The organism is Bacillus sp. FSL K6-2841 (assembly GCF_037976435.1).
GTDB classification, from domain to species: Bacteria; Bacillota; Bacilli; order Bacillales; family Bacillaceae; genus Bacillus; species Bacillus pumilus.
Map to the genome: position 1 here is coordinate 630,377 of NZ_CP150266.1, position 57,671 is coordinate 688,047.

At 41.8% G+C, this 57,671-nt stretch carries 51 protein-coding genes, 2 riboswitches and 1 other annotated feature (2 of these 54 running past the window's edge); of the genes, 40 read left to right on the forward strand and 11 right to left on the reverse strand.

Annotated elements, in window-relative coordinates:
* Positions 1 to 452: the 5' end (the start) of a 2-isopropylmalate synthase gene (locus MHH68_RS03165; RefSeq protein ID WP_339165075.1), read on the reverse strand. It extends 1,210 nt beyond the left edge of the window; 452 of the gene's 1,662 nt are visible here — the first part of the coding sequence; it begins with the start codon at positions 450 to 452; the stop codon falls past the left edge of the window.
* Positions 453 to 508: 56 nt separating this feature from the next.
* Positions 509 to 771: a binding site (T-box leader), on the reverse strand.
* A 242-nt stretch (positions 772 to 1,013) separates the two neighbouring features.
* Positions 1,014 to 1,901 carry an AraC family transcriptional regulator gene (locus MHH68_RS03170; RefSeq protein WP_339165077.1) on the reverse strand — a complete coding sequence of 296 codons (888 nt, stop codon included), beginning with the start codon at positions 1,899 to 1,901 and terminating at the stop codon, positions 1,014 to 1,016.
* Between the two features lie 353 nt (positions 1,902 to 2,254).
* Between MHH68_RS03170 and MHH68_RS03175 the strand changes: the two genes are divergently transcribed.
* The 3 genes from MHH68_RS03175 (at position 2,255) to MHH68_RS03185 (ending at position 4,708) form a co-directional block, all read left to right on the forward strand.
* Positions 2,255 to 3,112 carry a hypothetical protein gene (locus MHH68_RS03175; protein WP_339165079.1) on the forward strand — a complete coding sequence of 286 codons (858 nt, stop codon included), beginning with the start codon at positions 2,255 to 2,257 and terminating at the stop codon, positions 3,110 to 3,112.
* Positions 3,113 to 3,117: 5 nt separating this feature from the next.
* Positions 3,118 to 3,420, forward strand: coding sequence for a hypothetical protein (locus MHH68_RS03180; RefSeq protein ID WP_339165080.1), 303 nt, complete (start codon positions 3,118 to 3,120; stop codon positions 3,418 to 3,420).
* Between the two features lie 208 nt (positions 3,421 to 3,628).
* Positions 3,629 to 4,708: a retron St85 family RNA-directed DNA polymerase gene (locus tag MHH68_RS03185; protein ID WP_339165082.1), complete on the forward strand. Its 1,080-nt coding sequence runs from the start codon at positions 3,629 to 3,631 to the stop codon at positions 4,706 to 4,708.
* Between the two features lie 594 nt (positions 4,709 to 5,302).
* Here MHH68_RS03185 and MHH68_RS03190 read toward each other — a convergent pair.
* The 3 genes from MHH68_RS03190 to MHH68_RS03200 are packed head-to-tail and all read right to left on the reverse strand — an operon-like array spanning position 5,303 to position 7,040.
* Positions 5,303 to 6,232, reverse strand: coding sequence for a hypothetical protein (locus MHH68_RS03190; protein WP_339165084.1), 930 nt, complete (start codon positions 6,230 to 6,232; stop codon positions 5,303 to 5,305).
* A gap of 51 nt (positions 6,233 to 6,283) precedes the next feature.
* Positions 6,284 to 6,850 carry a GNAT family protein gene (locus MHH68_RS03195; RefSeq protein ID WP_339165085.1) on the reverse strand — a complete coding sequence of 189 codons (567 nt, stop codon included), beginning with the start codon at positions 6,848 to 6,850 and terminating at the stop codon, positions 6,284 to 6,286.
* 4 nt (positions 6,851 to 6,854) lie between these two features.
* On the reverse strand, positions 6,855 to 7,040 hold the full coding sequence (locus MHH68_RS03200; protein ID WP_012009130.1) for a hypothetical protein: 186 nt from the start codon (positions 7,038 to 7,040) through the stop codon (positions 6,855 to 6,857).
* Between the two features lie 179 nt (positions 7,041 to 7,219).
* Between MHH68_RS03200 and MHH68_RS03205 the strand changes: the two genes are divergently transcribed.
* Together MHH68_RS03205 and MHH68_RS03210 are read left to right on the forward strand one after the other, a co-directional pair.
* The gene (locus tag MHH68_RS03205) at positions 7,220 to 7,765 is read left to right on the forward strand and encodes a sigma-70 family RNA polymerase sigma factor (RefSeq protein WP_058015540.1); all 546 of its coding nucleotides are present in this window, start codon (positions 7,220 to 7,222) and stop codon (positions 7,763 to 7,765) included.
* Complete coding sequence (locus tag MHH68_RS03210; protein ID WP_339165087.1) at positions 7,734 to 9,179, forward strand: DUF4179 domain-containing protein; 1,446 nt, start codon at positions 7,734 to 7,736, stop codon at positions 9,177 to 9,179. Before MHH68_RS03205 ends, MHH68_RS03210 begins: the two co-directional genes overlap by 32 nt.
* An 18-nt stretch (positions 9,180 to 9,197) precedes the next feature.
* Here the strand turns inward: MHH68_RS03210 and MHH68_RS03215 are convergent, their stop codons facing one another.
* Positions 9,198 to 10,385: an MFS transporter gene (locus MHH68_RS03215; protein ID WP_339165089.1), complete on the reverse strand. Its 1,188-nt coding sequence runs from the start codon at positions 10,383 to 10,385 to the stop codon at positions 9,198 to 9,200.
* 101 nt (positions 10,386 to 10,486) lie between these two features.
* On the opposite strand from MHH68_RS03215, the gene MHH68_RS03220 reads away from it, so the two are divergent.
* The 18 genes from MHH68_RS03220 (at position 10,487) to ablB (ending at position 29,376) form a co-directional block, all read left to right on the forward strand.
* Entirely contained in the window at positions 10,487 to 11,383 is an 897-nt protein-coding gene (locus MHH68_RS03220) for a LysR family transcriptional regulator (RefSeq protein WP_253622898.1), read from the forward strand.
* Positions 11,384 to 11,498: 115 nt separating this feature from the next.
* A riboswitch (purine riboswitch) is annotated at positions 11,499 to 11,600 on the forward strand.
* 144 nt (positions 11,601 to 11,744) lie between these two features.
* Positions 11,745 to 13,070, forward strand: a complete 1,326-nt coding sequence (locus MHH68_RS03225) for an NCS2 family permease (protein WP_058015536.1) — start codon at positions 11,745 to 11,747, stop codon at positions 13,068 to 13,070.
* A 219-nt stretch (positions 13,071 to 13,289) separates the two neighbouring features.
* Positions 13,290 to 14,090 carry a hypothetical protein gene (locus tag MHH68_RS03230; RefSeq protein WP_339165092.1) on the forward strand — a complete coding sequence of 267 codons (801 nt, stop codon included), beginning with the start codon at positions 13,290 to 13,292 and terminating at the stop codon, positions 14,088 to 14,090.
* Between the two features lie 206 nt (positions 14,091 to 14,296).
* Entirely contained in the window at positions 14,297 to 14,851 is a 555-nt protein-coding gene (locus MHH68_RS03235) for a DUF2179 domain-containing protein (protein ID WP_024424505.1), read from the forward strand.
* Complete coding sequence (locus MHH68_RS03240; protein WP_012009137.1) at positions 14,848 to 15,048, forward strand: NETI motif-containing protein; 201 nt, start codon at positions 14,848 to 14,850, stop codon at positions 15,046 to 15,048. Before MHH68_RS03235 ends, MHH68_RS03240 begins: the two co-directional genes overlap by 4 nt.
* A 79-nt stretch (positions 15,049 to 15,127) precedes the next feature.
* Positions 15,128 to 15,229: riboswitch (purine riboswitch) on the forward strand.
* A 169-nt stretch (positions 15,230 to 15,398) separates the two neighbouring features.
* Entirely contained in the window at positions 15,399 to 15,887 is a 489-nt protein-coding gene (gene purE / locus MHH68_RS03245) for a 5-(carboxyamino)imidazole ribonucleotide mutase (protein ID WP_058015578.1), read from the forward strand.
* A complete protein-coding gene (gene purK, locus MHH68_RS03250) occupies positions 15,880 to 17,022 on the forward strand; it encodes a 5-(carboxyamino)imidazole ribonucleotide synthase (RefSeq protein ID WP_339165094.1) in 1,143 nt (380 codons plus the stop codon). The genes purE and purK overlap by 8 nt, the downstream gene beginning before the upstream one ends.
* The gene (gene purB, locus MHH68_RS03255) at positions 17,019 to 18,314 is read left to right on the forward strand and encodes an adenylosuccinate lyase (protein ID WP_058015533.1); all 1,296 of its coding nucleotides are present in this window, start codon (positions 17,019 to 17,021) and stop codon (positions 18,312 to 18,314) included. Before purK ends, purB begins: the two co-directional genes overlap by 4 nt.
* Positions 18,315 to 18,386: 72 nt before the next feature.
* Complete coding sequence (gene purC / locus MHH68_RS03260) at positions 18,387 to 19,109, forward strand: phosphoribosylaminoimidazolesuccinocarboxamide synthase (protein ID WP_061406993.1); 723 nt, start codon at positions 18,387 to 18,389, stop codon at positions 19,107 to 19,109.
* The gene (gene purS / locus MHH68_RS03265) at positions 19,102 to 19,356 is read left to right on the forward strand and encodes a phosphoribosylformylglycinamidine synthase subunit PurS (protein WP_003214349.1); all 255 of its coding nucleotides are present in this window, start codon (positions 19,102 to 19,104) and stop codon (positions 19,354 to 19,356) included. The genes purC and purS overlap by 8 nt, the downstream gene beginning before the upstream one ends.
* Positions 19,353 to 20,036, forward strand: coding sequence for a phosphoribosylformylglycinamidine synthase subunit PurQ (gene purQ, locus MHH68_RS03270; protein WP_058015531.1), 684 nt, complete (start codon positions 19,353 to 19,355; stop codon positions 20,034 to 20,036). The genes purS and purQ overlap by 4 nt, the downstream gene beginning before the upstream one ends.
* The gene (gene purL, locus MHH68_RS03275) at positions 20,020 to 22,251 is read left to right on the forward strand and encodes a phosphoribosylformylglycinamidine synthase subunit PurL (protein WP_339165098.1); all 2,232 of its coding nucleotides are present in this window, start codon (positions 20,020 to 20,022) and stop codon (positions 22,249 to 22,251) included. Before purQ ends, purL begins: the two co-directional genes overlap by 17 nt.
* On the forward strand, positions 22,227 to 23,657 hold the full coding sequence (gene purF, locus MHH68_RS03280; RefSeq protein ID WP_339165100.1) for an amidophosphoribosyltransferase: 1,431 nt from the start codon (positions 22,227 to 22,229) through the stop codon (positions 23,655 to 23,657). The genes purL and purF overlap by 25 nt, the downstream gene beginning before the upstream one ends.
* 95 nt (positions 23,658 to 23,752) lie before the next feature.
* The gene (gene purM / locus MHH68_RS03285) at positions 23,753 to 24,793 is read left to right on the forward strand and encodes a phosphoribosylformylglycinamidine cyclo-ligase (protein WP_061406996.1); all 1,041 of its coding nucleotides are present in this window, start codon (positions 23,753 to 23,755) and stop codon (positions 24,791 to 24,793) included.
* The gene (gene purN / locus MHH68_RS03290) at positions 24,790 to 25,359 is read left to right on the forward strand and encodes a phosphoribosylglycinamide formyltransferase (protein WP_339165102.1); all 570 of its coding nucleotides are present in this window, start codon (positions 24,790 to 24,792) and stop codon (positions 25,357 to 25,359) included. The genes purM and purN overlap by 4 nt, the downstream gene beginning before the upstream one ends.
* A gap of 15 nt (positions 25,360 to 25,374) precedes the next feature.
* Positions 25,375 to 26,913 carry a bifunctional phosphoribosylaminoimidazolecarboxamide formyltransferase/IMP cyclohydrolase gene (purH, locus tag MHH68_RS03295; RefSeq protein ID WP_058015526.1) on the forward strand — a complete coding sequence of 513 codons (1,539 nt, stop codon included), beginning with the start codon at positions 25,375 to 25,377 and terminating at the stop codon, positions 26,911 to 26,913.
* A gap of 12 nt (positions 26,914 to 26,925) precedes the next feature.
* Positions 26,926 to 28,200 (forward strand): phosphoribosylamine--glycine ligase, encoded by a 1,275-nt coding sequence (purD, locus tag MHH68_RS03300; protein ID WP_339165104.1) that lies wholly within the window; start codon positions 26,926 to 26,928, stop codon positions 28,198 to 28,200.
* Positions 28,201 to 28,530: 330 nt separating this feature from the next.
* Complete coding sequence (gene ablB / locus MHH68_RS03305) at positions 28,531 to 29,376, forward strand: putative beta-lysine N-acetyltransferase (protein WP_339165105.1); 846 nt, start codon at positions 28,531 to 28,533, stop codon at positions 29,374 to 29,376.
* On the opposite strand, the gene MHH68_RS03310 is transcribed toward ablB, so the two are convergent.
* Positions 29,371 to 31,029: a PucR family transcriptional regulator ligand-binding domain-containing protein gene (locus tag MHH68_RS03310; protein ID WP_339165107.1), complete on the reverse strand. Its 1,659-nt coding sequence runs from the start codon at positions 31,027 to 31,029 to the stop codon at positions 29,371 to 29,373. The two genes, ablB and MHH68_RS03310, sit on opposite strands and share 6 nt — an antisense overlap.
* 190 nt (positions 31,030 to 31,219) lie before the next feature.
* On the opposite strand from MHH68_RS03310, the gene MHH68_RS03315 reads away from it, so the two are divergent.
* The 4 genes from MHH68_RS03315 to MHH68_RS03330 are packed head-to-tail and all read left to right on the forward strand — an operon-like array spanning position 31,220 to position 35,204.
* Positions 31,220 to 32,584 carry an aspartate aminotransferase family protein gene (locus MHH68_RS03315; RefSeq protein ID WP_339165109.1) on the forward strand — a complete coding sequence of 455 codons (1,365 nt, stop codon included), beginning with the start codon at positions 31,220 to 31,222 and terminating at the stop codon, positions 32,582 to 32,584.
* A 12-nt stretch (positions 32,585 to 32,596) separates the two neighbouring features.
* Positions 32,597 to 33,283, forward strand: a complete 687-nt coding sequence (locus tag MHH68_RS03320; RefSeq protein WP_339165111.1) for a CoA transferase subunit A — start codon at positions 32,597 to 32,599, stop codon at positions 33,281 to 33,283.
* Complete coding sequence (locus tag MHH68_RS03325; protein WP_180309454.1) at positions 33,259 to 33,924, forward strand: 3-oxoacid CoA-transferase subunit B; 666 nt, start codon at positions 33,259 to 33,261, stop codon at positions 33,922 to 33,924. Before MHH68_RS03320 ends, MHH68_RS03325 begins: the two co-directional genes overlap by 25 nt.
* 14 nt (positions 33,925 to 33,938) lie before the next feature.
* Complete coding sequence (locus tag MHH68_RS03330) at positions 33,939 to 35,204, forward strand: peptidase (protein WP_339165114.1); 1,266 nt, start codon at positions 33,939 to 33,941, stop codon at positions 35,202 to 35,204.
* 35 nt (positions 35,205 to 35,239) lie between these two features.
* Here MHH68_RS03330 and MHH68_RS03335 read toward each other — a convergent pair whose 3' ends face one another.
* Entirely contained in the window at positions 35,240 to 35,461 is a 222-nt protein-coding gene (locus MHH68_RS03335) for a DUF2892 domain-containing protein (protein WP_058015517.1), read from the reverse strand.
* A 124-nt stretch (positions 35,462 to 35,585) separates the two neighbouring features.
* On the opposite strand from MHH68_RS03335, the gene MHH68_RS03340 reads away from it, so the two are divergent.
* A complete protein-coding gene (locus MHH68_RS03340; RefSeq protein WP_061407002.1) occupies positions 35,586 to 37,328 on the forward strand; it encodes an adenine deaminase C-terminal domain-containing protein in 1,743 nt (580 codons plus the stop codon).
* A 552-nt stretch (positions 37,329 to 37,880) separates the two neighbouring features.
* On the forward strand, positions 37,881 to 38,195 hold the full coding sequence (locus MHH68_RS03345; RefSeq protein ID WP_058015515.1) for a YerC/YecD family TrpR-related protein: 315 nt from the start codon (positions 37,881 to 37,883) through the stop codon (positions 38,193 to 38,195).
* A 115-nt stretch (positions 38,196 to 38,310) separates the two neighbouring features.
* Here the strand turns inward: MHH68_RS03345 and MHH68_RS03350 are convergent, their stop codons facing one another.
* Both MHH68_RS03350 and MHH68_RS03355 read right to left on the reverse strand, forming a co-directional pair.
* The gene (locus tag MHH68_RS03350) at positions 38,311 to 38,820 is read right to left on the reverse strand and encodes a DUF3916 domain-containing protein (protein WP_061407005.1); all 510 of its coding nucleotides are present in this window, start codon (positions 38,818 to 38,820) and stop codon (positions 38,311 to 38,313) included.
* Between the two features lie 102 nt (positions 38,821 to 38,922).
* Complete coding sequence (locus tag MHH68_RS03355; protein ID WP_339165118.1) at positions 38,923 to 40,503, reverse strand: FMN-binding glutamate synthase family protein; 1,581 nt, start codon at positions 40,501 to 40,503, stop codon at positions 38,923 to 38,925.
* A 139-nt stretch (positions 40,504 to 40,642) separates the two neighbouring features.
* Between MHH68_RS03355 and MHH68_RS03360 the strand changes: the two genes are divergently transcribed.
* The gene (locus tag MHH68_RS03360; RefSeq protein ID WP_058015512.1) at positions 40,643 to 40,873 is read left to right on the forward strand and encodes a hypothetical protein; all 231 of its coding nucleotides are present in this window, start codon (positions 40,643 to 40,645) and stop codon (positions 40,871 to 40,873) included.
* Here the strand turns inward: MHH68_RS03360 and MHH68_RS03365 are convergent.
* The gene (locus MHH68_RS03365) at positions 40,854 to 41,267 is read right to left on the reverse strand and encodes a DUF2283 domain-containing protein (RefSeq protein WP_058015511.1); all 414 of its coding nucleotides are present in this window, start codon (positions 41,265 to 41,267) and stop codon (positions 40,854 to 40,856) included. The genes MHH68_RS03360 and MHH68_RS03365 overlap by 20 nt on opposite strands.
* A gap of 272 nt (positions 41,268 to 41,539) precedes the next feature.
* On the opposite strand from MHH68_RS03365, the gene MHH68_RS03370 reads away from it, so the two are divergent.
* The 10 genes from MHH68_RS03370 to MHH68_RS03415 form a co-directional block, all read left to right on the forward strand.
* A complete protein-coding gene (locus MHH68_RS03370; protein ID WP_058015577.1) occupies positions 41,540 to 42,232 on the forward strand; it encodes a heptaprenylglyceryl phosphate synthase in 693 nt (230 codons plus the stop codon).
* 57 nt (positions 42,233 to 42,289) lie between these two features.
* Entirely contained in the window at positions 42,290 to 44,512 is a 2,223-nt protein-coding gene (gene pcrA / locus MHH68_RS03375) for a DNA helicase PcrA (RefSeq protein ID WP_339165122.1), read from the forward strand.
* Positions 44,513 to 44,556: 44 nt separating this feature from the next.
* Entirely contained in the window at positions 44,557 to 46,563 is a 2,007-nt protein-coding gene (gene ligA, locus MHH68_RS03380) for an NAD-dependent DNA ligase LigA (protein WP_339165124.1), read from the forward strand.
* Positions 46,564 to 46,605: 42 nt separating this feature from the next.
* The gene (locus MHH68_RS03385) at positions 46,606 to 47,766 is read left to right on the forward strand and encodes a CamS family sex pheromone protein (RefSeq protein WP_231101383.1); all 1,161 of its coding nucleotides are present in this window, start codon (positions 46,606 to 46,608) and stop codon (positions 47,764 to 47,766) included.
* 133 nt (positions 47,767 to 47,899) lie between these two features.
* Positions 47,900 to 49,099, forward strand: a complete 1,200-nt coding sequence (locus MHH68_RS03390; protein WP_339165126.1) for an MFS transporter — start codon at positions 47,900 to 47,902, stop codon at positions 49,097 to 49,099.
* A 91-nt stretch (positions 49,100 to 49,190) separates the two neighbouring features.
* On the forward strand, positions 49,191 to 53,657 hold the full coding sequence (locus MHH68_RS03395) for an amino acid adenylation domain-containing protein (protein WP_339165128.1): 4,467 nt from the start codon (positions 49,191 to 49,193) through the stop codon (positions 53,655 to 53,657).
* Between the two features lie 17 nt (positions 53,658 to 53,674).
* Positions 53,675 to 55,195, forward strand: a complete 1,521-nt coding sequence (locus MHH68_RS03400) for a serine hydrolase domain-containing protein (protein WP_339165130.1) — start codon at positions 53,675 to 53,677, stop codon at positions 55,193 to 55,195.
* The gene (locus MHH68_RS03405) at positions 55,158 to 56,138 is read left to right on the forward strand and encodes a C39 family peptidase (RefSeq protein WP_058015508.1); all 981 of its coding nucleotides are present in this window, start codon (positions 55,158 to 55,160) and stop codon (positions 56,136 to 56,138) included. The genes MHH68_RS03400 and MHH68_RS03405 overlap by 38 nt, the downstream gene beginning before the upstream one ends.
* The gene (locus tag MHH68_RS03410) at positions 56,135 to 56,845 is read left to right on the forward strand and encodes an alpha/beta fold hydrolase (RefSeq protein ID WP_339165133.1); all 711 of its coding nucleotides are present in this window, start codon (positions 56,135 to 56,137) and stop codon (positions 56,843 to 56,845) included. The genes MHH68_RS03405 and MHH68_RS03410 overlap by 4 nt, the downstream gene beginning before the upstream one ends.
* A protein-coding gene (locus MHH68_RS03415; protein ID WP_339165135.1) for a 3-hydroxyacyl-CoA dehydrogenase family protein crosses the window boundary here: on the forward strand, positions 56,842 to 57,671 show its 5' portion. It continues 28 nt past the right edge of the window; the window shows 830 of its 858 coding nt (coding positions 1-830); it begins with the start codon at positions 56,842 to 56,844; the stop codon falls past the right edge of the window. Before MHH68_RS03410 ends, MHH68_RS03415 begins: the two co-directional genes overlap by 4 nt.

Sequence of the window (57,671 nt, forward strand, 5' to 3'; positions counted from 1 at the left end):
GCAATTTGTTTAATTTCATCTTTTGTTTTCTGAAATACTTGTCTGCGCTGCGCTTCTGACGTCGAATTATATAAATGAACAATCGCTTTCGGTACCCCCTTAATGGCTTCGAAGGTTCGGCGGATAATATGCTCTCTTGCTTGTGTGATCACCATAATCGTGACATCGTCTGGAATCATATGATGATCAATCAGTGTCCGTAATAGCTTAAACTCCGTATCATTAGCAGCTGGAAATGCGATTTCAATTTCTTTAAAACCTATCTCTATTAGTAACTGAAACATTTCCAATTTTTCTTCTAAGTTCATTGGAATAGGTAATGCTTGATTTCCATCCCGCAAGTCCACACTGCACCATATCGGAGCACTTTCTAATGTTTCTTTCTTCACCCAATCATAGGTAAGGTTCGGTGGCAAAAAGTATTTCTTTTCGTATTTTTTGTGGTTAAACATCATCCATTCCTCCTGTAATTGGAATATAAAAAAAGCCTATCATCTCCTTGATTGAACTTGGAGACGAAAGACTTCTTCTTACGCGGTACCACCCCTGTTTCATGATAACCTTACATTATCATGCCCTTACGGATACAGATTGTTATATCTTATATCCTTCCCATATAACGGTGGGGTGCCGACCTTAACTACATCAATCCTTTTCATTTCACTAAGGCTACTCTAAGGTGAGTTCCCTGCCTTTTTGTTATTGCTTCTCATCAACCAGCAACTTTCTGAAAACATTTAGGCAAGTACTATTCCTTATCATCGCATTCTAATTTTTCTGATTTTTTCTATTATACCAAGATGACAAAAAAGAGATAGTGGTAGGGATGTCTTTTTCAATTGATTTTTTTTGTCCTATGGGTGCTTATCTTCAGTTTACTTCTGTTTTACTGTGGTATCCTCCTCACCAAATAAAAATCCAAGGCCACAAATAAAGGTGAGTGAATTCAAAGCGAACAATAAAATGGCACCAATTTTTTTCATGACAATTAACCTCCTCTTAAATTCAGTCTGTTATCCTTCAAAGTTTAAATTCACTGGTTCATCCTCTAAATGATCCACAGTATTTTGTTCTGTCACTGGCACACTTTCATCTACAATTTTAAAACTAAGTTCGTCCATCCAAATTTGACCTGGACCTTGTAGTAATATGCCAAACGCAATGACTTCACTTTTTATTGGAACATCTAGTACGACACTAAAATGATTCCATCCATTTGTTCCTGTAATAGGACGGTTCATCATATTGTCAAACGCAAGAATTTCACCTGAAGAGTGGTCAATTCTCATCCATAAACCAGCTGAGCCTTTCACATCTTCGCTTTTGACAAAAGCGGAAAATTGAAGACGTTCCCCTTTGTAACGCTCAGACTTAATTTGCTGCATCAATGTTGCGAAACCTCCAGCTTTTTTATCTTTTGATTTTAAATAAGCGGAGTTAGTCCCACTGTGTACAATTTTGTTATCCAAACCTGTTTCATAGTCAGATGGGGTATCCCCCGTCATAATCCAGCCAGTAGGTGTGTTCTGATGATCAGCCATATTTGTTTCCTCCTCATTAATCACATTCCTTAATAATTTCCGATAACGTGCGGGTGACATGTCATATATCTTCTTAAAGGCTCTAGTGAAGGATTCCTGTGAACTAAATCGATACTGCAATGCGATGTCAATCGCCCTCTGGTCCGTATGAATTAAATCCTTCGCCGCTTGGGTCATTCGACGTTCCCGTATATAGTCAACAACTGACTTCTTAATCAATTTTTTGAATATACGGTGAAAGTGAAACCTAGAATAACCAGCGTGTTTCGCTAGAGTTTGAAGCGGTAAATCATCTTTCAGATGCTGTTCAATATAATTTAATGTTTCTTGAATCGTTTTCTCATGTTCTTGATAGGACAACCGAGCACCTCCTTGCCTTACGAGTTTAGTATAGAGGAAATCATCTTTTAGAAACTTGATTTTTTGTGCTATGTTGCAATTATAGAATGGACCGTTTAGTCCTAGGTAGCGGTGTACTGGGTGGAATTTCTGAAGAAAATCTAGAAATCGTCCGGGAATTGGGGGGGATACTATGCGAAGGAATTGCCAAATTCGGCTTTAAGCGTGACATCTGGCAATACTTCACGGTTCCCCCTAGACATCCGCTATGAGTTGATCTGTTTCTCTCTTGAATAGAATGTAAAAGAAATTGTTTACAAAGTGTTTAATTAAAAGTAAAATATAGTATATTAAAATTATAAAGAGTGACACTTATGGAGTCAAAAAAAACAAAAAAGAAACTACGTGCTGATGTCTTTGCTAGGCTAGTTAAAATTTTCGGAGAAAAATCTTGGGAAATTGAAGATGGTTCAAACGAAGTGAGTCTGTTCAATCGATATTGTAGTACATTACTTGATTTATCTGATGATCAACAGATGTTGATTTTAGAACTGACTGAAAGATTTACAAGGATTAAATATGAGGATTATTTAATTTATATTAAACAATTATTTTCGAGTCTTGTCAGCTATAAAGAATTTGATATTACAAGTATAAATAATATATATATTGCTCCATTGATCTCCCCGGATGATTTCGGGAAAAGTAAGAGTTCAACTATGGTTCAATATATAGCTAGAAATGCTATCAGTAATATACAAGAACTTGCTTTTAAAAAAATTAAATATATAGATGGTCTAGATGTGGAAAGTGAACTTGTTAACAGAGATGATAGTATTTTATTTTTACTGGACGATTTTGTAGGTACTGGAGACACTGCATCTGATGCTATTAATTACTTAATTAATGAGAAAAAAATTGATAAAAAGAAAATTTTGATTTTATCAATAGCCACATTAGAAGCTGGTATTTCTAATTTGAAAGGATTAGGATTTAATATTCATACAGCATTGATCTTTAATAAGGGTATAACTGATTACTATACCCCAGATATTGCATCTGAGAAAATCAGATTAATGGAATCCATAGAAAAAAAGATCAAAGCGCATAAAAATGAAAGGTTAGGTTTTAAGGGTTCTGAAGCATTAATTACTCTTGTTAGAACTCCTAATAATACATTCCCTGTATTTTGGAAGGAGAAAAAAAATCGAATTGCGCCATTTCCGAGGTGAAATAGATGGATGATGAAATAGTTCTGCTTTTACAGTTAGTTAAAAAGAATGGAAATGTAGAAAATTTAACTAAACACGGATATCAGTACTCTCAAATAGCTACTATGATAAATATCGGTTTAGAGAACAAGTTAGTTGAATTTAATATTAATGGTGTAATCCTGACCAATATAGGAGAAAATTTATTGGTTGAATATAATAAAAAGCTAGGGAGGAAAAATTCAGAGGCAATAATTAGTCCCCAAAAAGAGTATTTTCTTGAAGAAAGAAGAAGTAAATATGATATATATTTACCTGAAAATATATAATTTTTAAAATAGTCCGATTAGACTTTTTGTGATGTTTATTTCACACGTTTGGCGAGTCGCCAAGCGAAGAAGAACTGTATTTTCAAGCCTTGTGTTAATAAACTTTTCCATTTCTCAGAGCTCAATTCCAAAGTTTATTAACACACTACGGCTAACGCCTCCGTGGCATACTGAAATCTAGAGCTTCCAGTATGGCAAGATAGCCTAATTGAATGGTAATTGGACAGATACATATGGTGATTTTATGAAATGGGAAGAATATAAAACGAAATTTTATCATTATGCGATATTTGAAGGAAAAAATCAAGAATATATAGATAAATGTCTGGGTTATGCTAAAAAACTATTTGATCAAGGTCTTCCGATAATTTATGATCAGTTACACCTGTCATTATTAGTAGGCTACGAAGAAAAATACTTATTGAAAGTTTCAAATTCACAAGAATTATTTTATAGGGAATTTGACATTCTTAAGAAAAATAAAAGAGAGTATAGAACTATTTCAGAACCGTTACCTAACCTTAAAAATATTCAGCGATGGATATTAAGTGAATTATTATCTAATTTAGAGCCAAGTGAATATTCCAAAGCTTTCAGGGCAGGATTTTCAATTAAAGACAATGCAAGATTTCATAGAAGACAACCAAAATTACTTACTATCGATATTAAGGATTATTTTGGATCAATAAATTTTAATAAAGTTTATTTATTCTATAGGAATTTAGGATACAGTAAACAGGTTTCAGTTATGTTAGCAAATCTATGTACTCTAAATAATGGGCTTCCGCAAGGATCACCAACAAGTCCAATGTTGTCTAATTTAATAACAAAAAGGTTAGATATAAGAATTTCTGGTTTTTGCAAAAAGCATGATATTAGATACACTAGATATGCAGATGATTTAACATTTTCAGGTGATTTTAATGAAGGTTTCATAATAAAATTTGTAAAACAACTACTTCAATCTGAGGGATTTACAATTAACGAATCTAAAACAAGGGTTCGGAAAAAAAATCAGAGGCAAGAAGTAACTGGAATTGTAGTCAACGAAAAAATGCAAGCATCTAGGAAATATAGAAGAGACTTTAGACAGAGCATGTACTATGTCAAAAGATATGGCCTTGATTCACATGTTAAAAGAATTAATAATTTAAATAAACTCAATTATCTTTATCACTTATTAGGAATGGCTAATTTTATTAACGATATTAATCCAAATGATAAGGAAGTAAAAGAAGATTACCAATATCTTAAGAACTTACTACTAAAGATAAGTAGTAATGAGTAGTTTTTTCTAAGTTGGTTACCCTATTTAGGTTTCTTTTTTTAAGTGTTAAATATTTCAAGTGAGGAACTTTAGTTTGTAGGTATTTTAGGCGTTGAATAGTAATTTGTTAAACAACAAATGCACCTAAAATAGATTATTAATAATATTAATAGACTTTAATTTTTATTAAACTTATCATGAAATGGACATTTGTTCTGTTATCAATTAAATAGCTTGGCATTCGGCCAAGCTACTCTTCATCAATTTTTATAAATTCACCTTAATCATTTCTCTCAAATGCACGTAGAAGTTCTTCTTCCACTATTTGCAGAATTCATCCATTTTGAACAGTACTCCGATCCGATACATGGAAGGTTATCAAGGATATTGATTGAATCATCATCTTCATATCCGGTGAAAACTCTTCATCCGGAATCATGCTCTTCGTATGAAGGGTCTCTTAGCATAAAGATGAATTCTTTTTTTCAAGAACATACTTACTTACAATAATTTTTGAATTAAAGTAATATTCTTGTAGAGAGGATACAGGATCTTTGTATGTGTATAATAAATATGGTCTATTTTTAAAGTACTCTCTTGTTCAATGTCATATATTTAACTCATTTCGTTAGAAAATCGGATCTGTATATCTTTTAGTTCATCATAAAATTTGAAGTGTCGTAATTTCAATTCGTCACATGTTTTTTTGATGATCCATTTGCCTCGTTCTTCAATTCTAATATTCACTTTATGTAGATACTCAATTAATTCCTCTTGATTTTGAGGTGTTAATTGTTTGGGTTTCTTTATATTCAAGAAATGACCTTCCCAAAATTCACTCACTGTCCATTCTTTATCATTGTTTACATATGGTTGAAGAAAGTATGTTTCGACAAAATTTCTCCAACATCCCATTGATTTGAAAAAATAAAAAAATGATTGTAATGTCACATCCCAATAATCTTGAGAGAATTTGTATCGACTATTATTCATCCAATGAGGTATTACAGTGAAATTTCCAATACTATGAGATAAAGTCGCGAATTTTTCAAACGCCGAAATATTATTTTTTACTAATTCAAAGTTTTTGAAATTGTCATTAGTAATTAATAAAGGGCATTGATTTATAAGAGCTTTTTGTGGATTAACGCCAATTTCATTGTAAACAGTGTTTTTATTACTTGAGTTAATCACACTATTTTTAAAAGTTGTCCAAAACGAATTCATTGTTTCCCCTCGAAGTAAATTATGACTGTCCAAATAAAGCTTTGATTCAAGCTTTGGATCATTCTCTGTTCCCCATAATAACTGATAAATATGAAATGGTTCTTTATCACAATCAGCTCTATTACCAGTTTTTCCTGTAACGTTAGAGATTCCAACATCTTTGAGTTGATGATTTTTATACTCTAACATGAGCCTGATAGGTGAGATGTTTTTTATCGGCTTACTGATATAACTTTGTTTGAAATCCCATTCCCACGGCTTTAATTCAAATTTTTCACACTGTCTAAACCATGATTCTATGCGAGTTTTAGTCTCCATTTTTCCTCCCAATTATTGCGTGATTAAATGAATATCAAATGAATATGAATTTTATTTGCAATTGTAATCCCTCTTCAAAATCGCATACATAAACACATCATCAAACCCATTCTGACCAAGATCATACTCCCTTAATAAACCCTCTCGAACAAAATCAACATTCTCCAATAATTGAACAGAAGACGTATTTGCTGGATCAATAATCGCTTCAATCCGGTTCAGGTTCATTTCCTGAAATCCATATCGTAACACAGCAGCAATCGCTTCGCTCATGATGCCTTTTCTCCAATGATCGTGGTGTAATTCATAGCCAATTTCGGTGCGGTAGTGCTGTTTTTCTAGATTGAGAAAGCCGCAGCTGCCGATGATCGCAGGATCTTCTTTTAAAGAAATGCCCCACCTGATGCCTGTTTGTTCTTTGAAGATATTGTCATACCACTTGATTTCTCCTTTTGTGTCTTCGATGGATTTATGAGCATCAATGCCCATGTAGCGGCACACGGTTTCATTGGATAAATAGATATGCATATCCTCAGAGTCTTCGATCGTTGCTTGTTTTAAGATTAGTCTTTCGGTATGAATTGTTGGAAATGATTGCGGAAAGGTCATTTTGTTCATGTGTTTATCCTCCATGTGATGTCTTTTGTTCTGTACATGCCTTACAATAAAAAACCCCTTCATTCCTCAGCCAAGCCTTCACCTCTGTCATTCCTTTTCTCTTTGGATAGACCAGCTTAACGTACACTTCTTCGTTTCCTTCTATCTTTTTCTGACAGCTAGCACACGTGGGTTCTTCGAATCGAAACAATCGACATACTCCTTTTTGTAGATATTTCTTCCATTATATCAAAAGTTCAAGTTGCACTTTCGACTCCAATCTTCACTTTCTCTATTTTTATCCGACATATGCTAAGTAAAAGAAATGTCCGTTTGTTGAAACCGTTTGAGAGAAAGCTTGCTCTAACAGGTGTAGGAGGTGTGAGTGAGATGAAGCAAGTGCGTCTAATTAAAAAAGCACAAAAAGGGAATGTCCCGGCATTTGAGAAATTAATGCTGATGTATCAGGAGCGTTTATATAAAACGGCTTTTCTCTACACAAGAAATAAAGAGGATTCGTTAGATGCTGTTCAGGAGACGGTATTTAAAGCGTTTAAGCATCTATCTGGCTTGAAAGAACCAGCTTATTTTTCTAGCTGGCTGACTCGGATTTTGATTCATACAATTTTTGCGATGAAGAAAAAGCAGCAAGATGTTGTTCCGTTTGATCAGCAGCACGAAAGCGTTGAGCGGAATGATTTTCTGGAAGACAAGCTAGATTTAAAACATGCACTTGATGTGTTAGACGAGCAATACCAGATTGTGATTCAGCTATTTTATTTTCAAGATTATTCGATTTCAATGATTTCTCAGCAGATGGGTATGCCTGAAGGAACGATTAAAACTCATTTGTATCGAGCAAGAAAGTTATTAAAGCAAACGTTGGAAAAGGAGGAGAGTGTCGATGGAACGAAAAGAAATGAAAAAGCTCTATGATGAGATTGATGTACCAATGGTTGAAGTGACCTCCGCGATTCGTCAAGCCATTGGGGATGTGAAAGCGGAAAAGAAACGACGTTGGTTCACATGGAATTGGAGAACGCCAATATACTCTGTCATCATACTAATCGTTCTTTATTTTTCATCAGGCTTCCTTTTTCCTTCTCTTAATACAGCGATGGCACGAGTCCCGATTATTGGACAGTTTTATATGATGTTTCACGATAAAGTAGGAATGTCTCTTTTTCAGAGTGATTTGGTGAAGCATGTCAATGAGGGGGCTGAATCAAGAGGGGTTACTGTGAAAGTAAACAGTGTGTACTATGATGCTGGGCGGCTTGTTTATACGTTTACTGTGGAGAATTTCCATACAAAAGAAGATGTTGTATCGTTTAGAGTGAATCCAGAAAAAATCGATGGAAACTTTCAACTGAATTTTGATAAAACAGAGTTAAAAAAATTAAAAGATGGCCGCTATGTTGGGCAGACGGAAGTCTATACAAATGGACAAACGATCAAACAAGGTCAACAAGTACCGCTTGTTATTACGAAGATTGGGGATATTGTAGGAAATTGGCGCTTCAAGTTACCTGTGGTCAAGCAAAAAACCACTTTATTAGCGGGACAAAAAGACGTGTCTATTTTAAATGGACGTTATCAAATAAGAAACGTAAAGGTAGAAAATGGAGTGAATGGCTCTGCTATTCAATATGCCATTGATTACAATGGTTTTGCCAAAGATGATAAATTCAGTATAAATGGGATGAAGGATAATTTAGGAAATGAGTATCAGCTTGAGATTGGAACCGTTTTAAGAAAGAAACAACTGACTTCTGACAAAACTAGAAAAGATCATTTGACGATTTTGAATCAACCGATTAATCCAAAGGCGACTGAATTGACATTTTACACGGATGTGAGAAACGAACGAGAATACAGCCACATCATTCCTCTTCAGACAAAGCTGCCTATTCAGTTCAAAACAAAACACCATGGCATCGGAATCAAAATCAATAAGATAGAGCAAAAAGACCGTTCTGTGATCGTTGATTATCAATTTACTGGAGTAGATCAAAAAGAATTAGATCAGGATGTGATGGAGAATATAGGTGAATTCATTGGATTAGGCGATGTTGAAAAGATGAAATCATGGCCCGATCCACAAGCAGACTATGAAAGCGGATATTACTTGAAGGGGAACCATGCGAAAGTGACGAATTTAAAGACAGCTGCCATGCAATCCACCTTTGAATTTGATGATAAGAATCTAGAGACTTTATCATTAAACCATTTTTCTTTTAAAGAATATGGTCTTTATCTTGATTTGTCAGAACTGAATATGTTGGCACCGCACAAAGAAATAAAGGTAACCATTCCAGTCAAAAAAGAAACATCAAAAGCTAGTCAATAAATAAAAGAGCGAACATGGTTATACATGTTCGCTTTTTGCCTGCTTTTGGGCCAGCCGATTACGATGGAACGAGTACCGAATCAACATGAATGCGACAAAACTTGCTAAACCGCCAATCCAGCTTAAGTTCGTGACATTTGTATATTGTATAATCACACCGCCCATTGACGATCCGAGCATCATGCCGATATTCATAATCGCTGTATTAAAACTCAGCACGGTTTCTGATGCTTGGGGTTTTAGAGAGATGAGGTAAAACTGCTTCGCCGGAGTTGTCGTCCATGTAGCGATGCCCCATATGGCAAGCGTAATCAAGATGCTTATTGTAGAGAATTGCGTAAAGAATATGGCAAAGAGAGCGAGCATCTGGATCATGATGCTGATCGAGATGGTTCGGTTTGGTCCCCATTGATCAACGGCGAAGCCGCCAAATCGTGAGCCTATAAAAGCAGCGATTCCTAAAATGAGTAAGGCGATACTTGTCATTTCAAGAGAGAAGCCAGCAGTCTGTCGTAATAAAGGCGAGATATAAGCGAATACCATTGTGTAGCCTAAGATCCAAAAGACGGTCGTGGCTAATCCGCTGATCACCCTGCTATCTTGAAGGAGATGTAATTGCTGCTTCAATGGCATATGTGAATGTCCCTCCATGCGTGGCAGTAATTGATAAAGCAGTAGTAAAAGACAAGCAGTACCTAGTGCAATGATGAGAAAAATATAATGCCAATCCACATGACCTGATAAAAATGTGCCAATAGGGACACCAAGTACGAGTGAAACGGTAAAACCAGTAATGACCGTTGCCATTGCGCTTCCCTTTTTTTCTGGAGGGGCGATCTGCGCTGCATAATTCGTGGCGACGACAATATATAAGCCGCCACTCATGGCCATGATGACTCGGGATAGCAGGAGCAGCACAAAGTGATGGCTAAAAAAGGCGACCACATTGCCTAAGATAAACACAAAAATAGCCGATAACAGAACCTTTTTTCGGTTCAATTTCGATGTTGCCATCACTAAAAAGAGAGCACCTACTGCATAAAAGAGAGAGTAAATGGTGATAAGCTGCCCGGCAGCAGGAATGGAGATGTGTAAATCAACAGCAATGATATCTAGAATGCCAGACACAACGAATTCTGACGTGCCTGTGACGAATGAACCGACAGCTAAAAGAATAATCAATAGCTGATATGATGTGTTTTTCATTTTTGAACCCTTCCTTCAATTTGATACGTTGTATTTAGTTTAAATTCCGTGCTAACATAAGTAAAATTGATGTTTTTCATGAAGGAGATGAGTGAATACTCATGAGCTTTGTTCGCTTTGATATTATCGCAAAAGTGGTCGAGCTTGGCAGTTTTACCGCAGCAGCTGAAGCATTAAATATGACGCAGTCCGCGGTGAGTCATGCGGTGGCGAGTTTAGAAACGGAGTGGGGTGTGTCCTTATTCATTCGTGATCGAAAAAAGGGCATCATGCTGACAGATATCGGTCAAACGCTTCTCCCGCATATTAGAGAAGTGTTAAATAGGGTGGAGAAGATCCAGCAGGAAATTGCGTTAACGAAAAATATCGAAACGGGCTTGATTCGTATCGGAACTTTTGCCAGTGCATCAGCTTGTTTATTGCCTAAGCTGCTTGTGAGCTATCAGAAAAAGCATCCGAAAATCGAATTTAAATTTTATGAGGGAACGTATGAAGAAATATTGGAGTGGCTAGACTCTGGCATCATTGATGTTGGTTTTGTTGTGAAAGGTCATGCAGATGAAGCCTTTGACTTGCTGCCGCTGATCAAAGATGAGATGGTGGTCGCCTATCATCCAAATCATCGTTTTCACCAGCAGTCCATTGTAGACATCACAGATTTGGCGGATGAACCATTTATTATGCCGACTGGCATGTATCAATCACATGTAGAGGATATTTTTTCTGAGGCTCAATTGAAGCCAGCTACTTTATTTGAAGTACACGATTGTACGACCATTGCTCGTATGGTTGGGGAAGGGCTTGGTGTCACGATAGGCCCTGAGCTGTTTTTAAAAACGCAGCAGCTTGTGCATATTCGTCAGTTGAATGTGTCTCATCACCGTGAGGTTGCGCTTGCCTGTCCGTCTCTCTCCCAAGCTTCTCCGGCAGTGAAAGAGTTTTTCCATGTAGCCGAAGCAGTTTTTGCAAAAGAGAAGGATTTGGAGAAGGGTGTATAAAGAACTAGATGTGATTTTCCAAATTCGTGTAATAAGACGAATGAAGCGGACATTTCTTTGAAAAATGTTCGCTTTTCGTATTGTGTTTTAAAAATGAAGTTGGTACAATAGACACAGAAATCAAATAGATAGAAGTCGTATAATAGCGGGGATATGGCCCGCAAGTTTCTACCAAGCTACCGTAAATAGCTTGACTACGTCAATTCACACTCGTTTGATATAAATCATGCATTGTTCTTGTTTTATGTCACCGTCTGAATTCACATATGTAGTCAAGCGTCCCAAAACTGTTGGGGCGTTTTTTATTTGACTTGTGAATGGGGCAGACTAAAGCAAAAGGACATGAAGGGAGTCAGTTGGCTTGAAACAGTTTTTTCAATTTGATGAGTTAGGAACGAATTACCGCAGAGAAATCATCGGTGGTTTAACCACATTTTTGTCGATGGCTTACATTTTGTTTGTCAATCCGATCACACTTGCTTTAGTGTCGGTACCGGATTTTCCAGATAAATTACGAATTGATCAGGGCGCTGTCTTTACTGCGACGGCGTTAGCCTCTGCCGCAGGGTGTATTCTGATGGGGCTGATTGCCAGGTATCCAATTGCGATTGCCCCAGGTATGGGCTTGAATGCCTTTTTCGCCTTTTCGGTTGTTCTTGGCATGGGCATCACATGGGAAGCAGCACTTTCTGGTGTATTTGTTTCAGGATTGATTTTCGTTGCCCTTTCTTTAACAGGTTTCCGTGAAAAAATCATCAATGCCATTCCGGCTGAGCTAAAGCTGGCGGTTGGTGCAGGTATTGGTCTATTCATTACGTTTGTCGGTCTGCAAGGCTCTGGCATAATTGCCAATAACGATAATACGCTCGTTTCCATTGGGAACATTCATAGTGGTCCTGTCTTATTAACGGTGTTTGGTATCGTGGTGACTGTCATTTTAATGGTTCTGCGAGTGAATGCAGGTGTCTTCATTGGGATGCTTGTGACAGCTATTGCAGGAATGATTGTTGGTCTTGTCCCAGTACCGACGCAAATTGTGGGAAGTATTCCAAGCTTATCTCCAACCTTTGGACAAGCCTTGATTCACTTGCCAGACATCTTCTCGATTCAAATGCTTGTCGTGATTTTAACGTTCTTATTCGTTGGGTTCTTTGATACAGCAGGAACGCTTGTGGCTGTTGCAACCCAAGCTGGTTTAATGAAAAATAATGAGCTGCCGCGTGCAGGAAGAGCACTTCTAGCGGATTCATCTTCAATCGTTGTAGGTTCTATTCTTGGAACATCGACGACAACATCTTATGTTGAATCTAGCTCAGGTGTTGCTGCTGGTGCACGTTCAGGATTTGCAGCTGTCGTGACAGGTATTTTCTTCTTGCTTGCGATGTTCTTCTCGCCGCTTTTATCCATCGTTACAAAGAATGTGACAGCACCTGCTTTAATCATTGTTGGTGCACTGATGGTCGCTCCGCTTGCGAAGATTGCATGGGATCGTTTTGAAATTGCCGTACCAGCGTTCTTAACGATGATTATGATGCCACTCACATACAGTATTGCAACAGGGATTGCGGTTGGCTTTATTTTCTACCCGATTACGATGATCTTTAAAGGGAAAGCCAAAGAAATACATCCGATTATGTACGGATTGTTTGTGATCTTTATTCTCTACTTTGCTTTCTTAAATCATTAATGGTTCGCCTGAAACAGCAGCTCATGGAAGCTGCTGTTTTTTTGTTTTGCCCTAATTTTCTTGCCATTTTAAAACCTCTGATGCCCTTTAGCCGTCTATTCGTATGAACGTCAAGGAATCTTGACTGAACAGAGAGACTCCGCTACTTTAAGAGGAGTCATCCTTACAGGTCATTCGTATGAGCCTGTAAGGATTGTGCTGGATAGGAGTTGATATGAGATGTTAGAAAAAGATGAAGAGCAAAGTACATCAGACGTAAAAAATGAAGAGCCATCAATAGATCAAGAAACGAGACAATCCCGTCTTAGCAGAAGCGCCGCAAAACGTGGAAGAACGTCGAAAGTAAAAGCGGCAGCCGATGATGAGCGTTCTACCATTCAGCGCATGCTGCAAGGTGTAGGAGGCGCGTTTAAGCGCTATGGCTCATATGGACTTGCGATGTTAAAATCACCGAGTCGGGCCATCAATCAAGCGGAAACATTACGGATGAAGTACGCCTGGATCTCGATTGTGTTATTCAGCGTGTTTTTTGCTTTAGGCAACTATGTTCAATTAAAGGCGTCAAAGACTCGTTTATTAGGCTTTGGCATTCATTACTCTTTTGGTGACGCCTTTTTGAGGGTAGCGGTCTTTACACTCATTCTGCTCACATTGATGATGCTGACCGTCTGGTTACTCGGAAAATACATGTTAAAAGGAAACATATCACTGAAAGAAGTGATCATGAAGTTTGGTGCCGCACTTGTACCGGTTTTGGTTTTATCTATCCTTTGGCTTGTATTTGCCATGCTGAATATTCCATATGTGACGGTCATTTTATCTGTGATGATGTTTTTTGGTCTCCAGTTGATTGCGGTCGTGCTGTTTCGCTCGATTCAATCGGAGCATGAAGCGGTGCGCGGTGATTTGATGTATGCCGGCTGGATCTTTTTATTGGTGGAGCTTGTCATCATTGCACTGCTCTGGGGCATTGTCGGAGAGTATTTGATTCCTTCACTTGTGCCTGTTCGATTTGGATAATACACACGCTGAAAACCTCCTTTTTTGAAAAAGGAGGTTTTCATGTTGAGAAGAGGAAAAAACGGGTAAACTCTTGGTAACAAAGACCACCGTTCTTGTCGAAAGATATATGTGTTTTTCTCGCGCAAATTTGATTGTATCAAGGTATGTTCTCTAGTAGAATATGGGGTGCTTTATTTGATTTTTTAGTGCAGGGGGTTCGAATCGTGCTTCAACAACTTTTATCCAATGCGTTCACCATGGTTTTGATCATTTTAGTGATTAATATTGTCTATGTCTCTTTTTCCACCATGCGTTTGATTTTAACAATGAAAGGCAGACGGTACGCAGCAGCTTTTGCTGGTACGATTGAAATGCTGATTTATGTGATTGGATTAAGTATCGTACTTGATAACTTAGATCAAATCCAAAATGTCATTGCGTATGCGTTAGGTTATGGGATGGGGATCATTGTCGGGATGAAAATTGAAGAGAAGCTGGCACTTGGCTACACAACTGTTAACGTGATCACAAAAGAATTAGATGTCGATCTCCCAAGGCAATTGAGAGAAAAAGGATATGGTGTCACCAGCTGGGTAGCAGGCGGTCTTGAAGGAGACCGGACAGCATTGCAAATTTTAACACCGAGAAAATATGAACTGCAATTATATGAAACGATTAAAACGCTGGATTCAAAGGCATTTATCATTTCATATGAGCCCAAATCGATTCATGGCGGCTTCTGGGTGAAGGCTGTGAAGAAAAGGAGAATTAAAGAATGACCGCAAAACCAAAGAAGAAGAAATTCTATGTGGAAGACAACATGACGATCGATCAAGTGTTGTCCCAGATGGCAGCGGAAGGCTACTCGCCTGTCCGACGAATGGAGGAGCCCATTTTTCAGGAAAAGAAGGAAAATGGGTCGATTCAGATCATTCCGATTGGGAAAAAAATCGTATTTGAAGGAAAAATAGTCTAAATCCGAACATTAAAACGACGACTTCATAGATTGTTCGATAAATCCGTTGACATCATGAACATCCGTTGTTAAGATAAACATGAATTCAAAACACGAACCTCATATAATCTTGGGAATATGGCCCATAAGTTTCTACCCAGTTACCGTAAATGACTGGACTATGCAGGATAGTGAACAAAACTGACATGGCGTTTCAAAAGCGAACAGCGCTTACCATGGCCCGGTTTGTGTTGCTTCCTAACAATGCAATGCAAATCGGGCCTTTTTGTTCGGCGTTTGACAAGCTGCTTAGGTTTGGGAAGCGTGTCAAACGATACAAAATCGAATATCAGCTTAAAGGTGGGGACAAAATGAAGCCGCTTGTAGGTGTCATCATGGGAAGTACATCTGATTGGGAAACAATGAAAAATGCGTGCGATATCTTAGAGGAATTAGACATTCCGTACGAAAAACAGGTCGTATCCGCACACCGGACACCTGACTTGATGTTTGAATATGCGGCAGAAGCAAGAGGTAAAGGACTAAAAGTCATCATTGCCGGTGCTGGAGGCGCAGCACATTTACCGGGGATGGTCGCAGCAAAAACGACACTGCCGGTCATTGGTGTGCCCGTACAATCAAAAGCACTAAATGGGCTGGATTCCTTATTATCCATCGTTCAAATGCCAGGCGGTGTACCAGTTGCGACAGTGGCGATTGGCAAAGCCGGTGCAACAAATGCAGGCCTTCTAGCCGCACAAATGATTTCAGCTTTTGATGAAACAATCGCTGCTCGCCTTGAGGAAAGAAGAGAGCAAACAAAACAGACTGTACTAGAAAGCAGTGATCAGCTTGGCTAAGCAGACCATTTTTCCAAACGCAACCATCGGTATTATCGGCGGAGGACAGCTTGGCAGATATATGGCCGTCAGCGCAAAGCAAATGGGGTACCGAGCAGCTGTATTAGACCCAGTCGCACAATCTCCTTGTGGACAGGTTGCTGATACAGAAATCACAGCTGCATATAGTGATCTGGATGGAATCAGACAGCTCGCAGAAATCAGCGATGTCGTGACATATGAATTTGAAAATATTGATTACGATGCACTTAATCAATTGAAGGAAGAAGCCAATTTGCCGCAAGGAAGTGAACTTCTTCTTTTAACGCAAAATCGTGAAACGGAGAAAAAAGGGATTGTAGATGCAGGCTGTGAAGTTGCGCCTTATCGCATCGTTCATGATGAAAAAGAGCTGGAAGACGCAGTAACTGTACTTGGTTTGCCAGCCGTTTTGAAAACATGCAGAGGCGGCTACGACGGAAAAGGGCAGTATGTGATCAAGGAAACAGGACAGCTTCACGAAGCATCTGAATTGCTCACACATGGAACTTGTATTTTAGAAAGCTGGGTCCCATTTCAAATGGAGCTCTCGGTGATCGTCACTCGTTCTATTCATGGGGAGATTGCGGTATTCCCAGTCGCTGAGAACATTCATAAGCACAACATTTTGTTCCAGAGCATTGTGCCTGCAAGAGTTGATGAAAGCATTCAGGAGAAGGCAAAAGTGCTGGCAACGACACTGGCTGAAAAGCTTGGGCTAGTGGGGACACTTGCTGTAGAACTGTTCCTGACAAACGAAGGAGAGCTGCTCGTCAATGAACTGGCGCCTCGCCCGCATAATTCTGGTCATTATACGCTCGATTTATGTGAGACGAGCCAGTTTGAACAGCACGTTCGCGCGATATGCGGTTTACCGCTTGGCGGCACAGCCCTTTTGTCAGAGGGCATGATGGTGAACTTATTAGGCAATGAAGTAGACATCCCAATAGAGCATCCTGAGCTTCTCAAAGAAGCGAAGCTTTATCTATATGGAAAGCATGAAGTAAAAGCCGGCCGCAAAATGGGGCATATGACATTTATGAAACAGCTTGATGATGAATGGATGACAAACATCACAAAGATATGGACTGAAAGAGATGGAGGAAACGGGAAATGATCGAACGTTACGCACGACCAGAAATGTCAGCAATCTGGACAGAGGAAAACAAATTTAATGCATGGCTTGAAGTAGAAATTCTCGCTTGTGAAGCTTGGGCAGAGCTTGGTGTTATTCCAAAAGAAGACGTTGTGACTATGCGTAAGAATGCAAGCTTTGATATTGATCGTATTTTAGAGATTGAACAAGACACGCGCCATGACGTGGTTGCCTTTACGCGTGCTGTATCTGAATCTCTAGGAGAAGAAAGAAAGTGGGTTCATTACGGGCTAACATCTACAGACGTAGTGGATACGGCGCTTTCATATCTATTAAAGCAGGCAAACGATATCTTGCTCAAGGACATTGAGAGATTTGTTGACATCCTAAAAGAAAAAGCGAAAGAGCATAAATACACTGTCATGATGGGACGTACACACGGTGTACACGCTGAACCGACAACATTTGGCCTGAAGCTTGGTCTTTGGTACGAAGAAATGAAGCGTAACCTAGAACGTTTTAAACAAGCAAAAGCCGGTATCGAATTTGGTAAAATTTCTGGGGCTGTTGGCACATATGCGAACATCGACCCGTTTGTTGAGCAATATGTATGTGAGAAGCTTGGCATCAAAGCTGCACCAATCTCCACCCAAACCTTGCAGCGTGATCGTCATGCCGATTACATGGCTACTCTTGCACTCGTCGCAACAAGCATTGAGAAATTTGCTGTTGAAATCCGTGGTCTTCAAAAGAGTGAAACACGTGAAGTAGAAGAGTTCTTCGCAAAAGGACAAAAGGGATCATCAGCAATGCCGCATAAACGGAACCCAATCGGTTCTGAAAATATGACGGGAATTGCCCGCGTCATCCGTGGATATATGCTGACAGCTTATGAAAATGTACCACTTTGGCATGAGCGTGATATTTCTCATTCGTCTGCTGAACGCATCATTTTACCAGATGCAACGATTGCACTGAACTACATGCTAAACCGTTTCTCAAACATTGTGAAAAACTTGACGGTCTTCCCTGAGAACATGAAACGCAACATGGACCGCACACTTGGCTTGATTTACTCACAGCGTGTTCTTCTTGCATTAATCGATACAGGCATGGCACGTGAAGAGGCATATGATACGGTTCAGCCAAAGGCAATGGAAGCGTGGGAGAAGCAAGTGCCATTCCGTTCATTAGTAGAAGCGGAGGAAAAAATCACATCACGCTTAACACCTGAACAAATCGCTGACTGCTTCGATTACAACTATCACTTGAAAAATGTCGATATGATTTTCGAACGTCTAGGTCTTGTGTAAGAAAAGGGCCACCTGCTTGTCAGGTGCCCAATCCTGAAAATTGCCAACATTCAAATTAGGAGGCCAACCTGAATGACTGTGAAACAAGAACTTCTCTACGAAGGCAAAGCGAAAAAAATCTATCAGACCGATGACGAGCAAATTTTATATGTTGAATATAAAGACTCAGCGACAGCATTTAACGGCGAAAAGAAAGCTGAAATCGAAGGCAAAGGCAGACTGAACAACGAAATTTCAAGCTTAATCTTTCAAATGCTGCATGAGAAAGGGATCAACAATCACTTTGTGAAACGCCTTTCTGAAACAGAGCAGCTCATTCAAAAGGTACAGATTGTGCCGCTTGAAGTGGTTGTGCGAAATGTGGTGGCAGGCAGTATGTCAAAGCGCCTTGGCATTCCAGAGGGAACAAAACTGGATACACCATTGATCGAGTTTTACTACAAAGATGATGCACTCGGCGATCCGCTCATTACAGAAGATCATATTCGCATTTTACATGCAGCGACACCAGAGCAGGTCGAGGAAATGAAACAGATCACAAGACAAGTCAATGAAGAGTTAAAGCAAATCTTTTCAGACTGCCATGTGAATTTAATTGATTTCAAGCTTGAATTCGGAATAGATCACGAGAATCGTATTTTGCTAGCTGATGAGATTTCACCTGATACGTGCAGGCTTTGGGACAAAGAGACAAACGAAAAGCTTGATAAAGACGTGTTCAGACGAAACCTGGGCGGCTTAACAAATGCATACGAAGAAATTTTCAAAAGACTTGGAGGCCATAAACATGTATAAAGTGAAAATTTTTGTCAGCTTAAAAGAGAGCGTTCTTGATCCACAAGGAAGTGCCGTGCAGCACGCCTTGCACAGCATGTCTTATCAGGAAGTAAAGGATGTCCGTATCGGAAAATACATGGAGCTTGTCATTGAAAAATCAGATCGTGATTTAGACACAGTCGTCAAAGAAATGTGCGAAAAATTACTGGCCAACACGGTGATTGAAGATTACCGCTATGAGGTGGAGGAGGTTGTCGCACAGTGAAGTTTGCAGTGATCGTCTTGCCTGGCTCTAACTGTGATATCGATATGTACCATGCGATTCAAGATGAGTTAGGTGAACAAGTTGAATATGTATGGCACGACGAAACGAGTCTAGACGGATTTGACGGTGTACTCGTACCAGGCGGTTTCTCTTATGGGGATTACTTAAGATGCGGTGCGATTGCTCGCTTTTCAAACATCATGCCGGCGGTGAAAAAAGCAGCTGCGGAAGGAAAGCCTGTTCTTGGTGTTTGTAACGGGTTCCAAATTCTTCAGGAGCTTGGCATTCTTCCAGGTGCGATGAGACGAAATAAAGACTTAAAATTTATCTGTCGTCCAGTTGAACTCATTGTAGAGAACAACGAAACGCAATTTACAAGCGGCTATCTAAAAGGCGAATCCATTTCGGTTCCTGTAGCGCACGGTGAAGGAAACTTCTACTGTGATGAAGACACTTTAGCGAAGCTTATTGAAAATAACCAAATCGCTTTCACTTACGGAGACGATATTAACGGCAGTGTCAATCGAATTGCAGGTATTACGAATGAAGAGGGCAATGTACTCGGCATGATGCCGCACCCTGAGCGCGCGGTGGATTCATTACTAGGCAGCGCAGACGGACTTAAATTGTTTCAATCTATCGTGAAAAATTGGAGGGACACTCATGTCACTACTGCTTGAACCAAGTCACAAGCAAATTAAAGAAGAGAAATTGTATCAGCAAATGGGATTGAGTGATGAAGAATTCGCTTTAATCGAATCCATTATTGGCAGGCTGCCAAACTACACAGAAACGGGTATTTTTTCTGTCATGTGGTCAGAGCATTGCAGTTATAAAAACTCAAAGCCTGTTTTAAGCAAATTCCCGACAAAAGGAGAGCATGTTCTTCAAGGTCCAGGGGAAGGCGCTGGAATCGTTGATATTGGAGACAACCAAGCGGTTGTATTTAAAATCGAATCACATAACCATCCATCTGCGATTGAACCGTATCAAGGAGCAGCTACTGGTGTCGGCGGAATTATCCGTGATGTATTCTCCATGGGTGCGCGTCCAATTGCTGTACTAAACTCTCTTCGTTTTGGTGAACTGACTTCACCGCGTGTGAAGTACTTGTTTGAAGAAGTAGTGGCAGGGATCGCAGGCTATGGAAACTGTATCGGAATTCCTACAGTCGGCGGAGAAGTTCATTTTGATCAAAGCTATGAAGGCAATCCGCTCGTGAATGCGATGTGTGTTGGTTTAATCAATCATGAGGACATCAAAAAAGGGCAGGCAAAAGGTGTCGGCAACACGGTGATGTATGTTGGTGCTAAAACGGGACGTGACGGTATTCACGGTGCAACATTTGCGTCTGAAGAATTTTCTGATGAATCAGAAGAAAAACGTTCAGCGGTTCAAGTCGGTGATCCATTCATGGAAAAACTTTTGCTTGAAGCGTGCCTTGAAGTCATCAAAAACGATGCGCTCGTTGGAATTCAAGATATGGGAGCGGCTGGCTTAACAAGCTCAAGTGCGGAAATGGCGAGTAAAGCAGGATCTGGGATTGAGATGAATTTAGACCTCATTCCGCAGCGTGAAACAGGCATGTCCGCATACGAAATGATGCTGTCTGAATCACAAGAGAGAATGCTTCTAGTCATTGAAAAAGGCCGTGAGCAAGAAATCATTGATATTTTCGAAAAATACGATCTTGAAGCGGTATCAGTCGGTCATGTGACAGACGATAAAATGCTTCGTTTACTCCATCAAGGTGAAGTGGTGTGTGAGCTTCCTGTTGACGCTCTTGCAGAAGAAGCACCGGTTTATCATAAGCCGTCAAGTGAGCCTGCATACTATCGTGAGTTTTTAGAAACAAAAGTGGAAGCTCCAGCGATCACAGATGCAGCACAGACATTAAAGCAGCTCCTTCAGCAGCCAACGATTGCAAGTAAAGAATGGGTCTATGATCAGTATGACTACATGGTTCGGACAAATACCGTCGTTGCACCGGGCTCTGATGCTGGCGTTTTAAGAATCCGCGGAACGAAAAAAGCCCTAGCGATGACAACAGATTGTAACGCGCGCTATCTCTACCTTGATCCAGAGGTCGGCGGGAAAATCGCCGTCGCAGAAGCAGCACGTAACATTGTCTGCTCAGGCGCTCGTCCGCTAGCAGTGACAGATAACCTAAACTTCGGTAACCCAGAGAAACCAGAAATTTTCTGGCAAATTGAAAAGTCTGCTGACGGGATTAGCGAAGCTTGCCGCACGCTAAGCACACCAGTGATCGGTGGGAACGTCTCTTTATATAACGAATCAAGTGGAACAGCGATTTACCCAACTCCAGTTATTGGGATGGTTGGTTTGGTTGAAGATACTGCTCATATTACGACTCAATCGTTCAAGCAGGCTGGCGATGTGATTTTCGTCATTGGTGAGACAAAAGAAGAATTTGCAGGCAGTGAGCTTCAAAAGATGACAGAAGGCCGTATTTACGGAAAAGCACCAGAAATTGATTTGAACGTAGAGCTAGCGCGTCAAGAAGCTTTGCTAGCTGCGATTCAAAACGGTCTCGTTCAATCAGCACACGATGTGTCTGAAGGCGGACTTGGTGTAGCACTTGCTGAAAGTACATTTGGAACTGACGGACTTGGTGCAGATATCCAAATCGATTTAAACAGCGAAGCTTCATTATTCAGTGAAACACAGTCACGTTTTGTTGTCACAGTGAAACCGGAGCACCGCGAAGCGTTTGCTGCGGCTGTCAAAGATGCGAAAGAAGTTGGAACGGTGACAAATGATGGTGTGTTTACTGTCAAAAATCAAGAAGGACAACAATGGATTCATGCAGCGGTCAACGAGCTTGAACGTGCATGGAAAGGAGCGATCCCATGCTTGCTGAAATCAGAGGCTTAAATGAAGAGTGTGGTGTCTTTGGGGTTTGGGGACACGAAGAAGCCCCGCAAATCACATATTACGGATTGCATAGCCTTCAGCACCGAGGACAAGAAGGTGCGGGAATCATTGCAACAGATGGTGAGAACCTGACGTCACACAAAGGCCTTGGACTGATTACGGAAGTCTTTCAAAACGGTGAGCTAAAGGATTTGAAAGGAAAAGGTGCGATTGGACATGTTCGGTATGCGACAGCAGGTGGAGGCGGCTTTGAAAATGTGCAGCCCCTCTTCTTCCGTTCGCAAAACAATGGCAGCCTTGCCCTTGCTCATAATGGAAACTTAGTGAATGCAACGCAGTTAAAGCAGCAGCTAGAAAACCAAGGGAGTATTTTTCAGACCTCTTCTGATACCGAAGTGCTGGCTCATTTAATTAAGCGCAGTGGGCATATGGAATTAAAAGAGCAGATCAAAAATGCACTGTCCATGCTTAAGGGAGCCTATGCTTTCTTAATCATGACGGAAACAGAAATGATCGTGGCGCTTGATCCGAACGGTTTACGCCCGCTTTCACTTGGTATGCTTGGGGATGCTTATGTTGTCGCTTCTGAAACTTGTGCATTTGATGTTGTCGGTGCCACGTATTTACGTGATGTGGAGCCTGGCGAAATGCTGATTATTAATGATGAAGGCCTCAAATCTGAGCGCTTCTCGATGAACATTAACCGCAGCATGTGCAGCATGGAATACATTTATTTCTCAAGACCTGACAGCAATATTAACGGTATCAATGTGCATAGTGCGAGAAAGAATCTTGGCAAAAAGCTTGCTGAGGAAGCACATGTCGAAGCAGATGTTGTGACAGGTGTACCAGATTCCAGTATTTCTGCAGCGATTGGATATGCCGAAGCAACAGGTATTCCGTATGAGCTCGGATTGATTAAAAATCGTTATGTCGGCCGGACATTTATCCAGCCGTCTCAAGCATTGCGTGAGCAGGGCGTACGGATGAAACTGTCTGCTGTACGCGGTGTAGTCGAAGGAAAGCGTGTCGTGATGGTGGATGATTCCATCGTACGCGGGACAACAAGCCGCAGAATTGTCACGATGCTAAGAGAAGCGGGTGCGACGGAAGTCCATGTACGTATTAGTTCACCGCCAATCGCACATCCATGTTTTTATGGGATTGATACATCCACACACGAAGAGCTAATTGCGTCATCTCATTCAGTGGAAGAAATTAGACAGGAAATCGGTGCAGACACCATTGCATTTTTATCTGTAGACGGTTTAATGGACGGGATTGGCAGAAAGTATGATGATCCGCAGCGCGGTCAGTGTTTGGCATGCTTTACTGGGAAATACCCGACTGAAATATATGAAGATACGGTTCTTCCGCATGTGAAGGAAACGGTCCTGACGAAATAATCGAATAAAGGAGCAGCAGTCAAGATGAGTTGATATGCTGCTCTTTCATTCTGCCGAAAATACATGGAAAGCAGCAGCTAAAAGGAGTGAATGGGATGTCAGAAGCATATAAAAACGCCGGTGTCGACATCGAAGCAGGGTACGAAGCCGTCAAACGAATGAAAACACACGTTGAACGTACAAAACGAGCAGGTGTTATGGGCGCTCTAGGTGGATTTGGCGGTATGTTTGATCTATCTGAGCTGCCATACAAAAAGCCCGTTCTTGTTTCAGGAACAGATGGTGTCGGAACGAAATTAAAGCTTGCCTTTTTAATGAATAAACACGATACGATCGGCGTCGATGCCGTGGCCATGTGTGTCAACGATGTGCTTGCACAGGGGGCAGAACCGCTCTTTTTCTTAGATTACTTAGCCGTTGGAAAAGCAGATCCGGTAAAAATTGAATCGATTGTCAAAGGTGTGGCTGACGGATGTGAGCAGTCTGGTTCAGCACTTGTCGGCGGTGAGACAGCCGAAATGCCAGGTCTTTACACAGAAGAAGAATATGATATTGCTGGTTTTTCGGTAGGTGTCGTTGAAAAGGACGAAATCGTGACAGGAAACAGCATCAAAGAGGGACATTTGCTTATTGGACTCAGCTCAAGCGGAATTCATAGCAATGGATACTCTCTCGTTCGTAAAGTCTTGCTGGAAGACGCTGGTCTTGATTTGCATCAAACGTATGCACCTTTTACAAGACCGCTCGGTGAAGAGCTTCTTGAACCGACAAAAATTTATGTGAAGCCCGTTCTCAAACAAGTAAAAGCCGGCAAAGTTGACGGCATGGCACATGTAACAGGCGGCGGTTTTATTGAGAATTTACCACGTATGCTGCCTGAAGGTCTTGGCGTTGAGATTGATAACGGCTCATGGCCAGTACCACCCATTTTTTCCTTTATTCAAGAAAAAGGTCAGTTAAAGGCAGAAGAGATGTTCAACGTGTTTAATATGGGCATTGGCTTTGTCTTAGCTGTAAAAGAGGACGATCTTGTTAATGTGATTAGAGAGCTTGAACAGGATGGAGAGAAAGCATTTCTCATCGGACGTGTTCAAAAAGGAGAAGGTGTCACATTCGGCGGTGGAAGCCTCTCATGAAGAAGTTTGCGATCTTCGCCTCTGGAAGCGGGACGAACTTTCAAGCCATTATAGATACGTTAAAAGAAGAAAAGTGGCAGGCTGAGGCCGCCATTGTGATTTGTGATAAACCGGGTGCAAAGGTGCTGGAGCGTGCTGAGAAAGAAGGCATTCCCTCCTTTGCTTTTACCCCGAAGGCTTTTCCAAATAAAGCCGCTTTTGAACAAACGATCATCGAACAACTGAGGCTTCATGAAGTAGAATGGGTTTTCCTTGCGGGGTACATGAGACTGATTGGTCCGACATTACTTGAAGCATACAGAGGGAGAATCGTGAATATCCACCCATCCTTGCTGCCAGCCTTTCCAGGTCTTGATGCCATCGGACAAGCCTATCAAGCAGGCGTCAAAGTGGCAGGCATCACTGTCCATTTTGTCGATGAAGGGATGGATACAGGTCCGATTATTGACCAAGCCGCGATTTATATTGAACAAGGTGAAGAGCTTGAATCAATTGAAAAAAGAATGCATGAACTAGAACACACACTATATCCAAAAGTGATCAAATCACTTTTAGAATTATCTTAATGAGGTGACGAAGGCATGACGATCAAACGCGCATTAATCAGTGTTTCCGATAAAACGAATCTTGTACCTTTTGTGAAAGAATTAACAGAACTTGGTGTTGAAGTCATTTCAACTGGAGGTACTCATAAGCTTCTTCAAGAGAATGGCATTGATGTCATTGGGATTTCTGAAGTCACTGGATTCCCTGAAATCATGGACGGACGACTCAAAACGCTCCATCCGAACATTCATGGTGGATTATTGGCAGTGAGAGAAAACGATGAGCATATGGCACAGATTGAAAAGCATGGCATTCAGCCGATTGATCTTGTTGTCGTGAATCTCTATCCTTTCAAAGAGACGATCTCAAAAGACGATGTAACGTATGAAGAAGCAATTGAAAACATTGATATTGGCGGACCGGGAATGCTTCGTGCGGCATCGAAAAACCACCAAGACGTCACAGTGATTGTCGATCCTCGTGATTATGATACAGTCGTTCAGCAAATCAAAGAAGGCGGCGTGTCACTTGAGAAAAAACGTGAGCTTGCGGCGAAGGTATTCCGTCATACAGCTGCTTACGATGCCCTCATTGCGGATTATTTAACGAATTTTGTTGGCGAAACAGAGCCAGAACAGTTCACCGTCACGTTTGAGAAAAAACAATCCCTTCGTTATGGAGAAAACCCGCACCAAGCGGCGACTTTCTATGAAAATGCTCTTCCAAGCAAAGGTTCTTTAGCTACTGCAACGCAATTACATGGAAAAGAACTTTCCTACAACAACATTAAAGACGCAGATGCAGCTCTTCAAATCGTACGTGAATTTACGGAGCCAGCGGCTGTTGCTGTAAAGCATATGAACCCGTGCGGCGTTGGTACAGGAGAAACGATTGCAGAAGCATTTGACCGAGCATTCAAAGCAGATGAAACTTCTATTTTTGGCGGCATTGTGGCGCTTAACCGTGAAGTAGACAAGCAAACGGCCGAGGTGCTGCATACGATTTTCTTAGAAATCGTCATCGCTCCATCGTTTAGCCAAGAAGCGCTTGACGTGTTAACAGCGAAAAAGAACCTTCGTCTATTAACATTAGATGTAGAAGCAGATCTTGGGAAAAAAGAAAAGCAACTGACAAGTGTTCATGGCGGACTGCTTGTGCAGGATATTGATACGTATGGCTTAGAGGAAGCAACGATCTCTATTCCAACGAAAAGAGAACCTACAGAAGACGAATGGAAAGACTTAAAGCTTGCATGGAAAGTCGTCAAGCATGTGAAATCAAATGCGATTGTTCTCGCGAAAGATCAAATGACAGCAGGCATCGGCGCTGGTCAGATGAACCGCGTCGGCTCAGCAAATATTGCGATTGAGCAAGCAGGTGAAAAAGCGAAAGGAAGCGCACTAGGCTCTGATGCGTTCTTCCCAATGGGCGATACAGTGGAAGCTGCTGCAAAGGCAGGCGTCACAGCGATCATCCAGCCAGGTGGTTCCATTCGTGATGAAGAATCAATCCAAAAAGCAGATGAATACGGCATCGCCATGGTCTTCACTGGCGTTAGACATTTCAAACATTAAGGGGATGACAGTGTGAACGTATTAATTATCGGCAGAGGCGGAAGAGAGCATACCATCGCATGGAAAGTGAACCAAAGTGAACTTGTCAGCCAAGTATTTGTCGCACCCGGCAATGATGGAATGACAGATGCTGCGAAGCTTGTCCCAATCGACGAAGGTGATCATGAGGCATTAATTCATTTTGCAAAAGACAATGAAATCGGCTTAACGATTGTCGGTCCAGAGGTTCCTTTAATTGCAGGTGTCGTCGATGCATTTGAAGAGGCAGGTTTAAAGGTATTTGGTCCAAATGCAAAAGCCGCAGTCATTGAAGGCTCAAAGGAATTTGCAAAAGACTTAATGAAAAATTATGAGATCCCGACAGCCGCTTATGCCACCTTCACATCATTTGAAAAAGCGAAGGCATATGTGGAAGAAAAGGGTGCCCCAATTGTCATTAAAGCCGATGGTCTCGCAGCAGGAAAAGGCGTGACAGTCGCAATGACACTTGAAGAGGCGATCAGCTGCCTGCATGACTTTTTAGAGGATGAAAAGTTTGGCGATGCGAGTGCATCTGTCGTCATCGAGGAATTTTTAACAGGTGAGGAATTTTCATTGATGGCCTTTGTCAATGGAGAAAAGGTGTACCCAATGGTGATCGCGCAAGATCACAAACGTGCATTTGAAGATGACAAAGGACCGAATACCGGCGGGATGGGCGCTTATTCACCAGTTCCGCAAATTTCAGATGAAGTCGTCCAAAAAGCGGTGGAAGATGTCGTCAAACCGGCGGCTCGCGCAATGGTGCAGGAAGAGCGTCCGTTTACAGGCATTTTATATGCAGGCTTAATGCTTACGCCAGAAGGCTCAAAAGTCATTGAGTTCAACGCACGCTTTGGCGATCCTGAAACGCAGGTGGTTCTTCCTCGTCTTGAATCAGATCTAGTTCAAGTTTTCCTCGATATTCTAGACGGAAAAGATGTGGACTTACAGTGGAAAGACACTGCGGCTGTCAGTGTAGTTCTTGCATCAGAAGGATACCCTGAGGACTACGCAAAAGGTACGCCAATCGGCGCTTTGCAAACGACGGTGTCTGATGTCGTGACCTTCCACGCAGGAACAAAAAAAGAAAACGATCAATTCGTCACAAATGGCGGCCGTGTAGCGAATGTGACCGCATTTGACAACACATTTGAAGCGGCAAGATCAAGAGTGTATGAAGCGGTTGAAGAAATCATTCAGCCATGTCTATTTTATCGCCGTGACATTGGCGCCCGTGCGCTGAAGGCTGCGGGGAAATCCGTTTAATCAAAACACCTTTCTATCTGATGAGATGGAAAGGTGTTTTTTGTTCATGAGAAGGGATGCCGATTGAATATGAAGAAGTAGTATGGGATCACGAATAGATATTGGGAGGAAACATGGAAATCATAGCATTTATTATCTTTGCAATCGTCATACTTATTTTATTTCTCATAACTATAAATAACGTCATGTTGATTGCCATTAAGCAGAATAAAATGAAAAAAGCCTCAGCCATTAGCTATATGATCATTTCAATTTTTTCTGGCATTGCTATTTCTTCATTTCTAATTTGGACATTCTTTATTAGCTGATTCATAGGAAAGGAATGAGTATATGGTGCAATTGAAGGAACTTGCGAACGAGCGTTTTTCTGCCTCGATCTGTATTGATTCATTTAATGAGCGAATCCGTTTGGATGACTACAGCGGCAGGGTGCGGGATGTGATTCAGTCGGTTCTAAAGGAAGCGGCGGACTGTAAGGCTTCTAAGGTCATTGTGAAAGTAAGACGTGAGCATGTGCCGCTTTTTTTAGAAAAAGGCTTTCGGCTTGAAGGGGTGTTTTCTCATTATTTCTTTGGAAGTGACGCTTACGGTATGTCGCTTTTTCTCACTGAGGATCGAATGAACAGTTCGTATTGGCTGGAGGAAGATGAGATCGTCGCATCCATTCAAGCAAAAGTAATCAAAAAAGACCAAGGCACATGGCAGGATGAGTATGTGATGAGAAAAGCCGATCCAAAGGATATTCACAAGCTGGCAAAGCTCTATGATACCGTCTTTGAAACGTACCCTACGCCAATGAACGAGTCAGATTATATTCAAAAGGTAATGGAGGAAGGGACCATTTTTTATGTTGTTGAACATGAGGGACACATTGTGAGTGCAGCATCCGCTGAGATCAATGCGCCGTATGGTCATGCAGAATTAACAGACTGTGCGACCCTTCCTTCATATAGAAAACTAGGATTCATGCATCATTTGATTCTAGCCCTTGAAAAAGAACTCCAGTCGATGCATATCTATGTCTTTTATTCTCTTGCCCGTGCACTGTCCTATGGAATGAATCAAGTATTTTATCAGCTCGGGTATACGTACACTGGGCGCTTTCAAAACAACTGCTATATTTTTGACAAAATGGAAGATATGAATCTATGGGTCAAAACGCCAAATGAATCATGAAATGGTTCTCATCTGATCAAGCAGACCAGATAGGCGGTACGCCATGATACTAAGCTGCAGCTTCATCCGATCATCAGTGGATTTGAGGCTGCAGCCTGTTCTCGTTTCAATTTGTTTCAGCCGGTAGCTTAACGTATGTCTATGAATAAATAATTCTCCCGCAGATTTTTGAATATTTTCATTGTGCGCCAAATACACTTCGAGTGTATGAATCAGGTCAGCCCCTTGTTTTTTCGTATATAGCAACGGACTTAACAGCTCCACGTAAAAATCATGCAAATTCATACCCGCTTCATTCATTTCAAGAAGCATCCCATATAAGCCGAGCTTTTGATAATGAATGATGCTCTCGTCTGTTTTTAAAAGCGGAAGAAGCCTAGCTGCATACTGCGCTTCCTTCGCGCTTTTTGCAAAGAGACTGATCTGGTCATAGGCTCTCCCGATACCAATGACAATCGGATGGACGGGGAAAAAATAAGACCAAGTGCTCCGGCATTCCTCTGCTGCGCGATACCACTCCGCTTCTTGAAACGCTTTTTTTCCTGCTGGTGTTAGGACAAAAATGGAATCGAGCCTTGTCTTTAGCAAAAAAGGAATATGTCTGCGTTCAAAGATCGACGTGAGTAATTGCGATAGACGCTGCATCATTTGGTGATCGAGCTGTGTGTGCTGATGCTGGAATTGAAAATAGATCACCACCTGCTCATCGCTCATATCATATTGTAGCTTTGTTGCTTGTTCGACCACGTAGTTTTCTTCTGTATATTGCTGCTGCAAAATATCATCTAACAAATGTCCCTGCATTTGGTTTTCTGTATCTTGAATGGCTTTTTGCTTCAACCATTCAATCGCATACACTGCCCCGGCATGCTCGATGGCAATCGCGTCGAGATGATGCCACGTATCCTTTTTCTTTAAAGACACAATAAACCCAAAAATATCACCCATCGCAATCACCGGACATGCGGCGAGGACGAACGCTCCGTACGTGTCATAGACGAGCCGCCCTTTCTCCTCTGCCTGCTTGAGAAGGGGCATGGTATCAATTGGTTCATGATCTGTCAGAAAGCCAAAAGCAGGAGAGTATGTCACTTCATCTTTGATGAGATGAGCCGCTGTTTGATGTAAAAAGACATCAAGAACGACAATGTTCGCTGCAGTGAGATGTGCCAGTTCCTCTGTAATTTGCGTTACATTTTTATTTCTTACATTTAATTGGGTCAGTCTTTGATGAATCGCGGATGAATATTTAAGCTGATGAAGCTGACTACTCACGATTTGTTCTAAGACGGCTTTTGTAATATCTGAGAAGTTGATGTGCGGCGGAATCTCAATGAGCGGAATGCCGCTGTTTTTCGCCGCTTGAATGAGTGATGCTGGAATGTCGCTTAAGTACACACCTTTATAAATCGCGATGGCTGATAGCCTTTGAGATTGAATCAATTCCTCAAGCCGGTCGCGTCTTTCTTGATTGTCCGCGAGTCCGAATCCGGTTGTGACGAGCAATTCTCCATCGGAAAGCCTCGACGTGTCTTCGATAATTTCAACGATGGTCACCCACTCAATGAGTCGGTCCAGTCCATTTTCTCCAGCAAGCAGCTTTGTTCCCTTCATGATATCGAGCGAAAGTGCATCTTTGACGAGAATCGCCATAGGCTCATGACCTCCTTTTGAACACTCTTATACACGATGTATAAAAAATGCGTCTGAAATTCGGGCATGTGGCGAATGGAGGATGACTGCCCTCTTGATTAAGCTAATCTTATAACAAGTATACAAAATTTTCTTGCGATTCATGAAAAAGAAAGAGGCAGCTGCTGACGAGAGAGGGAGGAATGGCAAAGTGGAGACTCGGGATTACTTAATCAAACCGATATTGAATCAGCATTATCCTGTGGCTGTGAAAGGAGAGGGAATATATTTATATGATCGGGATGGAAAAAAATATATAGATGGCTCATCGGGGGCTGTCACGGCAAGTATTGGACATGGCATACGTGAAATCATTGATGCCATGACCGAGCAAGCGGAAAAAGTGAGCTTTACGTACAGATCACAATTCACAAATGAACCAGCAGAAGAACTTGCTTATGAATTGAGTACGCTTTGTCCAGGTAACCTGAACTGGTCTTTTTTTGTCGGAAGTGGTTCAGAGGCAACGGAAACGGCTATGAAAATTGCTATTCAGCATTGGCAGGAGCAGGGAAAGGCTGAGAAGAATCACATTATCTCACGATGGATGAGTTATCACGGCATCACCCTCGGTGCACTGTCGATGTCAGGACATATTGCAAGGAGAGAGCGCTTTGAACCATTGCTCGAAAAGAATCCAGTGCTGTCTCCGCCATATAGCTATCGTTCATGGCTGCCGAAGGAAGAGGGCAAGCAGGTTGAATGGTATGTCCAGGAATTTCATACCGTCATTCAGCGTATAGGAAAAGAGAGGATTGCCGCTTTTATTGCAGAGCCGATTGTCGGAGCATCGGGAGCGGCGCTAGTACCGCCAGACGGATATTTTGAAGCCATGAAACGTGTCTGTGAGGAAAACGATATTTTAATGATTGCAGACGAAGTCATGACAGGCTTTGGACGAACTGGGAAAATGTTTGCGATGGAGCATTGGGGAGTTGTTCCAGATATTATGGTTCTCGGCAAAGGGATGAGTGCTGGCTATTCGCCGATTGCGGCAGCCGTCTCAGCAGATCATGTCATCGCGCCGATTCTGAGCGGTTCCGGATCTGTGAGGGCAGGTCATACCTATAGCGGCAATCCGCTTTCAGCAGCCGTCTCACTGGCTGTTATTCGATATATGAAAAAACATCAGCTTCCTGAACGAGCGGATCTGTCTGGCCGCTATTTAATGAATGCATTAAAGGATTTACAAACAAACCATTTCATCATAGGAGATGTGAGAGGAAAGGGACTGCTCATTGGCATCGAGTTTGTCGCAGACCGCTTATCGAAAACCCCATTTCCTGCCCATGCTCAAATGACGCATTTAGTCGTTGAGACAGCCAAGCAAAACGGCTTGCTCGTATACCCAGCAAGCGCTGGCGAGGATGGAGTAGGAGGTGCAGCGGTCATGATTGCACCGCCGCTTTCTATCACGCAGCAGGAGATGGATGAACTCATTCAATTATTTGAGCAGACAATCACGCAGGTCGAACAAGAAGTCATCAACAGGGGGTTTTTCCCATCTGCGATGTAGGGAGGAAAGATGATGAACAAAACAGTGAATGTAGGTGAAGTGATCACGCATTTTAGGGACGGAATGACCATCATGTTTGGCGGGTTTGGCGGCGTAGGGTCACCGCCATCATTGATCGAGGCCATTTTAGAAGCCAATATCAAGGACCTGACATTGATCGGAAACGATGCAGGCTTCCCGAAAATAGGTGTTGGCCGGCTGATCACAGAAGGAAGAGTCAAGAAGATCATTGCTTCTCATATTGGCTCAAATCCAATAGCCGGACAGAAAATGCAGGCAGGTACACTAGACGTTCATTTTTACCCGCAGGGCATTCTAGCAGAAAAAATACGAGCAGGCGGGATGGGCTTGGCAGGCATTGTGACAGATGTCGGCATGGATAGCCTCAATCTCGATAAGAAGCAGCTCGTGCCGTTAAACGGAAAGACCTATATCGTTGAGCCTGCGCTGACAGCGGATATTGCCATTGTGAATGCCCTCAAAGCAGACGAAGCAGGAAATCTGATATTTGATAAAAGTGCACGGAATACAAACCCGATTGTGGCGATGGCAGGAGACTGGACCATTGCGGAAGTGGAAGAGATTGTGCCTGTAGGTAGTCTACATCCAGAGGAAATCGTGACACCAGGCGTATTTGTGAACCAGATTGTGCAATCAAAAGGAGTGAACTGGACATGGGCATGGGAGACAACGATATAAGACACCGCATAGCCAGACGGGCGGCGCAGGAAATTGAAGATGGCATGATCGTCAATCTTGGGATCGGCATCCCAACCCTTGCGGCTGATTACATTCCAGCGCATTACAACGTATGGCTGCATGCTGAAAACGGCATTATGGGGGCAGGCGCCTCACCAGTACAAGGGGAAGAAGATCCTAATTTGTGCAATGCCGGCGGCTTTCCTATTACGTTAACAAAAGGCGGCTCATACATGGACAGCACGACTGCTTTTGGCATCATTCGAAAAGGCATGCTGGATATGACCATTTTAGGTGCACTTGAAGTAAGCAGTCAGGGCGATCTTGCGAATTGGATTGTGCCAGGTAAACGAGTACCTGGGATGGGCGGAGCGATTGAGCTTGCGCAAAAGGCGAAAAAAGTTGTGGTGGTGATGAGCCACCTCGATAAACACGGTGAGTCAAAGGTGAAATCAGCCTGTACACTTCCTTTAACTGCTAAGTCTTGTGTGGATCTGATCATTACAGATATGGCAGTCATTGAGGTCAAATCGCAGCTGCTCATTTTACGTGAAGTCATGCCGCCGTATCAGCCGGAAGATGTCATAAGGGCGACAGAGGCACCTTTAATTTTAGCGCCTGATGTCAAATCTGTTGTGTAGAAAGGATGAATGACTTGCAGCCAATCACACGTATCAGAAGCTGGATGAGAGAGCACCAAGATGAAGCGATTGCGCTTCTTCAGCAAATGGTGCAATGTGAGAGCACCCAAGGAAATGAACAAGGTGTGCAGCAAATCGTAGCAAATAAGCTGTCCGCCATTGGTTTTGATGTAGATGTATGGGACATTGGCGGAGAAGACCTGCTCGAACATCCGTATTTCTATTCCCCGAGGCGTTCCTTTAAAGGAAGTCCCAATGTCGCCGGACGATTGAAGGGAAAAGGGGGCGGTCAATCCATTTTATTAAATGGGCACGTCGATGTTGTGCCAGCAGGAGATACGAAACAATGGACATATCCACCCTACAGCGGGCATATCATAAACGGGAGACTTTATGGACGCGGGGCAACAGATATGAAAGGCGGAAACGTTTCTTTACTCTTTGCACTAGAGGCACTGCATGCGCTCCAGATTCCGCTGAAAGGAGATGTCGTGTTTCATAGTGTCGTCGAAGAAGAGAGCGGCGGTGCAGGCACCCTTGCAGCCATACTTAGAGGGTATACAGCAGATGCGGCCATCATTCCAGAACCAAGTCATATGAAAATCTTTCCGATTCAGCAGGGTTCTAAGTGGTTCAGACTGCATATTAAAGGAAGGGCAGCTCATGGAGGAACAAGATATCACGGTGTTTCCGCTATTGAAAAAAGTATGATCGTTCTTTCGCATATAGCAGCACTTGAAGAAGAACGAAATCAACGCATCACCGAGCCGTTATTTCAGCATATCCCGATTCCAATCCCTATCAACATAGGGAAAATTCAAGGCGGTGACTGGCCGTCCTCTGTAGCAGATCTGGTCACAATGGAGGGCAGACTTGGTGTGATGCCAGGGGAGACGGTTGAGCAGGCAGAGAAGGAATTAGAAAATTGGATGATGGGACTTGGGGAAAAGGATGAATGGTTCAAAGAGCATCCTGTCGAGGTCGAATGGTTTGGTGCAAGATGGCTTCCAGGCTCAATTGATACGGACCATCCACTTTTAGATCTATTGAAGGAACAATATGAAGCGGTCAAGAAGGAGCCGCCAAAGATCGAAGCCGCTCCTTGGGGAACAGACGGCGGATTACTGTCACAGGCGGCAGGTATCCCGATCATCGTATTTGGACCTGGAACAACGGAGCTTGCCCATTTTCCGAATGAATCCATCGACATTGAGCATGTTATTGAAGCCGCAGAAATTATCGCAGGTACGATGGTGGAATGGTGTGAAGCAGCGGAGTGATGACAGAGGTGGAAATCATAAAAAAGAAGGCTGTTTCAATCAGCCTTCTCTTTATGTGTGTCCTGCTGCTCACACATATACGTCACTGGGCAAAAGCGAAGAATGCCAGATGCCAGTTTCATCCCGCCGCACATGATGCTGAAAAGCAGCATGTTACTCCATGGTTTTCTAGCATATAAAGAACCAGCCACAGTACATATTGTCATTCCACAGGCAATTCGAATGAGCGCTTCCATTAAGCCTAGATTAGGTTTCATTGAAGGTAAATCTCCTTTTTTAAATATTTTAAGTGTGATTTCAAGAAATTGTAACGTTTCATTAATGCGTAACGTGGTTCGTTATGTTACGATAGGGCTAATACAAATGAAGGAGAGTATGTGAATGTCCGAACGTACTTTTAATTGGAGAAACAATGACATCCGCACACAAATCGATGTAGTCGACTCAAAAATAGTTCCAACACTCCTTTTAACGAATGGACTCGTGCTAAACCCGTTTTTAAAACAATGGGTGAAGGCAAATATTTGGATACATGATGATCGAATTGTTTATGTCGGAGCAGAGCTTCCTCAAAATAAATCAGCTAAACGTGTGATTGATTGTGAAGGGAAATACATTGTGCCTGGGTATATAGAGCCTCACGCGCATCCGTTCCATATTTATAATCCCCAATCACTTGCAGAATATGTGTCTCAATTTGGCACAACAACAATGGTCAGTGATAACTTATTTCTTCTTTTGCAGAGCAATGAAAAGAAAGCGCTTTCCACTCTATGTGAATTAAAACAGCAGCCATTTCAGTATTTCTGGTGGTCTAGATACGATCTTCAAACCGAGGTCAGATATGAAGATGAGATGCTTCCTATCAACTATCGCAAGGAATGGATTGATCATCCTGACGTTCTTCAAGGCGGCGAATTAACAAGCTGGCCAAGATTGATGGACGGTGATGATCTCATTTTATATTGCATGCAAGAAACGAAGAAGCAGCGGAAACGAATTGAAGGGCATTTCCCCGGAGCTTCTGAGAAAACGCTAACAAAAATGAAGCTGTTTGGCGCGGACAGCGATCATGAAGCGATGAATGCAGACGATGTGCTAAAACGCTTGTCCCTTGGCTACCATGTCTCACTTCGTCATTCTTCCATCCGCCCAGATTTAGTGAACATTCTAAGAGAGCTGCACGAGCGTGATTTTAGACACTATGATCACTTCTTCTATACAACAGATGGAGCAGCGCCTCATTTTTATGAGGAGGGTATGATTAATCGTTTGATTTCAATTGCCCTTGAAGAAGGCGTGCCTATCATCGATGCATACAATATGGCGACCTTTAACATTGCGAAATACTATCAAATTGATGACCTATTAGGTGTTGTCGGTCCTGGCCGATTGGCTTCTTTGAATGTGTTAGATGATCCAATGAATCCAAATCCTGAAACGGTCATATCTAAAGGGGTTATCCTCAAATTAGATGGCGAGAACCAGCATCAATTTCATGAAACAAAATGGGAAAATGGCGGGCTTGTTCCATTAGATCTAGGCTACGATCTAACGTCGAGTGATTTGCAATTTTCCATGCCGCTAGGTGTCAAAATGAGAAATGCAGTCATCATGGAGCCTTATACAGTGGAGATTGATAACTCTGTGAATCAGCTGTCATGTGATCATGATCAAAGTTTCTTTAGCCTGATTGACCGAAAAGGCGAGTGGCGTGTGAATACGATGCTCAAAGGGTTTGCAAACAAAGTGCAAGGGTTTGTCAGCTCATTTTCGCTCACGGGTGACATTTTGGTGATCGGGAAAAATAAAGAAGACATGATGCTGGCACATAAGCGAATGAAAGAAATCGGCGGGGGGATCGTCCTCACAGAGAACGGGAAAATTTTGCACGAAATTCCGCTGCAATTATCAGGCTGTGCATCTGCTGAACCGTTTGAGACTGTTCTTCAGCAGATACAAACCTTACGCGAGCTGCTCATTGAGCGAGGCTATCCGTTTGATTGCCCAATTGATACACTTGTCTTTTTCCAAAGTACACATTTGCCGTATATTCGAGTGACACCAAGAGGAATATTTGATGTCATGAAAAAAACTGTACTCTTTCCGTCTATAATGCGTTAAAATATAACAGAGTGGAGCTGTATCATCTTTGCCACATTTCTGACAGCTGTTATAGGTCAGACGTGAGCAGTGGATCTCTTCACTGATATGTAAGTGAAAATGCTTATGTGGAGTTGTTGAAGCAGAGGGCTTTGACATGACGAGTGAAATGCCCTGATTGAAAAATGAATCTGTCGGTTACGCTGGCCGACCAACATATTTTGAATAATTGATGAGCGAGGCGGGGCGCATGTTTGTGGTCTCGCCGAGCTTTCCGCACAGCCTGTATTTTTAGGACAGACCTAATTAAGCAGAAGTGATCTTGATATCGGAAGCAAACAAGTTTGTCAGATTGTCGAACAAGGAAAATGACAGAACTTGTCGAATTTGTATACGATAAAGAAGCTTCGGCTTACGAAAGAACTGACGGCATTTCCAGCGTATAACCAAACCTGTCATGATTCGTTCAAAGCTCATTGCTGAGGTTGAAAAAAATTAGTCAGGAAAGATACCGCTTTCTCCGCAGATTGTCGTGCGAAGCGGTGCCAATAGTAAAGGAGAAGATGTATAAAGATGCAAATTGATAAATTAAGGGGCAAAAGCTTAGATCAGTTATTCAACTCCATCTTATCCCTTAAAGACCTGGAAGAATGCTATCGATTCTTTGATGATTTGTGTACCATCAATGAAATCCAATCTTTATCACAGCGTCTTGAAGTAGCGCGTATGCTTCGCGAGGGGAACACGTATCATAAAATTGAGACGGAGACAGGTGCGAGCACTGCAACCATCTCACGTGTCAAACGCTGCTTGAACTATGGAAATGATGCCTATACGATGGCACTTGACCGCGTAGCAGAACAGCAGACAAATGACGAAACAAAATAAAGCAGCTTTCACTGTAAACAATCCTTTTCAACAAGAATAGAGTTGTTTACAGTTTTTTTATGAAGAGCGCTGAAAAGACAAGCAAGGACTGGCTGAGTGAAGCGGGTCCTGTTTTTTATTTTAGCTCGCCGATAAACCATCTTTCGCCTTCGTAAGAGATGCCATCTTCGTCAGCGATGATGTCTTTAAAACCTATGATTTGCCTATCCTTTGGCACAGATAAACCCCATTCCCTTTGAATGTTTCTGGCACCGGAAAGAGGCAGCCAACTCTGATCATCATCATGTCTATTGAAAAAGTCTTTAAAATAGGAATCTCCTTTAAACACAATGATTTGTGAACCCCATAATTTAGTGGCATCTACTGCAACCACGACACGATATACTTCTCCATCAATTGGCTTCAAATCAATGAGATGTTCAGCTCTATTTATCAGTGTCTGGATGGACAATCGCTTGATTTTTTGAGGTGTTTTGCTTGTACAAATAAAATCATAAGCAACCGGTAGAGGCAGATGCCAATAACTTTGTTCAATATCTGCCGGGAACTCTCGTGTACTTTCCTCAATTCTTGTCACCATCTCATTCGTCTTCCGTTTCATCCCGCGAACCTTTTTCTCACGCATCCTCCAACTCTCCAATTCCTGGTCATTTGCCCTAAGTTCTTTATACGCGATTGAGCCAAAATGTCAATTGAAAAAAAGGTGCAAAAACGCACCTTTCTCAAACTATACGGATGGCTGTGTTCCTGTAAAGATAGGCACTTCACTTGTCTGACCATCCTCTTGTCTATAGACAATATGTTTCTCATTAAAATGAATGGGAGATTCAATTCCAGCGGCTGCGGATAAGTTAAACAAGCCTTCTCTTAGAGAAAGGATATAATTGCAAACTCGGTATTTCTTTTCTTCAATTGATAAACCCTTTTGCAGCTTTGGATCAGTTGTGGCGACCCCGACTGGGCATTTATTCGTGTGGCACACTTGGGCGCGAATGCATCCGACTGAAAACATGAGTCCTCGTGCGATATTGACAAAGTCAGCACCCATGGAAAGGGCAATTGCAATTTTATCAGGTGAGAGAAGTTTGCCAGAAGCAAAGAGTTTTACCTGATCTCTGACACCGTATTCCTTCAATATTTGATGAACCATTGGGAGTGCCGTGAAAATCGGCAGCCCTGCGGCATCTGCCAATTCATGAAAGGATGCACCAGTGCCGCCTTCTCCGCCATCCACTGTAATGAAATCGGGATGCTTTCCGCTTTTTTTCATGTACGCTGCAAGCTCTTCAATGTTTTCTTTATGTCCGACCACAAGCTTGATGCCGACAGGCTTTCCACCTATACTTCTCAGCTGTTCAATGAAATCAAACATATCCGGAATGGAGTGGAACATCTCAAATCGGTTTGGGCTGTCAATGGATTGGTGGGGCGGCAATTTACGGATATTCGCAATTTCTTCGGTGACTTTTTTGCCGTCAATATGACCGCCGCGTGTTTTAGCTCCTTGTGCCAGTTTCAGCTCAAAGGCTTTGACTTCCTCATGCTCGCTTTTTTTCTTAAATTCTTCAAAGGAAAAAGTGCCATCCTCTGTTCTCACACCAAATAGACCGGGCCCAATTTGGCATATGATATCGGCTCCGCCCTTGAGGTGATAGGGAGAAAGCCCGCCTTCACCAGTGTTCATCCACGTACCGCCGGCCATCTTTAATCCAGAGGATAGTGCTGTAATGGCCCTGTCGCCTAAAGATCCGTAGCTCATGGCAGACTGTCCAATCAGGCCTTTTACACGGAAAGGCTTTTGACATGTGTGCTCGCCAATCACTTGGACATCGTCTTGATGGAGATAGTAAGGTTTTGCTTCAACCTCTTTGGTATGTTCACTTCTTCGCAGTAAATTGTCTTGATCAATCTGGTACACTTTTGTTTGGATTTTTTCAGTTTGATCGATGCGTAACTCATCTCGCTGCTTTGGAAATAGGACGTTGCGAATGTAGTAACCAGGCTTGTCAAAATCACGTTTTGATCCAAAGCCCATCGTCCGGCTTTTGTACTTCCCAGACATGACAGCTTGCTCGTATTCTCTTCTTGAGAAAGGAAGCTCCTCCCGATCATTCAGAAACAGATATTGGCGAAGCTCAGGTCCTATTTTTTCAAAAATAAACCGCAGTTTTCCAATGACCGGATAATTTCGCAGGACAGAATGCTCTTCCTGTTTTTCATCTCGCACCCAAATCCAGATGAATAAAATGATTGGTATGATGAAACAAATTACTAATAGTGCGCCAATGACAATGAAAGTTGTTGTCATGAAGATCCCCTCTTTTCTCTATCATTGCTGTTGTTATTCCACTTTTCATTGAAAGAGAAACCACTTCAACAGATTGTGATGTTTAGAAATGAAAAGGCGGGGTAACTTACAAATAAGATCATAAGGGGAGGGAACATACATGAATAAGCGTCCGAATGGGTATGTACTTGCAGGATTAGGGGTTGGTGGTGCTGTGTTATTAGCAGTAAAAAACAAACAGCATCTCAAAAAATGGGCAAGCATGTTCCGCTCAGATGAAAAGATTCCTGAAAAAGCTGGACACCCTGATCCATTAGATATTCAAGACAACAAAATGGTCGATGAAGGGGCCATGACATCCGTCCATTATTTCAATGAAGTGAGACAATAGTTTGGAAAAACCGTTTTGACCATTCAAAACGGTTTTTTCTTGTCTTTCTTTTGATGTTATATCGAAGAGGATCGACAATCGTAAAACCGATCAGCCCTTTGTGTTCAGGCGTCGAGAAATGAAATTCAATGCCTGATAAATGACAGGTTGAGAGAACGTCCTGATCTGTAAAACGTAACGAAAGCTCATCCTCATAAACAGGTGCATGCTTCAAAACCTCGGCTTCTTCTGCGAATAACTCCAGACCAGCTACTCGGCCCTCTTTGTCGATATCTGCGTTTACACATTCATTCACATCTAATTCAATGGTTTCTTTGATTGTCCCGATTCCCACAGGCAGGAGATAGATGTATCCGATGTCGATCGTTTGGTCATATGTGATGGTTCTTTTCAAGTGGGTCACCTGCTTTATGTATGGTTTTTTGAACAATAGTAAAATGTCCCTTTATTGTATAATAACATGTGGTGATACAAAGCTTTCCTATCAGTGAACGGTCAAAGATCAGCCATCTCAGCTCCTAAATGTTTTCAGCATTCTATCCTAAAGTCACGAACACCATTTTCAAAAGAATGAAACTTTTAGCTGAAGGAGGTTACCCATTTTTTGCGGTCACTGATTTTGTTATAATATTTAAATGGAATGAAACGAATGGAGGAACATTTTTCATGTATGATGTTACCGAGTGGAAGCACGTCTTTAAACTCGATCCAAATAAAGAAATATCCGATGAGCAGCTAGAGGCGATTTGTGAATCTGGTACGGATGCTATATTGATTGGCGGCAGTGACAATGTGACAGAGGACAACGTGCTCCAGTTGATGTCAAAGGTCCGCCGGTTTCTTGTGCCATGTGTGCTCGAAATCTCAACACATGAAATGATTGTGCCGGGCTTCGATCTGTATTTCATCCCGACCGTCTTAAACAGCTCTCACCCTGATTGGATTGTTGGGCTTCACAAGGACGCGATGAAGGAATTCGGTGATTTGATGTCAATGGAAGAGATCGTGCCTGAAGGCTATGTGATTTTAAATGAAGAATGTAAAGCGGCCAAGCTCACAGAAGCAAATACAGCGCTGGACATCGATGACGTAAGAGCATATGCAAGAGTGGCAGAGCATTTGATGAAGCTGCCCATTTTTTATCTAGAATACAGCGGAACGCTTGGAGATATAGAGCTTGTGAAAGAAACGAAAGCAGTGCTTTCTGATACGGTTCTTTTTTATGGCGGAGGCATTGAAAACGAAAAACAGGCAGAAGAATTTGCACAGCATGCGGACGTGGTTGTTGTAGGAAACGTCATTTATGACAATTTCAAAGAAGCATTAAAGACAGTGAGCGCAGTCAAAAAATCATCATAGTCAAACAAGACGAAACGGGTTAAAATAGAACATAAGTTCGAATTGGCGGTGAATGGAATGAATGAAATATCGAATCATCTATTAGAAGGGCTGAATGACGCGCAGAAAGAAGCGGTTAAAGCAACAGACGGTCCGCTACTCTTGATGGCAGGAGCAGGGAGCGGAAAGACACGGGTGCTCACACATCGAATTGCTTACTTAATGGCAGAAAAGCATGTGGCTCCGTGGAACATTTTAGCGATTACGTTTACAAATAAAGCAGCACGTGAAATGCGTGAGCGTGTACAAGCCATTTTAGGGCCTGGTGCGGGTGACATTTGGATCTCTACGTTCCACAGCATGTGTGTGCGTATTTTACGACGCGATATTGACCGTATTGGGGTAAATCGCAACTTTTCTATATTAGACACGTCTGATCAGCTTTCAGTCATTAAAAACATTTTAAAAGAACGAAATATCGATCCTAAAAAGTTTGATCCACGCAGCATTTTAGGTTCAATCAGCAGTGCAAAAAACGAACTCATTGACGCAGAGGAATACGCCAAAACAGCCGGTGATTTCTATGATCAAGTGGTCAGCGACGTCTATACATATTACCAAAAACGATTACTCAAGAACCAATCACTCGATTTTGATGATCTTATTATGATGACGATTCGTCTGTTTGAGCGCATCCCTGAAGTATTGGAACACTATCAGCGAAAATTTCAATACATTCATGTCGATGAGTATCAGGATACGAACAGAGCGCAGTACATGCTTGTGAAACTGCTCGCTCAACGTTTTCAAAATATATGTGTGGTCGGTGACTCAGATCAGTCCATCTATCGCTGGCGTGGAGCGGATATTACAAACATTCTCTCCTTTGAAAAAGATTATCCTTCTAGTGAAGTGATTTTGCTTGAGCAAAATTACAGATCAACTAAACGCATACTGAATGCCGCAAACACGGTGATTCAAAACAATTCAAACCGTAAGCCGAAAAATCTTTGGACAGAAAATGATGAAGGAGCAAAGATTGCCTATTACCGTGCAGATAATGAATTCGGTGAAGGACAATTTGTTGCTGGAAAGATTCATCAGCTTCATCAGAGTGGCAAGCGTAAATTATCCGATTTTGCGATTCTTTATCGGACCAATGCTCAGTCTCGTGTGATAGAGGAAACATTATTGAAGTCAAACATTCAATACAACATTGTCGGCGGCACGAAGTTCTATGATAGAAAAGAGATCAAGGACATTTTGGCGTACTTACGCCTAGTAGCTAACCCAGATGACGACATTAGCTTTGCACGAATTGTGAACGTACCAAAGCGCGGAATCGGTGCTACATCTGTTGATAAAATTGCGGCATATGCGGAGATGAATGACCTGTCTATGTTTGAAGCACTTGCTCAGGTAGATTTCATTGGACTCAGTGCAAGGGCAGCCAATGCGCTTGATGAATTTAAACAGCTCATTGATCAAATGACAAATATGCAGGATTATTTATCTGTCACAGAATTAACAGAAGAAATCCTAGAGAAAACAGGCTATCGTGAAGCACTGAAGGCAGAAAAAACAATTGAAGCACAAAGCCGTCTAGAAAATATTGACGAGTTTCTCTCTGTGACTAAGAACTTTGAAGAACAAAATGAAGACAAGTCCCTTGTGACCTTCCTGACAGATCTCGCCCTTGTCGCAGATATCGATAAGCTGGATGAAAATGAGGAAGAAGATCAGGATGCGGTCATTTTAATGACGCTTCACGCCGCAAAAGGTCTAGAATTCCCTGTTGTCTTCTTAATGGGCATGGAGGAAGGTGTCTTCCCGCACAGCCGTTCATTAATGGAAGATGCAGAGATGGAAGAAGAGCGCCGCCTTGCTTATGTAGGCATCACACGGGCGGAAGAAGAGCTCTATTTATCAAGTGCCAAGATGAGAACACTCTTCGGCCGGACAAACATGAACCTTGAATCAAGATTCATTCGAGAAATACCAGCCGATTTATTGGACAACCTAAATGAGAAAAAAGAAACAAAAACACCATTTGGCCAAACAAGAGAAAGACCGCAAAGACGGGGACCTGTCTCACGTCCGCAAACTCAAACCATTCAAAACACAGGCGGCGGAAGTATTGGCTGGGCTGTGGGCGATAAAGCGGCTCATAAAAAATGGGGCGTTGGAACGGTTGTCAGTGTAAAAGGCAGTGGAGACAGCACAGAGCTTGATATTGCCTTCCCAAGCCCTACAGGCATTAAGCGTCTTCTCGCAGCATTTGCGCCAATTGAGAAGCAATAAACCGATAGGACTTATAAAACGGATGAATTGAAAGGAAGAAGCAGATGGATAAAGAAGCAGCGAAACGCCGGATCGAGGAACTGCACGAGATTTTGAACCAATACAACTACGAATATCATACACTTGATCGTCCAAGTGTTCCTGACGCTGAGTATGATGCACGGATGCGTGAGCTGATCTCTTTAGAGGAAGAGCACCCTGATTTAAAAGCAGCGGACTCTCCCTCGCAAAGAGTAGGAGGCGCTGTGTTAGACGCCTTCCAAAAAGTGCGTCACGGCACACCGATGCTCAGCCTTGGGAATGCATTTAATGAACAGGACCTTCTTGATTTTGACCGCCGGGTTCGTCAAGCAGTCGGTGACGATATCTCATACAATGTCGAGCTGAAAATTGACGGACTCGCTGTTTCTCTCCGTTATGAAAATGGCGTGTTTGTCCGAGGTGCCACACGTGGAGATGGGACAACGGGTGAGGATATTACTGAAAACCTCAAAACCATTCGTTCCATCCCGCTCAAAATCAAACGTCCTTTGTCAATTGAAGTGAGAGGCGAGGCATTTATGCCAAAACCTTCTTTTGAAGCATTAAACGAAAAAAGATTACAAAACGAAGAAGAGCCGTTTGCAAACCCGCGTAATGCGGCGGCAGGTTCACTTCGTCAGCTTGATACAAAAATTGCGGCGAAACGAAACCTTGATATTTTCGTCTACAGTATAGCGGAGCTTGATGAAATTGGTGTTGAATCGCAAAGCGAAGGACTTGATCTTCTCGACGAACTTGGCTTTAAAACGAACAAAGAAAGACGGACGTGCCAAACGATTGAGGAAGTGATTGAGCTCATTGAAACACTGAAAACGAAGCGTGCCGACTTTTCATATGAAATCGATGGAATTGTGATCAAAGTCGATTCGTTAGCACAGCAAGAAGAGCTCGGCTTTACAGCAAAAAGTCCCCGATGGGCGGTTGCGTACAAGTTTCCAGCTGAAGAGGTTGTGACGAAGCTGCTTGATATTGAACTAAGTGTCGGGCGTACAGGTGTCATCACACCAACGGCGATCCTTGAGCCTGTCAAAGTAGCAGGAACGACAGTACAGCGTGCTTCTCTTCATAATGAAGATTTGATCAAAGAAAAGGATATTCGCCTTTTTGATCAAGTGATTGTGAAAAAAGCGGGCGATATTATTCCGGAAGTCGCAGGCGTACTGATCGATCAGCGTACAGGAGAAGAAAAGCCGTTTCACATGCCGACTGAATGCCCAGAGTGTCATAGTGAGCTTGTGAGAATTGAAGGCGAAGTAGCTTTACGCTGCATCAATCCAGAATGTCCTGCCCAAATACGTGAGGGACTCATTCACTTTGTTTCCCGCAATGCAATGAACATTGATGGGCTTGGCGAGCGTGTCATTACACAGCTTTTCCAAGAACAGCTTGTCTCTCGTGTGTCCGATCTTTACCGATTAACGAAAGAAGAGCTCATTCAACTTGAGCGAATGGGCGAAAAATCTGTCGATAATTTACTGCGTTCGATTGAGCAATCGAAAGAAAACTCTTTAGAGCGTTTACTATTTGGACTCGGTATCCGATTTATTGGCTCTAAAGCGGCAAAGACCTTGGCGATGCATTTCGGCGATATCGATCAATTAAAGCAAGCGACGAAAGAACAATTACTCGAAGTCGATGAAATCGGTGAAAAAATGGCTGATGCTGTCGTCACGTACTTTGAGAAAGAAGAAATACTCAATCTGCTAAATGAACTAAAAGAGCTTGGGGTCAATATGACCTATACAGGACCAAAACCGGTGAAGGTTGAAGAAAGTGATTCCTATTTTGCAGGCAAAACCATTGTGCTGACAGGGAAATTAGAAGAAATGGCGCGAAACGATGCAAAAGAAGCGATCGAAGCATTAGGCGGTAAACTGGCAGGTAGTGTGAGTAAAAAAACAGATTTAGTCATTGCTGGAGAAGCAGCGGGAAGTAAGCTGACAAAGGCAGAAGAACTCAATATTGAAATTTGGGACGAAGCTAAAATGCTCGAGGAGCTAAAGAAATAAGAGGAGTGTTTTCTATTGAAAAAGTTGTTATTGCTGCTGACAATGCTCACACTGGTATTGTCAGCGTGTGCACCTTTTGGGGGAAAGGATGAGGAAGAGGTCACACAAAAAACGGATGAAACGAAGGAAACAGCCATCATCCCGATGTACAATATCTCTGACTCTTATTACAAAATGGTGCTGCCGTTTAAACAAGGAGCTGCGAGAGGATTAACAGCAGAGCGTCTCAACACACGTTTGGACATCGATGAATTTGAAACAGGACTCATGCGTCTCGCAACAGAGTCATTTAATACAAACGACTACCTTTTCCAAGAAGGACAGCATTTAGATGAGGACACCGTTCTCAGCTGGCTGGCGCGCAAAAAAACAGGCAGTGATCTGAAAAAGGCAGAAAAAGAAGATAAGGACTTTAAGAATTTAGGCTTAAATCCTGCTCTCCCGAACTCAGGTTCAACAAAGTCTAAAAATGAAAATAGTCCAATTTACTTAGCTTCGATGCTAGAGCATAATTACTTAATTCGAAAAGATAAAAACAGCTTACAGCTGGGCGGAGTTGTCATTGGACTTGCGCTGAACTCTGTTTATTATTACCGTGAAAATATCGGTGATCCGCAGCAAGAAGTGACGATCGATTCTTCGAAAAATTCAAAGAAACTACTGTCAGAAGGCGAAAAAATTGCTGAACAAGTGATCAAACGAATTCGTCAAATGGATGGGCTGCAAAAAGTGCCTGTCATGATTGCCCTTTATAAGCAAGCACCAAAATCATCTATCGTGCCAGGAAACTTTATCGCCAAAACAGATGTGAAAGCAGGCTCAGCTGATATTGGCAATTGGGATACGATCAAAGAGGAGAATGTCTTCTTCCCTTCAGATAATGCGAAAGGCAACTACAAAGATGATTCCGAGCGATTTGACCGCTTCAAAACAAAAGTCGAAGACTACTTCCCGAATTACACGGGTGTCGTAGGAAAAGGCTTTTACAAAAACGGGAACCTGCAAAAAATGAAAGTCGAAATTCCAATGCAGTTCTACGGAAAAACGGAAGTCGTAGCCTTCACGCAATATTTAACAGGTGAAGTGATGGATTACTATAAGAGTACCAATATCGAAATTAACATCACATCATCAGATCAACAAGAAGCCTTGATCACGAAAAATGCTGAAGACAAAGAACCAACCGTCCATATATATGACTAAATAAAAACCGCCTTTTGGCGGTTTTTTAAATTAGGAAAAATGTATCAAATTAAGAATATATTGTTATAAAAAGTAGAAGTGTAGAAAATAATGTATTATTATGGGTGATAATGAAGAGAAAATGGAGACAAATATGAAAAACAAATCATTTTACTTTTTATTAGGGGGACAATCCTTAGCTAATTTTGGGGATTCGTTATATGTCCTCGTTTTAACCATCCTGACATATCAATTAACAAATTCTACACTGATTGCTTCAATGGTGGCTGTCTCGCAGTTTGTTGGACAAGCACTTGGGGCGGTACTTATTCCTTTCTTTATGTATCAATTTAAGCTAAAAAGACTCATTATCTATTTACAAATGTGTCAAATTGCTTTCTTCGGCTGCTTGATTTTCATTTATATTCTACAATTATCAACTTTTACTATTCCTTTCTTTTTTATTATTGTATTTTTCCTTTCTTTGATAGATGGAGGAACGATTCCTGTTCGAAATTCGATGATCCCGCGTTTAGTAGAAAAGAACTTTTTACTAAAAGCTAATAGTTATATCTTAACTTCTGACCAAATGGTCCTTTTACTAGGCTGGCTGTTAGGAGGGCTGTTTATTGGCATTCTTGGACCACAGTTTCTCCTATTGACGACACTTGTTTTATACAGTTTGTCGCTCCTATCTATGCTCTTTATCATTGATACTGGGGCTGCAGCTAAACAAGAGCAACAGTCTGAATCATTTACTACAAGGGTCTTTTCAGGATGGAAGCTCATGTATGCTAAGCCTACTATTCGAACATTAACGATATTAGAAATGCTATCCATGAGTGGTAGAAGTATATGGACTGGTGCCATTATTCTTGTGTATGTCACAGAAGTCTTACACCAGCCAGAAACATGGTGGGGCTTTATTAACGCAAGCTATTTTGGCGGAACCATTCTAGGCGGCCTGCTCGTACTGCGGTTCGCAAAACATGTGGAACAGCGTTTGTTTGATCACATTTTTTACAGTTCGGTGATCGTTGCTGTGCTAACCCTTTGTTTAGGATTGAATCATTCTGCATGGATGAGTTTGTTGTTTGTCTTTTTATTAGGGCCAGCCTTTCAGCTTCGCAGCATTTCCATTCGGACCTATGTACAAGATACACTGAGTGAAATTGAATTGCCCAAAATACTATCAGCTCAACATACACTATCAACTTTTATATACGGGATGTCCATTCTCGTTATGAGTACCATGACCGATCTCTTTGGGGCAAGAGTCGTCTTTTTTATAAATGTCGCCCTGTTTACTGTGTCGGCCTTCCTAGCGTATAGATTAAAAAATGAACAAATTTAGACATTTTATCTCAATTATTTACAAAAATACTATTATATGCTTTAATATGTTCGTAGAAATGTTAACTATATGAAAAGTAGAGGTGGCGTAATTGACTAGTAGTTTAGTATATTGGCCATTAACACATCCGCAGCGGCGCGTGATGAACATGGAAACATTTTATCCAGAAACACCGATCAATCATATTGGCGGGATCATTTTCGTCAATGGGCCGTTGCAGCTCGATAAACTGAAGCAGGCCATTGCATCTTGTATCATAATGACAGAATCACTTCGTCTCAAGCTAATAGAGAAAGATGGTGAAACGCTTCAATACGTTGACCCAAACGCCGATCACACTATTCCTACCTATGAGTTTTCCACACAAGAAGACATGCTAGAATGGGCCGAAAAAGCCTTCAAAACACCATTTCAATTAACAGAAACCTCTCTCGCCGAATTTGCGGTACTAAAAATCGGTGAACAACAATCCGGTTATTTCATCAAATGCCATCATACAGTAGCAGATGGATGGTCGATGAAAGTAATCATCGATAAAATTAGCCAGCTTTACACTGCTCTTACCCAAAGCTCCTCTATCGAACAAGAAGCAGACAATCATTCTGTATTTATTGATAAAGAATCAAAATATAGGAACTCCCCAAGATTTAAAAAAGATCAGCAATTTTGGAAAGAAGCATTATCTGATGTGTCTAATAGTTATTTGGTACAGGGAACGGACCAAATCAAAGGCCATCGGCAAAGCCATTACCTTGATCGCCAACTCTCAGAACGAATCTATGAATTTATAGATACCCATCATTGTTCAATCAACTCTTTATTTACTTTAGGACTTTTCATTTACTTGCATAAAAGATACCAGCAAAAAGATTTTATTATTGGGACGCCAGTTCTCAATCGTTCCGGACAAAAGGAAAAAGCCACGTCCGGTATGACCGTGAGTACAATGCCATACCGAATGAAGATGGATCCTCATCTATCTTTGTTAGAAAGTTTAACAGACGTTCAAAAAAGCTATAAGGCTTACTTCCTGCATCAGCGTTATCCCTATGATGCACTTGTCAAAGATTTAGAGCTTGCAAAAGCAGGGTATGATCAGCTTTTTCAAATCTATATCAACTCCTACAGCACAAATATGGTGCAGGAGATGGAAGGATACAAAGTTGAATACATAGAGCTTTACAATGGCTTCCAGCCCTATGGCTTACAAGTTGCTGTGAAAGAATGGGATGAAAAAGGGCAAATCGAGCTTCAATATGACTACAAGATCTCAGATTACAGCAATGAAGACATCGATTTTCTACACGAAAGAATGCTTCTCTTTGTCGAAAACATACTCGCTCAGCCAAAGCAGCTGTTAAAAGACGTACTTCTCATGACAGAAGACGAGGAACATCGGGAGCTATATCAATGGAACGATACAGGCGTGCAATTTCCACAGAAACAAAAAATCCATGAATTGATCACAAACATGTCAACGTCTTCTCCTGATCGGATTGCACTTCAGGACGGATCTCATAGCATGACATACGGTGAACTTGAGAGAAAAACCAATCAAATGGCGCATTTTCTTCAAACACATGGCTTACAAAGACATGACTTTGTTGCCGTATGTATGAATCATTCACCAGAACTGATTGTGCTGCTGCTGGGGATTTTAAAGGCTGGAGGCGCATATGTACCGATTGATCCTGAGTATCCAGAGGAACGCATTCAGTTTATTTTGGATGACAGCCAGGCAAAGCTGTTTTTCACAAATGACGCATCTGCATACCAATTTAATGGCGATACGTACAATATCAACAGCGTGTGGAATCAGCTGGATCAGTATAATCCGGAACATCCATTCATTGGGAATGATGAAGACGTCGCATATATGATTTATACGTCTGGCTCTACAGGACAGCCAAAGGGAGTCATGATTGAGCACGGAAGCTTAGTGAACTATATTATGTCTGCTAAAACACACTATACTGATTCACCAGATGATCATTTTGCCTTGTATTCATCCATTGCATTTGATTTAACTGTGACATCCATTTATACGCCATTGGTCATTGGCAGTACAGTGGTGATCTATCGTCAAGAGGATCACCCAGGCTTTTTATTAGAACATATTTTGTTTGATCAAAAAGCAAAAGTCATCAAGCTGACACCAGCTCATATGGCACTGTTAACTGATGCTGCACTTTCTCAATCAGTTGTGAAACGGATGATTGTGGGCGGAGAACAATTATCGACCGCTTTGGCAAAAAGAATCACAGAGGCAAGTGATGGAAGGGTATCCATCTTTAATGAATATGGACCAACTGAAGCAACCGTTGGCTGTATGATTCATCAATTCCATCAAGATGATGGAGGGACATCAGTGTCAATTGGGGTGCCAATGCCCAATACAGAGATCTACCTTTTAGATGAGAATCAGCAAGCTGTGCTGCCTGGGACAGTGGGAGAAATCTATATTTCAGGCGCAGGGGTTGGCAGAGGGTATTGGCAAAGACCTGATTTGCAGGAATCACGCTTTCTGCCCAATCCATTTGTAAACGGCCGCCGCATGTATCGAACAGGTGATATCGCCAAACGAGCAAATGATGGAAAGATTGATTACATTGGCCGGATTGATCATCAAATCAAGCTGCGAGGCTACCGGATTGAGCTCGGTGAAATTGAACTTGCATTGATGGCACTTGAAGAAGTTGATAAAGCAGCTGTTATTGATCTAACCGATGAATCAGGAGAAAAACAGCTTGCTGCCTATATTGAATTAAAAGAAAAAAAGACGACGTCCTTTTTACTGAGAAAGAAATTATCAGATCAGCTTCCAGCTTATATGGTACCTGCCTATTTTGTTGTACTAGACGAGCTCCCGCTCACTCAAAACGGAAAAATTAATCGGACGGCACTGCCTGATCCATTGCTGTCTCAAGAAACAGCTGTTGAGTGGTCCAAGGAAACAGCGGACATTGAAGAGATCATCGTAAATACAGCAAAAGACATCTTAGGGCATGAAACAATCGAACCGGCTGATCATTTTTATCAGCTTGGCGGAGATTCCATTAAGGCGATTCAATTTATTGCGAAGTTAAAAGACAAAGGACTTTATTTAAAAACCAAGGATCTTTTTACTTATCCCATTTTTAGAGAAATGGCACAAGTGGTTCAGCAGGAACCTGTCATACATATCTCACAAGAGCAAGCTATGGGTGATGTGAAATCGATCCCAATTATCGAATGGTTCTGGTCCCAGCGGTTAAAAGATGAACATTTCTGGCATCAATCCATCATTGTTCATTCAAAGAAAAAGATGGATGAAACTATTGTGCAGAAAGCTCTCAAAGAGCTCGTCATTCACCACGACGGACTAAGGTTAAAAGTACATGAGGCAACAAACACACTCTATTATGATGAACACATTCAAGAGATTCCGCTGATGATACACGATTTCACAGCACTGTCAGAAGAGAATGTGGAAGAAGCGTTACAAGAAGTAGGATATCAGGTCAAGCAACGGACTCATCTTTATCAAGGACCATTGATTCAGGCAGCGCTATGTCAAACTGATTCTCAATCACATCTCATCTTTGCCGCCCATCATCTATTAGCTGACGGTATGTCTTGGCAAATTCTTGTGGAGGACTTGATTCAATTATTGCATGCAGAGAAGGTTACAGCAGAAGTACTTCCGTCTAAAACCCATTCCTATCAAACATTTGCCGAGCGGGTGAATCAGTATGCAGGATCAGAGGGTGTAAAAGAGTCGGTCAGCTATTGGCAAAAAGCGGTGCAAAATATTCAGCCTCTGTATCCAGTTTCCTCAAATGAGGGATATGTCAGAGACGAAATCAAATTAACCAACGCATTATCAGTGGAACTCACGAATCAATTGCTCAATCAAGCGAATCAAGCGTATCAAACGCAGCCGCATGAACTGTTAATTTCAGCCTTGACGCAAGCCTGTTATCAGCAAACGAATCAAGAGCGGATTTCTTTGGAATTAGAAGGTCATGGCAGGGATGCTGTAGAGGATGAGATCGATGTATCTAGAACGTTCGGCTGGTTCACCACCATGTATCCTGTGAATGTTCATGTGTCTGAATCTCTTTCAGATCACATACGTGTTGTCAAAGAAACGATACGAGAAGTGCCAAATAAGGGTGCAGACTATGGGCTGTTGTCACTCATCAATCAGCAGCTTCCTCCTCATTCAGCACCACAATTACGTTTTAACTATCTAGGCGAAATTGATCAAGTGCTTAAACAATCATCTGATTATGAGATGTCTTACTTTACATCTGGGATTGACTCGTCATTGGATAATCCATTAACAACCGTCATTGATATGGTCGCTACCATCAAGGGTGGTCAGCTGATTTTCCATCTTTCTTTCAGCGAAAAACAGCTGTGTGAAACAGACATGACGCAGCTATTGCAAGCGGTAGAACAGCAAATTGAGCGTCTTGTACAGCATTGCTTAGAGAAAGAAGGAATCGAATTTACACCGTCTGATTTTGAAACAGTGGATATGTCCCTTGAAGAAATGGATTCATTATTTACATGAGGAAAAATAAGTATGTTATGTATCTGTCATTTTTATTAGCGATCTTATGGGTAAGCAGCTTTGCCGGAGGGATACATGCAAAAGCAGTAATTTCATCTAAAGCCATTGATCAAGTGATAGAGCAACAAATGGAGCTTGGACGCATTCCAGGCATGTCCGTTGTGGTTGTGAAAAAGGACGAAGTGGTGTACCAAAAAGGCTTTGGATATGCGGATCGAAAGAAAAAGAAGCAAGTGACAGCCAGCACTTTCTTTGAAATTGGATCTACATCAAAAGCGTTTACCGCTCTTGCGATTGTGGAGTTAGAGAAGCAAGGAAAACTTCATTTAAAAGACCCGGTGAGCAGCTATATTCCAGGTTTTTTTCCAACATACAATGGAAAGCCTCAGCGTTTAACGGTGGAGCAATTAATGCATCACACAAGCGGCATTCCCTTTCAATCTATTGCGCTGATCCAGCCTGATACTTCGAAGGATGCATTGAAAAAAACAGTTGATCAGCTGAAATCAATCGAGCTTAATCGTAAGCCAGGCAGTTCCTTTGAATATGCGACCATCAACTATGATGTCCTTGGTCTCATCATTGAAAATGTAACAGGAACATCGTATGAGGCTTATATGAAAGAGCTGTTTAAAAGGCATCTTCTTGACCAAACGGAGGCTGGGCTAAAACGGATGAAATCCGGTGCTGTCTCAGAAGGATTTAAACTTCAATTCCTTGCTCCGCATGCTTTTAAAGCACCAGAATATCGAGGCAACACCCCTGCAGGCTATATTGTGATGAATAGTCAGGATGTGGGGACTTGGCTGCAATATCAATTGACCGATTCAACTTGGTCTCGCTTTGTAAAAAATCCTGATCACTTAACTGTGAATGTCCCAGAAGAAGGGAAGCATGTCTATTACAATGGCGGCTGGTATATACAAAAGGCGCATGAGCAGGTGGACTCGCTTTTTCATGCAGGCTCTAACCCAAACTATTCATCATTTTTTCTGATCCAGCCAAAAGAAGGGATTGCGATCGGAGTGTTAGCAAATATGAATAGCAGCTACACAGAGCAAACGGCACGTCTAATTGCCAAAACGATCACAGGTACAAATGAAGAAGCAGAGTCATCAATGGATCCTTTTCAGCTCATTGATCAATTGAGCCTTGGTGCCACATGTCTGTTCATTTTGCTGCAAATAGTGTCTATCGTGCGTTTTATCAAGTGGAAAAAGCGTGTAAGAAACGGCGCTTTAGTTCGCAGGGACATGTCACTGCGCGTCTGGCTGAAAAGTAGCGGCTGGGTGCTGCTATTAATTGGGATATTGCTCCTGCCAATGATTGTTGCGCAGCTAGCCTTTAATGGGCTGCCTTGGAAAATGACTTTTGTATGGGGACCTTCCTCTCTCATTGAATTAGCGATTTCTTATTATTTGTTTTTCATTTGGTTTTGTACGATTGGTTTCATCAAAGGATTTATGGTGACATCTCCTGCTGGAAAGAGAGGAAAAAAAGATGACCGTCAAACAGATTTCGGGCATTCATCCTTATAATGATTTGTTTTATCGCAGCTGTTTCTTCAATTGCTTTTTTCCAATTGTGAAGCTGCATAATCAAGAAGTTGCTCCATACTTACTAAATGATCAATTTGCCTACGTGCTTACAGAGAATGGCTTGCTACAGATTGACTGGATGTCGGCACACGATCCAGAAAAAATTATGAATGCACAAGGCATTCAAGTCGAAAAAATGGCGTATTGTCCCAACCTCATTGAAAAGGTCAAGCAAGATGTGACATGTGACCGCCCGGTAATCGTTTGGGTAGACCCTTACGTTCAGCGAGGCAGAAAAGAGTATTTGACAACCCATAGCCGTCATTCCATTTTAATCACTGGATTCGATGAAAATCAGCAAATCTTTCACGTATTAGAGAATCGGCATTTAGATAATTTGTCTTACGAGCATCAAGTGCTGTCATTTAAAGATGTACAGAAAGGGTATGACACCTTTCATGATCATTTTCAGCCGAATGATCAATTTCATTCCTATGCGGCTTTCTACTTTGATCCAGACAAGCTCTCGACTGAGTTATTTAATCAAAAAACGACTTATTTCCTGAGAAATATGCATGGTCAGATAGACGCAATAGAAAAAGGAATCACAGCTCTTGAAACATTTTATGAGCAGTTTTCGCAATGGGATGATATTGAGAGGCTCGTGGCGTCTTTCAATCAGATCATCAATACGAAGAAAGTGGAGCTGTATCGACTGAATCTCATCAAAGACGATCTACCTGAGCTGGTGGGATGGATGGAACGTATTTTAGCAGAATGGGAGAAAGCGAGGCATCAGGCAGCGAAACTCCTTTTTTCAGGTGAGATGTCTAGTAGGTACCAAGCCAATATCAAAGCTTCTTTAGAACAAATCATTCATGATGAAAAACACTGGCTGGAGGAATTGGAAATGAAATGCAAAAGGGAGTGTGGCGTATCGTGAAATTATTTTGCTTACCGTACGCAGGTGGAGCAAGTACCGTATTCAGTACGTGGAAATCTTATATAGACCGGTCGATAGAAATTCATGCCCTTGAACTCCCTGGGCACGGGACAAGAATGACAGAGTCTGTTCTAACCGATTTACAGCAGGTCGCAGATGATCTCTATGACCAGGCATCATCTTCCTTAAAAGAAGGAGAGCCCTATGCCATTTTCGGTCATAGCATGGGAGCCGTCCTTGCATATGAATTACAAAAAAGAATGAAAACAAGGTTAAACAGAGAGCCTGTCCATGTCTTTTATTCTGGGCGCTTCCCGCCACATATTCCAGAAAAGAAAGTCTATCATCAGCTGTCAGATTCCAAATTAAAAGAGGCGATCATTACGATGGGAGGCGTTCCTGAGGAACTTGCTGATAACCATGCAGTGCTTGATTTCTTTCTGCCGATTTTAAGAGCAGACTTTCAGCTTTTGGAGACCTATTTGTGTGATGAAGTCGTTCCAGCTGCTTGTCCAATTTCTATTTTTTATGGTACGCGTGATTTGCCTTCTGTGCTGTTTGATTTAGAGGATTGGGATCAATATACAAGCGAAGATTGTGCGTTTTTCGAATTCGATGGAGATCACTTTTTTATTCATTCATTAACAAATGAAGTTGTAGAAAAAATCAATGTCATTTTAAAGCGAATTGGAGTGTTGGAGAAATGAACACGAAGCACGTAGGCGTGATTGGAGCAGGTGTCATGGGGGCTGATATGGCATTAGACCTTTCAGCAAATGGCTATCAAGTCACATTAGTTGATGTCACAGAAGAAAAATTAAACGAAGCGCTGGAAAAAATCAAGAAGACCTATCAACTGGTTCAATTTGTGCGAAAGAAGAAAATCTCATTGTCTTTAGAGGATGTTCTGTCTCAAATCCAGCTGTCAACTTCACTTGAAGGCTTACATGATGCGCATATCGTCATTGAAAATGTGACGGAAGATTGGGAGATAAAAAAACCTATTTATGAAGAGCTGCGGGATATTTGTGTGAAAGAAACCATCTATTTTGTAAACACAAGCTGTATCTCGATCACAAAGGTAGGGTCCCTTATGCATCATCCTGAGAATGTCATTGGGGCGCACTTTATGAACCCTGTTCCTCTTAAAGCGTTAGTTGAAGTGATTAGAGGAAAAGCCACTTCTGATGACACAGTGGAAACGGCAAAAGGTTTCTTGAAATCGTTTGATAAAACACCAGTTGTGGTGCATGATTTTCCTGGATTTGTTTCCAACCGTGTGCTGATGCTGACAATCAATGAAGCGATTTGGGCGGTGCAAGATCAAGTCGCCACGCCAGCGGATGTCGATAAAATTTTCCGCGGAGGTTTCGGTCATAAAATGGGACCACTTGCGACAGGAGACTTAATTGGGCTTGATACGATTTTGAATTCATTGCTTGTTTTATACGAGAGCTACAAAGATCCGAAGTTCCGCCCATGTCCTCTGCTTGTCAAAATGGTTGATGCAGGCGAGTACGGCAAAAAATCAGG

Excerpts from the sequence above, each read along its gene's own strand:
- MHH68_RS03175 (WP_339165079.1), top strand. The coding sequence starts at position 2,255 with ATGGAGTCAAAAAAAACAAAAAAGAAACTACGTGCTGATGTCTTTGCT.
- MHH68_RS03180 (WP_339165080.1), top strand. The coding sequence starts at position 3,118 with ATGGATGATGAAATAGTTCTGCTTTTACAGTTAGTTAAAAAGAATGGA.
- MHH68_RS03190 (WP_339165084.1), bottom strand. The coding sequence starts at position 6,232 with ATGGAGACTAAAACTCGCATAGAATCATGGTTTAGACAGTGTGAAAAA.
- MHH68_RS03195 (WP_339165085.1), bottom strand. The coding sequence starts at position 6,850 with ATGAACAAAATGACCTTTCCGCAATCATTTCCAACAATTCATACCGAA.
- MHH68_RS03205 (WP_058015540.1), top strand. The coding sequence starts at position 7,220 with ATGAAGCAAGTGCGTCTAATTAAAAAAGCACAAAAAGGGAATGTCCCG.
- MHH68_RS03210 (WP_339165087.1), top strand. The coding sequence starts at position 7,734 with ATGGAACGAAAAGAAATGAAAAAGCTCTATGATGAGATTGATGTACCA.
- MHH68_RS03215 (WP_339165089.1), bottom strand. The coding sequence starts at position 10,385 with ATGAAAAACACATCATATCAGCTATTGATTATTCTTTTAGCTGTCGGT.
- MHH68_RS03220 (WP_253622898.1), top strand. The coding sequence starts at position 10,487 with ATGAGCTTTGTTCGCTTTGATATTATCGCAAAAGTGGTCGAGCTTGGC.
- MHH68_RS03230 (WP_339165092.1), top strand. The coding sequence starts at position 13,290 with ATGTTAGAAAAAGATGAAGAGCAAAGTACATCAGACGTAAAAAATGAA.
- MHH68_RS03240 (WP_012009137.1), top strand. The coding sequence starts at position 14,848 with ATGACCGCAAAACCAAAGAAGAAGAAATTCTATGTGGAAGACAACATG.
- purE (WP_058015578.1), top strand. The coding sequence starts at position 15,399 with ATGAAGCCGCTTGTAGGTGTCATCATGGGAAGTACATCTGATTGGGAA.
- purB (WP_058015533.1), top strand. The coding sequence starts at position 17,019 with ATGATCGAACGTTACGCACGACCAGAAATGTCAGCAATCTGGACAGAG.
- purC (WP_061406993.1), top strand. The coding sequence starts at position 18,387 with ATGACTGTGAAACAAGAACTTCTCTACGAAGGCAAAGCGAAAAAAATC.
- purS (WP_003214349.1), top strand. The coding sequence starts at position 19,102 with ATGTATAAAGTGAAAATTTTTGTCAGCTTAAAAGAGAGCGTTCTTGAT.
- purL (WP_339165098.1), top strand. The coding sequence starts at position 20,020 with ATGTCACTACTGCTTGAACCAAGTCACAAGCAAATTAAAGAAGAGAAA.
- purF (WP_339165100.1), top strand. The coding sequence starts at position 22,227 with ATGCTTGCTGAAATCAGAGGCTTAAATGAAGAGTGTGGTGTCTTTGGG.
- purM (WP_061406996.1), top strand. The coding sequence starts at position 23,753 with ATGTCAGAAGCATATAAAAACGCCGGTGTCGACATCGAAGCAGGGTAC.
- purN (WP_339165102.1), top strand. The coding sequence starts at position 24,790 with ATGAAGAAGTTTGCGATCTTCGCCTCTGGAAGCGGGACGAACTTTCAA.
- purH (WP_058015526.1), top strand. The coding sequence starts at position 25,375 with ATGACGATCAAACGCGCATTAATCAGTGTTTCCGATAAAACGAATCTT.
- ablB (WP_339165105.1), top strand. The coding sequence starts at position 28,531 with ATGGTGCAATTGAAGGAACTTGCGAACGAGCGTTTTTCTGCCTCGATC.
- MHH68_RS03310 (WP_339165107.1), bottom strand. The coding sequence starts at position 31,029 with ATGGCGATTCTCGTCAAAGATGCACTTTCGCTCGATATCATGAAGGGA.
- MHH68_RS03320 (WP_339165111.1), top strand. The coding sequence starts at position 32,597 with ATGAACAAAACAGTGAATGTAGGTGAAGTGATCACGCATTTTAGGGAC.
- MHH68_RS03325 (WP_180309454.1), top strand. The coding sequence starts at position 33,259 with ATGGGCATGGGAGACAACGATATAAGACACCGCATAGCCAGACGGGCG.
- MHH68_RS03335 (WP_058015517.1), bottom strand. The coding sequence starts at position 35,461 with ATGAAACCTAATCTAGGCTTAATGGAAGCGCTCATTCGAATTGCCTGT.
- MHH68_RS03340 (WP_061407002.1), top strand. The coding sequence starts at position 35,586 with ATGTCCGAACGTACTTTTAATTGGAGAAACAATGACATCCGCACACAA.
- MHH68_RS03345 (WP_058015515.1), top strand. The coding sequence starts at position 37,881 with ATGCAAATTGATAAATTAAGGGGCAAAAGCTTAGATCAGTTATTCAAC.
- MHH68_RS03350 (WP_061407005.1), bottom strand. The coding sequence starts at position 38,820 with ATGCGTGAGAAAAAGGTTCGCGGGATGAAACGGAAGACGAATGAGATG.
- MHH68_RS03355 (WP_339165118.1), bottom strand. The coding sequence starts at position 40,503 with ATGACAACAACTTTCATTGTCATTGGCGCACTATTAGTAATTTGTTTC.
- MHH68_RS03360 (WP_058015512.1), top strand. The coding sequence starts at position 40,643 with ATGAATAAGCGTCCGAATGGGTATGTACTTGCAGGATTAGGGGTTGGT.
- MHH68_RS03370 (WP_058015577.1), top strand. The coding sequence starts at position 41,540 with ATGTATGATGTTACCGAGTGGAAGCACGTCTTTAAACTCGATCCAAAT.
- pcrA (WP_339165122.1), top strand. The coding sequence starts at position 42,290 with ATGAATGAAATATCGAATCATCTATTAGAAGGGCTGAATGACGCGCAG.
- ligA (WP_339165124.1), top strand. The coding sequence starts at position 44,557 with ATGGATAAAGAAGCAGCGAAACGCCGGATCGAGGAACTGCACGAGATT.
- MHH68_RS03385 (WP_231101383.1), top strand. The coding sequence starts at position 46,606 with ATGCTCACACTGGTATTGTCAGCGTGTGCACCTTTTGGGGGAAAGGAT.
- MHH68_RS03390 (WP_339165126.1), top strand. The coding sequence starts at position 47,900 with ATGAAAAACAAATCATTTTACTTTTTATTAGGGGGACAATCCTTAGCT.
- MHH68_RS03400 (WP_339165130.1), top strand. The coding sequence starts at position 53,675 with ATGTATCTGTCATTTTTATTAGCGATCTTATGGGTAAGCAGCTTTGCC.
- MHH68_RS03405 (WP_058015508.1), top strand. The coding sequence starts at position 55,158 with ATGACCGTCAAACAGATTTCGGGCATTCATCCTTATAATGATTTGTTT.